We start from the raw sequence: 55,098 nt of genomic DNA on the forward strand, positions 1-55,098 counted from the left end.
CCTATGAAATGCGCCTTGATAGAAATGGAGTGAACATGCCGCTTTATGAGCATGTGATGATCGCGCGTCAGGACCTGTCCAGCGCGCAAGCCGAAGGCCTGATCGAGCATTTTGGTGCCGTGCTGACCGAAAATGGTGGCACACTCGTCGAGCACGAGTATTGGGGCGTCAAAACGATGGCCTACAAGATCAACAAGAACCGCAAAGGCCACTATGCCTTTCTCAAGAGCGATGCGCCCTCGAGCGCTGTGCAAGAGATGGAACGCCTGATGCGTCTGCATGACGACGTCATGCGCGTGCTGACCGTCAAGGTCGATGCGCATGAAGAGGGCCCCTCTGTTCAGATGCAGAAGCGTGACGAGCGGGGCGACCGTCCCGACCGCGGCGACCGCCCTGATCGTGGCGACCGCCCCGACCGTGGGGACCGTCCCGATCGTGGCGAACGCCGCGAACGTCGCTGATCCATCCCCTGAGACAAGGAGCATAAACCATGGCTACAAAACCGTTTTTCCGTCGCCGCAAGGTCTGTCCGTTCTCGGGCGATAGCGCGCCCAAGATCGACTACAAAGACACGCGCCTGCTGCAACGCTACATTTCCGAGCGTGGCAAAATCGTGCCGTCGCGCATCACTGCCGTTTCGGCCAAGAAGCAGCGTGAACTCGCGCGCGCCATCAAGCGTGCCCGTTTCCTCGCCCTTCTGCCCTATGCCGTGAAATAAGGAGACCTCAGATGCAAGTGATCCTTCTTGAACGCGTTGCCAAGCTTGGCCAGATGGGCGATGTCGTCGACGTCAAGCCCGGCTTTGCCCGCAACTACCTGCTGCCGCAGGGCAAGGCGCTGTCGGCTTCGGAAAAGAACATTTCCGATTTCGCAAACCGCAAGGCGCAACTTGAGGCTCAGAACCTCGAGACCCGCAAAGAAGCCGAGGCGATGGCCGACAAGCTGAACGGTCAGCAGTTCATTGTCATCCGTCAGGCCTCTGACAGCGGCGCACTCTACGGTTCGGTCAGCACCCGTGATGCGGCTGATGCCGCCACCGAGAATGGCTTTACCGTCGAGCGCAAGCAGGTTGCCCTGACCCGCCCGATCAAAGACCTTGGTCTGCATGACGTTCTCGTCACGCTGCACCCCGAGGTTGTTGCCACGATCCAGTTGAACGTTGCGCGTTCGGTCGAAGAAGCAGCCCTCCAAGCCTCTGGCAAGAGCATCCAAGATGCCGCCGCCGAGGCCGATCAGGCCGCAGATTTTGAGATTGCCGAACTGTTTGACGACATCGGTGGTGCCGCCGGCGACGACGACGATTATTCAGATCGTCGCGACAATAACGCCTGAATTCGGCAATTGTTCTGAATAAAGTGCCGCGCAGCCCCCTGCGCGGCACAGCTATGTGACGTGGTAGTCGACAAGATGAGCCATGTAATGCTACGCTTCACGATGAGTTCACTTTTGTTTGATCGTAGTGTTTGGTGTTTTTTTGGTTCTCGCGCTGTAACCCCATCGTCATGGTCTTTGCTGACGAATGTTTCGGGGCCAACCAGTTCCCCTGTCACCACAACTCTTGGGTCCGCCCGACATGGAACATCCACACAGACTGAATAGGGCGGTGACCCCCCACAGGCAGCACCTGTGTGTTGAAAAAATGTCCCTTGGGAAAAGCCATGAAAGTGCTTGCCCCAAGTGTAGAACGGGCATGTTGTTCATCTCCATTCCCCTACCGAACAGTCCGCCCAACCTGACGAAGAGGGCACCGTAAATGATCCAGGTCGACCCCTTCAGGCAGTTTCTTGACGATCTGCGCAACAGGTTCGAGCTTGATCATGTGGCCTATGCCGGAATGAATCCGATCAGTGGGCAATCACATGGGCATATGACCTATGGCGCGGATTGGACCTCTCACTATCTCCAGCACAAGTACTACGAGATTGACCCCACCCTGCTCAAGGCGCGCCACAGTATCGCGCCGGTTGACTGGAACAGGCTGGAACGGGGGGCCGAGTTTCAAACCATTTTTCAGGCGGCTCGTGATTTCGGGATATCGGATAGAGGGCTAACGATTCCCATTCATGGCCCCTATGGTGATGTCGGCGGCCTCAGCATCAATCGCGATTGTTCTGAACGCGAATGGCAACTGTTGATCTCGGGGATCATCGGTAACCTTCAGGCAGCGGCTGTGCATATGCATGACATGGTGATTCAGTCCGATCCCCTAACCCGGATGCTGAACACCCCTTCTCTCTCGACCCGCGAGATTGAAATCCTGCAATGGACAGCAGCGGGCAAATCCCAACAGGACATCGGCGATATCCTGTCGATCTCGCACCGCACAGTCGAAGTGCACCTGCGGTCTGCGCGCCAAAAGCTCAATGCGCTGACAACTCCGCAGGCAATTGGGCGTGCGATCAACCTCGGTTTGATCTATCCGCGTTGAACGCGGTCCCGCCTTTCATCAAAGGCGTAGCATTACCTTCATTTCCAAACATTTTTTCACACTTTGGTGCGTGTTCGTGCGCACCGCTACGGGATTTCCCCAATGGTATACTTCGTGGAATTTACTAACCTCAAGATTGCCGAATACACCACTCACACGGGACACGCCACTTTTGGGGAGACGCAACGATGATTTTGGTAATTGATGCCATCAATAAGGACAGGTTCAGCCATGTGCTGGATGAGATGTTCAAACTGCGCGCACGAGTCTTTGGGGATCGACTCGGTTGGCAGGTTGAAGTGAAGGATGGTCGCGAGCGCGATCTGTTCGATGACCTGAACCCGGCCTACGCCGTGGGTCTCGACGATGAAGGAAATGTCGTATCCTGCGTGCGCGCGCTGCAGACCACTGGTCCGCACATGCTGGCCGATGTCTTTGCCGATATCCTTGATGGCGAGCCGCCATTGCGCAGCGCAACCCTTTGGGAATCCACTCGCTTCTGCGTCGACACACGTCGCCTCGGACGCGGACGTGATCGCAACTCGGTCTCTTACGCGACCTGCGAACTGATGATCGCCTCACTCGAAGCGGCAAAACGTGCGGGTGTTTCGGACATTGTGACCGTGATTGATCCGGTGATGGACCGGGTCCTGAAACGCTCAGGCAACGCGCCCTATGACTATGTCGGCAAGACTGCCGATATGGGTAAAGTGCCCGCCCTCGCGGCATTGCTGGATTGCACGGACGAGCGAATCGACCGCATCCGCGCCTTTGGCGGAGTTGAGGGAGACGTTTTTATCAGCGATGACGCGGCGCTCGCACTGCCAGCGATTGCAGGCCACGTCACACCGAAAACACCACTCGAGCAATATTGCGATGAGCAAATTGCCTCGGCAACCTCGGAAAAAGAGCGGATTGCCGCTCTGCGGCTCAAGGCCGCTCTTGAGGACAAGATTCGTTCGCGCATGGATCAACGTGCCTGACCCCCAGGGGCGCGCGATCCTGACTGACGACCGGCACTGTCGTCTACGTCACTTGCGCTAGAACGAAGAGGGCCGCCCCACTTCTCCCCGGGGCGGCCCTTCATTTTTTTCTAGAACGTGTCTGGCGATTACTCGTCGTTCATCGCTTCGATGGCTTTCTCAAGCTCTTCTTTGGACAGCTCTTTATCCGTCACCTCAGCCAGTTCGACCACATAGTCGATGACCTTGTCTTCGAAGATGGGCGCGCGCAGCTGCTGACGCATTTGCGGGTTCTTCTGCACGAATTCAAAGAACTCCCGCTCGTGGCCCGGATATTGGCGCGCCTGGTTCATAACCGCTTGCGTCATTTCCGCATCCGAGACCTGCACTTCAGCCTTCTGCCCCAACTCTGCGAGCAAGAGACCAAGACGGACACGCCGCTCTGCAAGCTTGGTATGCTCTTCGGTCACGTCGATCTCGGGGTGATCATGGCCCTGCACGTCAGGGTTTTCCTCATGCCAAAGCTGATGCGCGATCTGCTTGGCTTCGGCGTCCACCATGCTTGGCGGCAAGTCAAAGCTGACCTTCTCGTCCAACTGATCCAGAACATGACGCTTGAGGATCGCACGTGCTGCCCCAGCATATTCCATCTCAAGACGCTCGGAGATCTGAGTTTTGAGCGCGGCCAAGTCTTCGGCACCGTATTTTTGCGCCAACTCGTCGTTGATCTCAGCGGCGACAGGCTCTTTCACTGCTTTGACAGTGCAATCGAACACGGCCTCTTTACCCGCCAAATGCGCGGCCTGATAGGCCTCGGGGAAGGTCACGGTCACAGCCTTGACCTCTTCAACCTTGACGCCCACCAGCTGCTCTTCAAAGCCGGGGATAAAGCTGCCCGAGCCAATGACCAGCGGATAATCTTCGGCGCTGCCGCCGTCAAAGGCTTCGCCATCGACCTTGCCAACAAAGTCGATCACGACCTGATCGCCGTCTTTGGATTTGGAGCCTTTTTTGCGATCCTTGAAATCCTGCGCATTCTCCGCAAGGTTCTTGAGCGCCTCATCAACGGCGGCATCATCGGCTTTGGCGACCAGACGCTCCAGCTTCAGTGACTTGAGGTCGACATCGGGAATCGCGGGCAGAGCCTCGTAGCTCAGGACGATTTCAACATCGTCGCCCTCTTTCCAGTCTTGATTGGCCATTTTGACATCAGGTTCGAACGCCGGGCGCTCGCCCTTGGCTTCGAAATGCGCCTTCATCGCGTCATCGACGCTTTCTTGCATAGCTTCGCCCAGCACGCGCTGGCCAAACTGCTTTTTCAAGAGCGGCAGCGGCACCTTGCCCTTGCGGAACCCCTTGATCTCGATATCCGGCTGGGCCTCCTTGAGCTTGGCGTTTACCTTCTCGTCCAGATCCTTGGCTGACAAGATCATCTTGTAGCCGCGCTTCAGCCCTTCGTTCAGGGTCTCGGTGACCTGCATTTTCGTCCTCTCATATGCATCGGGCCGCGGAGGCGTCCGCGGCGGTCAAAATCACGCGTGTTCTATTGAGGCCCCCGCCAACGTGCAAGGGGAATCCGGCCTGATTTCGCCGGTCTGTTGGTGCGGGTGGAGGGACTTGAACCCCCACGCCTTGCGGCGCCAGAACCTAAATCTGGTGCGTCTACCAATTTCGCCACACCCGCATCCGTCGCGCGCCCTTTCAGGCCGCTGGCGCGGTGTCTAGCAAAGCGTCTCGCCGGATGCGAGAGGAAAATTCAGCTTGGCTTGACAGGATCATGACGAAAAAAAGCAGGACATAAACCCAATCTTGCCATATTCTGGATGTAATCTGAGGCAGAAAACAAGCGAGACACGCCATGAAACCGAAAACGGTCGGGCGGTCAGATGGCGGATTGGCCGTCTTTCCACCTGTGGACACATGCGGCCTGTTGGCCGACAGCATCATTCTCACCCTCGACGGCGAGCGGCGCGTTACCGATTTGAATGTCGGGGATCGTGTGATCACCCGCGATAGCGGCACGGCGGTCTTGCGTGGCATTGCTCGGCACAGGCTGCGCACGGCGGCGGTGCGGATCATGGCGGGCACGCTCGGGCATACCCGGCCCGAACGGGATGTGACCCTGCCTGCTGGCCAGCTTTTGCTTGTGCGCGACTGGCGCGCCAAGGCGCTCTTTGGCGACACTCAGGCGCTCGTGCCCGCGACACGGCTGGTGGATGGCGAGTTTGTGACGCTTGAGGCGGCGCAGGAAATGACGCTCTTCAGCCTCGATTTCGCAGCCCCTCACATCCTTTATGTCGACGGGTTGGAATTGGCCAGCAACGCCGACATGCGGCTTGACGCCCGCGCGGCCTGATCCGGCAACGCGCGCAGCACTTTGGGCAGGACCTCGGGTAGGTCCTCGGCAATCAGGCCGGGGCCAAAGCAGCGCGCACATTCGCCATGTAGCCACGCCGCTGTTTCGGCGGCCTGCATCGGGGGAAACCCACGGGCCAGCAACCCGGCGATAAACCCCGCCAGCACATCGCCCGCGCCGGCCGTGGCCAGCCATGGCGCTGCACGCCCATAGGCCGCCGCATGAATGGCGCAGGCGCCGTCTGGCGCAGCAATCACGGTATCGGCCCCTTTCAAAAGGACGACACAGCCCGCCCGCTTGGCGGCCTCTCGGGTGGCCTCAACCTTGGAATAGGCAGGGCCTTGCGTGGCAGGCGCGGCCAAACGCGCGGCAATATCGGGAAAGAGCCGCGCGAATTCGCCACCATGCGGCGTCAAAACACAGCCCTCGTGCAGCAAGCCAAAGAGAGTCTCAGGGGCATCGGCAAAAGCGGTCAGCGCATCGGCATCAAGAACCACGCGCGGGGCGCTTTCATGGCGCAGCACCACCGGCACCAAGTCGCGCGCCCGCGCTGTGCCCATTCCTGGCCCCGAGCAGAGCGCAGTGATGCGCTTGTCCGTCAGCGCGGCGTGCAAAGTTTGGCCATCTTCAATCCGGCGCAACATCAGCGCGGTGATTTGGGCAGCCACTTCCATCTGTGCCGAGGGAGGCACGCCAAGGGTCACCACCCCTGCCCCAATGCGAAGCGCCGCGCGCGCAGCCAACCGCGCCGCGCCGGTCGTGCCCGCACCACCCGTCAGGATCAGCGCATGACCATGGCCAAATTTATGTGCTGTTTCTGCCTTGGTAAGGCTTTGCGCGTCCGGGGGCGCGACCAGCCTGACCGCGCCCTCGGCCTGCGCCGCAAGACCAATGTCTGCCACCATGACCCGACCACAGACCGCAGGCCCATCCGCCAGCACATGGCCCAGCTTGGGCGCGTGAAACGTAACCGTAAGCGCCGCCCGGACCGCGTTTGAAACCGTGCCCAACACCCGCCCACTGTCGCTGCACAGCCCAGAGGGCAGATCCACGGCCACAACATGTGCAGCCACTTGGTTCAAGCCTTGCTGCGCCACGCCCTCTAGCGGTCGTCGCAGACCGGTGCCGAACAGCGCATCGACCATCAACGCGACCTTGAGCCCCTCGACAGAGGCCTGCGCAAGATCATGCACAGATCCCATGGCGCACCACCGATCATGGTTGATCCGCGCATCCGGTGGCAGCCGCTCCGGATCACCATAAAGGTAGACACCCACCTCCCAGCCCCACGCCTTCAAAAGCCGCGCGATGACAAAACCGTCGCCGCCATTGTTGCCCGGTCCGCACAGAACCGCCGCAGTTTGTGGCGTTTGCGCAAGTTCCGGCCATTCAGCGAACACCGCGTCGACCACGGCACGTCCCGCGCGCTCCATTAGATCAAGCCCAGTTACTCCGCCCGACTCGATGGCCACCTGTTCCCGTGCGCGCATTTCAGTGGCTGTCAGAATTTCTAGCATACCGGGCCCCTCTGCGTTTTATTTTCGATGCTTTTTTCGGCATTTTGCATAAAAGTTAGGCAATTACTTCTTTGAACCCGTCCGGGGCGCTGCAAAATCCAGCTTAACCGATTGAGCCTCCTGCTGAGAAGTGGTCTGCACGTTCCGAACGTAACCGCGAGAGGCCGAGCCGATGAAAAAGATCGAAGCGATTATCAAACCCTTCAAACTCGACGAGGTGAAAGAGGCGCTTCAGGAAGCTGGCATTCAGGGCCTCTCAGTGATCGAGGTCAAGGGCTTTGGTCGTCAAAAGGGCCATACCGAACTGTATCGTGGTGCCGAATACGTGGTCGATTTTCTTCCCAAGGTGAAAATTGACGTCGTGCTCGATGACGATCAGGTGGACGCGGCCATTGCAGCGATCATCGACGCGGCCAAAACCGACAAGATTGGCGACGGCAAGATTTTCGTCAGCCCCGTCGAGCAAGCCATTCGCATCCGCACCGGTGAGTCCGGTTCGGACGCGCTCTGAAATCTACCCTAACAAGAAAAGGACAAGAGAATGAGCAAAGACGCAGTTCTCAAGCTGATCAAGGATGAGGATGTTGACTACGTCGATATCCGGTTCACCGACGTGCGCGGTAAACTTCAGCATGTGACCGTGGTCGCGGACCTGGTCGATGAGGATTTCCTCGAAGAAGGCTTTATGTTCGACGGATCGTCGATCTCTGGCTGGAAGTCGATCGAGGCTTCCGACATGAAGCTGATGCCCGACACCGAGAGTGCATATGTCGATCCGTTCTACGCGGAAAAGACACTTTGCATCCATTGCTCGGTTGTTGAACCCGACACCGGCGAATCCTACGATCGCGATCCGCGCGGCACGGCAGAAAAAGCCGAGGCATATCTCAAGTCGTCCGGTATCGGCGATGTGGCCTATTTTGGCCCCGAAGCTGAATTCTTCATCTTTGACGACGTGCGCTTCTCGAACACCATCAACAAAGTCTCGTATCAGGTAGACGCTGTTGACGCGTCTTGGAACAGTGACACCGAATACGAGATGGGCAACACCGGCCATCGTCCGGGCCTCAAGGGCGGGTATTTCCCGGTAAACCCGATCGACGACGCCCAAGACCTGCGCGCCGAAATGCTCTCGACCATGAAGCGGATTGGCATGAAGGTGGATAAGCACCACCATGAAGTCGCAAGCTGCCAGCACGAACTGGGTCTGATTTTCGGCACGCTGACCAAGCAGGCCGACGAGATTCAGAAATACAAATACATCATTCACAACGTGGCGCATGCCTATGGCAAATCCGCCACCTTCATGCCCAAGCCGATCTATGGCGACAACGGGTCGGGCATGCATGTGAACATGTCGATCTGGAAAGACGGCAAGCCGCTTTTTGCCGGTGACAAATATGCCGACCTCAGCCAAGAGGCGCTGTATTTCATCGGTGGCATTCTCAAGCATGCCAAGACGCTGAACGCCTTCACCAACCCCGGCACCAACAGCTACAAGCGGTTGATCCCCGGTTTCGAGGCCCCCGTTCTGCGCGCCTATTCGGCCCGCAACCGTTCGGGTTGCGTCCGTATTCCGTGGACCGAAAGCCCCAAGGCCAAGCGTGTAGAGGCCCGTTTCCCCGATCCGAGCGCAAACCCCTATCTGGCGTTTTCCGCTCTGCTCATGGCTGGCCTCGACGGTATCAAATCCAAGATTGATCCCGGCGAAGCCATGGACAAGAACCTTTATGACCTGCCCGCCGAAGAGCTGAAAGACATCCCGACCGTCTGTGGTTCTCTGCGCGAAGCATTGGATTGTCTGGCCGCTGATCACGATTTCCTGCTGGCAGGCGACGTGTTCACCAAAGACCAGATCGAGGCCTACATCGCGCTCAAGATGGACGAAGTCCACAAATACGAGCACACACCGCACCCTGTCGAATTCGGCATGTATTACAGCTGCTGATTGCACAGCTTGTGATTGTAAATTCTGGGCATCCCATTCGGGGTGCCCTTTTTTTATGCCCTTCACCGTTGCGTGTTTGGCATCAATCTCAGCATTTTTGACGAATTGCCCAAATTAATCCTCATTTGAAACAAATCGGCTCCACCTTCGGTTGTCATAGATAGATCACTCACAACGCAGATAATGGAACCTCCCATGGCCAATTCCACTCATAGGGTAACGGCAGGGCTAGTATTTCTCGGTACGAGAAACTTCGACATCGTCAGGATCGGCAACCGGATCAGCATGGTCCTTGACTGGCTAGATGAGCAGACAACAGGCTTGCGTATTCTTTCTGATTGCGAGGCAAACCTGACTTCTGATCATTTTGTTCTGCGGATTGAAATCCAGCAAGACCACAAGCTTAGCGCTTTGTCTCAGCCCGCTGAGCACTTTCTCGCGCTGAGCCTCTTGCAAACCGATCCAGAGGCACCGCCCCAAACCCAATTGGCGCTGTCGGTCATGGCACATGTTCTGCGGGCGCTCCACAGCACGCTCGCCCCGGACTTTGTGCAATGGATTCACCCGCTGGCCCTGCTCAGTCATGCCGAGTTTCTCGAGGCTGTCACCTTTCAGGACGAGTATGAGCCAGCAGCACCACAAGCTGAAATCGTGCCGCACCCCAAAGCCGCAGCAGCGCGTTGTCGCTTGCCAGACATCGAACTTACGCATCAAGCGCTGCATGCACGCTATGTCTCAGAGAGCGACGCCGCTCCGGAGGATCATGTAACTGGCGCGTTGCGTGCGGTTTTTCGCGATAGTCTTGAAACAACGCCCGCCGCCACAATACAAACTGACAGCATCCGCGAGAGCACAGCCCCCCTACGCCTGAGCGTCTGGATATTGACGATCACGCTGGGGCTCTTTGCTCTTCCGGTTGCTGCCGCGCTCGCCATTGTCAACCTCATGCGCGGCGAGAACTTGCGTCTCGCCTCTCAGACGGCGGCGATGACCGGCTTGTTCCTCACCCTGCAGGTCAATGGCGCGACAGCCCAAGCTCTGCAGGCCATGCAGGACCTATTGGGATGACCTCGACCGGAAAATTCCCCGCAGAGGCGCACTTGTGGCGCGCGCGTGGCGCGTTACACTTCAATCGAAAGCTATTTCACGGGAGATTGTAATGTTCACGACCATGATGCGCCCCCTTCAGCCACTCACCATGGCTCTTGGTTTCAGCCTGCTGGCCACGAGCGCCCTCGCCGCGCCCTGTGGCAACAGTGCGGACGGCTTCTCAAATTGGAAGGCCGCCTTTGCCAAGGAGGCTGCCGCCGAGGGCGTTGGCCCAAGAGGGCTCGAGGCCTTGGCCGGGGCGCAATATGCCAGCAGCACCATTGCGGCGGACCGCAACCAAAAAAGCTTCAAGTACAGTCTTGAGAAATTCATGCAGGTTCGCGGGGCTCCCACCATTGTGGCCCAAGGTCGCAAGCGGCGCGCACAGGATGCCGCCTTTTACGACGCGTTAGAGCGTCAATATGGCGTCCCAGCCGGGGTGCTCCTTGCTATTCACGGCATGGAAACCGGCTTTGGTGGGTTCATGGGGGATAGTGCCGTTGTTTCGGCCATCGTCACACTGACCTATGATTGCCGCCGCTCTGATTTCTTTCGGCCCCATGCCGTTGGCGCGCTGAAGTTGGTGGATCGTGGCGCAATCACCGCCCAGACCAAGGGGGCAAAACACGGCGAGTTGGGGCATACCCAGTTCTTGCCGGGCAATGCCCTAAACTACGGGGTTGATGCCAATGGCGACGGGCGGGTGGATTTCTACAATCTGACTGACGCGCTTGCGTCAACCGCGAACTTCCTGCGCCAAAAGGGCTGGCAACCCGGACAGGGCTATCAGGAAGGCCAACCGAATTTCGCCGTGATCCAGCAATGGAACGCCGCCGGGGTCTATCAAAAAGCGATTGCCCTGATGGCCGCGCAAATCGACGGGGGCTGACGCACAATCGTCCGCCCTCTCCTACAGTAAACGTGCCAAGTATGTCCGGTTTCATCTGAACCCTCTCAAGAACGGGGCATGAAATGAGCAGACAGAATTACGGTCAGATCGCCGCGCTGGAGTTTTTCGATCCTCCAGAAATGGACTTTCCCGACATTGTCGAGGAGTTTGACATCGCGTCTCAGCGTCTTGCGCCGCAGTTGCGCCGCCTGACATGGGATGGCGAAGATATCGCGCTGATTGATCGGGACGCAGTGCGCATAGCACTTGGCTGGCTTCCAGCCCAAGGCTTTGACCAGCCCAGTTATCTGGTGCTGGCCGTGGGGCCGCGCAACGCCAAGCGCAACATCACGCTTGATCCAGAAGCCTATGAGATGCTCACCCGGCGTCTTGTCGAACGGGTGCGCGGCTATCTGCCGTTTGACGCGGTCCTGCACGGTGCCGCGAACCGCCCCATCAGCAGCGCGCTGCTCGACATGACATTCGAGCTGCTGTCCGGTTGCGCCAATGAGGCCACGCAGCATCGCCGCCCAACCCCGGCCCCGCGACAATCCAAACCCCGCCGTCAAGAGCATAGAGGCCAGAGCAGCGCGCGGCCCAAACATCCCATCCCCGAGGATGCGGTGGACGCACGATTGGCGGTGCCAGAGGCCTCTTTGCCAATGCGGCTGACGATTGTCACCTTTGGCCTTACGCTCTTTTTGCATGTGCCGCCGCTTGGCGCAGCACTTTTGGCCTATACCACCCTACGGGAGGCACAGCCGCTCTTGAGCTGATCTGGCATCCCAAAGACCGGCTCAGCAGCCGTCCTTGCGCGCCAAAACGTAGGTATGGATCGAAAACACGCAGGCCCGCGTTTGTGGCAGGCGCAAGACGCATTGGCGTTCACTGCGCAAATAGGGATACGCAGCCTCTGCGCTCGGTTGCACCCTCGATCGGGGCTGATGCAACGTTGGATCAGCATAGCGCAAGGCATTGAACCGCCAAAGCGGCCGCCCCTCCTGCACCCCATCAAAGAGCCGCTGCACCCGGCGCGCAAGAGCCTCATCATAGGTCTTGACCGGCACGTGAATGGTCGTCAGGGGCCGACCAATCTTGTCCGCAAGGTGCCAGCTTGCCGGAAAGCACAGAACTGCGGCGGTCAAAACATGCTCGTCGCCCCGCCGCTCCATGAGGCAAAGGTCCTCTTGCACCAGATGCCCCAAAGTCCCCATGGGATCAGTGCGATCAATCGGCACAATGACACCATCGGGGCGCTGTACCTGATTTTCAGAAACACCATAGCCTTGGCCGTATTCCTGCAACCAATCCAGCACAAATTGCAAAAGCTCGTCCGCCGCAGGACCCGCCCCGTCTGTGACCGCCAGAACCTCGGCGCGCTGCTCGGACAAAAGACGGGCACGCTCTGCCATCTGACCGGCAAAGGCCTCATCGACCTGCAACCAGTCGGCCATCAAGAGCGGGGAAATACCCGGCAGGGCATGCGCGGCCTCGGGATCATAGGGCAATCGGGTCTGAAGAATCTCTGTCATACCGCAAACTTAGCCAAGCGCCCGCGCCGCCGCATCCGCAAAATCGTCTGAACGATGATAGCGCGTCTCCATCCGGTAATCCTTGCGCGGGCCGCGCACATGCCACGTGACCGTAAAGGCGGGCCAATCCGCAAAATCGTAATGCCCGTCATACTGATCCGGATCACACCAATGCGCGGTCGGCCCGCCCTGAGCCGGCACTGTGTGAAAAAACCGCCCATCCTCGAACCAGACGGACAGATCCACGGACCACAAATAGCGCCGCTCAGCCAGAAACCGTGCGCCTGTCTCCAGCACCATCTCGCCGGTCTCATGATAGGCCAAACCTTTGGGGTCCGGTTTCCAGACGGCGCGCCCGCTGAACCGAGCCGAAGCGCCATCCTCATGTTGAATGACCCGCTCGAGCGTCCAGACGCCTGTAAAATCATCAAGGGTTACGGTGTGTGTCATGGTCTATCCCCTGCGGCAGTCCGCGGCGATTCGCAAGCCGACTGGCCAAGGGGCCGCTCACGACAATGGACGCCACCATTCGAGCGGCATAAGATCGCGAGGTATCTGCAGGAGAGGCCATGAACACGACGCGGCATACCGACCCCAACCCGCAGGCAACACCGGGCGAGCAAATCCTGTTGGCACAGTTGCATCAGGTGCAACGCGCGCTGGAGCATGCCTATGCCGAACGCCAACAGCAAGAGGCAGAAACCGCCGCCTGTGCGCAGAGGGTCCAAACACTTGAGGCAGAATTGAACCAAGCGCAGGCGCATCTAAACGCTGTTCTGGCCTCGCGCAGTTGGCGCATTACAGCCCCCTTACGGCGCCTGCTCACGCGCGGAAAATGATGCCGGATCAGATCAACGCAGCAAGGTTGCGCATCAACGCCTGCGCCAAGCGCTCGTATTCGGCACAAAGCAGGGATGGCGTGTTGAACAGCGCCGCCATCCGCGCCTGCGCCTCGCAATAGGCGGACAAGGTCTGTGGATCGGCTGTAAACCCGGCTATCCGCTCTGCCGCCGCCTCTGGCGTCAGACCGTGGAGGTTGACAAATGCCCCCTGCGGCAGCAGGTCATGAACCCGGTGATCCGCCCCCGCGACATAGAGCGGCACAGCGCCAATCGCGAGGCTGTCGAACAGCTTTTCCGTGATATAGGACCGGTGATAGGTGTTCTCGACCGCCGAAAGCACGGCGCAGCGACCGCGCAGATCAAGGTATTTCTCAAGATGCCAATCCGGCAGGGTCTGCCTGCGCGGCAGCACATTCCACCCGGCCCCCATCCGCAACAGCCGCTCGCCGGTGCAGGCCAATGCCAGCCGTGTCCGCCAACGCCCCAGGCCGTAAAACCCGGCCTCAGGAAAGGCCGCATCAAAGCGCGGCTCGTCCCGGTATTCGGCGACAAAGGCCATATCCCATTTTGCTGCAGCGAACCGAGCCGTCCAATCCTCTTGTGACAGACGCGCGTTTTCCGCGAACCAACACCCATAGCGCGTAGGATAGGCGTAATCCGTCAAAAGGAAGTAGGGAATCCGCTCAAATTCATAGATATCGGATGTCACATGGTTGAGGAAAACATAGGGCAAAGGCCCCGCTTCAGTCTCAACGACCTGCGCAGGGGTGAGCGGATCTTTGGCCCAGACACAATCCCAAAGTGGTTCTTCTGACAAGAGCACAAGGCGCTGATGCGCCGCCAGTCGTGGCGCTAACGCCTCGGCATGGCGATCGAGGTCCTTGGTATGGGCAAGCAGAATGATATCCGCCGCATCAAACGTATCCGTGACGGTGATCGCGGGCGCGCAGGCCCGGCGAATGGGATCATAGGCCAAGGGCTGACGGTGCGCATAATCGCCAAAGGGATGCACCTTGATTGTCAATACCCGCCCTTTGGTTCCGGTAAACTGGCACCTAAGATACCCATCGAACCACAAAGGCGCAACGCCGATCCGGGCCTGTGCTGCATGTCAGGATCTGTGCGATCAACAAGCCCGAAACAAGGCTTGACCATGTGACCAACAGACCCTGACAGCCCGCAACAGCCGCCTCAGCGGATCATTTCGATGCGTGCGCCCGGAAATTGCGCCACGACCGCAAGGGTCTCTTCGCGCGGGATGAGCGCAAGCGCGGTCGACAGGCCATCCGCAACAGCAGCTCTGGGTGCTGAGACTGTGACGATGGAGTGAAAAGGCGTATGCCCGTCGGGGCAGACAACGTGATCCCCCCCACCGGGGCGAAGCCCGCCAAACGGTCGCGTTGTAGACACAGCCCGGTTGCGCAGAACGATGTGATCCTCATAGGCCCCGTCCGTGGCAAAGATCCGCGCCTGCCACGGCCTGTGCAAGGGACACTGGCCAATACCCTGCAATTCCCCAATATCAAGCATCACATCCGTCAAGCCACGGGCACGCATGAGGTCGGCGATCTTGTCGTTGATATAGCCCTGAGCGATACCATTCAGCGTCAGCGCCATGCCTGTCTTGGCAAAACAGATTTCGCGCGGGTCAATGTAAACCTTGTCCCAGCCAATCAACCCAAAAACCTTGGCGCGCGCGTGTCCAAATGTGCCGACCTCAAGCAGAGGCAGAACCGTGGGATCAAACACACCGCCCGATGCGTGGTGCAGTCGGTCCGCCAATAGCAGCACGTCGAGCAATTCGGGCGGGGGCGCGACCAAACGACCAGAGCGGTTGAGCCAGCTCAAGGAACTGTCGGGGCGAAAGAGGCTGAATATCTGTTCAAGACGCTCCAACTCGGCCTCAATGGCCGCAAAGACTGGGCGCGCCGCGTCAGGGGAAAGACCCGCAATGGCAAGGCGAGCCGGTGCGCCCATGGCGCGACCCTGCCAATGCGCAGTTTGCGCAGCCATGGCGGCAGAGGGGGCCGCAAGAGCGGCAGCAGTAATACTGAGGAAACGGCGGCGGGTCGTGATCATGGCGTTCTCTTTATAAAAATCATTTTCAGGGCAAGACCCTCGTTCGCGATACCCACACCCGAACCACTCATGACACTTGCAAAACGAACACCACACATTGGGCCTGTGTCGACCCTAGGCGGCTTCCAAATGGTGAAACTTGATCGAGGTCAACTTTTGCAGAGCGCAGGAAAAAAAAGATGACTTAAAAGGGTTCTTTTTGCACGTACTGCAAGAGTACTACTGCCGAAAGGCGGGTAAACGTCGACGCAGTATAAGCGCCAAGGCGATTCCCATCGCGGCACCCAGCCCGTCCGCCACGAAATCCGCCCATTCCGCTCCGCGTCCGAAATGCGGCTGAACAATCTCGATCAGGCCGCCATAAGACAAAGCCACAAGCCAAATCAGCGCCCAACTCCGCGGGTGCGCCATCGTGATCGGAATAACCAAAGCGGCAAACGCCACAAGATGCGCCAACTTATCCAGCCCAAGAAGCGGTGAGTGCCCCCCAGTGGAGGGCATCAGAGTTGTAACGCCGATTGCAAGCGTCATCAGGGCCGTCAGGATTTTTACCATTCTTGCGCATAGCCCCAACATCTTGGCGCTTCAAGGGCGCGCGTCAGAAGTCGAAGAGATCCTCAAGAAAGCCGCCACGCTTTTTGCGGGGGCGTTGTCCGCGATCGTCTTGGTCGCGCGACTCGTACGCTGGTGCCGCAGTCGCAGGCGCCGAGGCGGAGCGATCAATGATCTTGTCCAACTCGCCCCGGTCCAACCAGACACCCCGGCACTGTGGACAATAGTCGATCTCGACCCCGGCGCGTTCCGCCAGAACCAGTTGCGTGCCGTCGATTGGACATTGCATGGGCGCTCTCCTTTTGTTGCCTTGTGTGGCATGTGGGGTCGCACCGCTGACGGTGCAACCCAGAGCGCAAACATCCCACCACTCAGCGGATTACATGCACCGCACACGCCGCATGGCGCACCACCTTCGCAGCAGTAGAACCCAGCAAAAGATCCTGCATACCGGGCCGATGGCTGGCAATCACGATACAGTCGGGAGTGTGGGCCTCGGCCCAGTCAAGGATAGTGCGCCCCGAATGCCCCTCTACCACATGGGCAGAGGCATTGGGCAGAGAGGCGGCGATTTCGGCCAGTTCAACCTCGATTGCCTTGCGCGCCTCGTTCACATAGCCTTGGGGCAGATAAGAAATTGCATAGCCCGGCACCTGCTCGATCACATGCAAGAGGCTGATGCGGCCCGTCTCTCCCGCCAAAAGCCGCGCGGCACGTAGCGCTGCATTCGAATCGCGGTCTTGATCAAAGGATACGGGAACCAGAATATGTGCATACATGAGCTGTCCTTTTCTATTGGATAGGCCCATCATCCCCTAGGGGACAGCGCTCTGCCATGATCCAGATCAGGCCCGGTTTAGTTCTGCATGTCGCGCACCTGCGCCGCAATTTGTGCCGCCCAATCGCCAATGATCGGCAAAAACTCGATCTGGCTGAGGGCCCAGATCATCACCGATAAAAGCACCGTTGCCCCCAGCACCGTGCCAAGCCCGGCGGCAAGCCCCCGCACCAAGCTGAAGGCCAACATGCGCGGCACGGAATTGTGGACACGGATAAAGCGATGCGCATTCAGCGTCTGCAATTCGCGGCGCAGGGCTGCCACCTCGCGTGTCAACTCGTCGGTCGGCCTGTTGTCTTGCGTCATCCGAAGGTTGCCACCACGTCATACATGACCGGCTCGAACCCTTTGCAGAGTGCACTGATTTCGCGATTGCGGGCGCGCATCTCATCACTGCGTAGCATCGCCTGAAAATCAGAGCGCGCGCGCCATTGCGAGTAATTGGCGATACGGGTTTGGGCATCGTTGACATGCAGACCCGCAGCAATGAATCCCGGTTGTTGCGAGATAAAGTCACTATATGCGGCGGTCAGCAAATCCATCAGATCCTGGCAGGTGCCCGGCGTCACCTCAAAGGTGGTGAGCACGGTCTGATGGTCGGTGTCGGTGGTGATATGGGGCATGGGAAACCTCCTTTTGGGGGCCAGCCTAGCACGCGCCCCCTGCCCGGTAAATTCCCGGCCCATCTTAACCTGCGCTTTACCCTTTTTAATGAAGGTTAATGCGGAGGTGACGATGCAATTACGCCCGCTCTTTGCAGTGCTGATACTGCCATGGCTCGTCAGCATGGCAGAGGCGGGCGCGTGGCCGCGCGCCAAAGGGCAAACCTTTATCGCGGCAACGGGACAGCTCGATGCGCCCGACGAAACCGGCCTCGCACGGCAGAGCTTTACACTCTATGCCGAATATGGCGCGACAGAGCGGTTGACGCTGGGCGTTGATCTGGGCGGCGACGCGCTGCAAATGACCAAGACCATCGTCTTTGCCCGCTGGCCCGTTGGACGCCCGGCGCGAAAGGTCAAGATCGCGGTCGAATTGGGCTTGGGCGAAGTAGCTGAGCAACGCGCACTGCGTCCCGGAGTGTCGCTTGGGCGGGGGCTGACACTCTGGGGGCGGCACGGTTGGGCGGCGTTTGACGGGCGGGCAGTGATGTTTAGCGGGGGGCAGATGACGCTCGAAAGCGATATCACCCTTGGTCTTGATATCACTGCGCGCGGCAAGGTGATCGCGCAGATCCAAACCGGACAGCCCGCGAAGGGCCAGACCTACGTGCGTTTCGCACCCTCCTATGTGCATGCGACCAAGCCCGGCGCGCACCTGGAATTCGGGCTAATCCTGCCCTTGACAGATGGTGGCGAACGGGGGGTCAAGCTGGGCCTCTGGCGGTCATTCTAACAGCCCATCAGAGGCCCAAAGAACCTGTCAGAGCGGATCGTCGATCCGGATACGCAGCACCACCGATCCCGAAACCGGGCTGGGCCAACGCAGGTTGATCCGATCCCGGTTCGGCCCTTGCTGCGCCTCGAAATAGGGGGCCGCGTACACCACCGCATTCGCTGCATTACGCAGAGGACCGGCAGGAATGACCGCCTCAACCGTCTGCGCCCAAGCGCCGAACGGCAAGCGTGGCGCAGGCTCGACCTCCCAAGTGGCAGTGGCACTTTCCTCAGCGTGCTGCATCACCAGCGGACTGGCGACAGGGATATTGATGTTGTGAAAGCTGTTGTTGGCAAAGGTGACATTGCGCACCCGATCATAGTTGAGATCGGCAAAACTCGTGTCAACCATCTCGACCCGGGTAATGGTGCCAATAGTGCGGAACGTGTTGCCAGTGACGGTCACCCCGTCAAGAAAATGCCCCGCGCCGTGCGGCTTGACCACGATATAGGTGAACCAAGGGGCCATATTGCCGGCCAGAAAAACATTGTCGGTGATGCTGAGCGCGCTGAACGAAAACTCGCTTGCGAATTCGGGCTCGGCATCATGCTCGTTCACCCATTCGATAAAGCAGTTGTCGATGTAATTGCCGCTGACACTGCCGCGATTGTTGATCCGCGTCAGCACAAAACCCGCGACGCGCGCGCCGCCTTGCGAAGTATCCCCCTGAAACACGTGATTGCCAGAGATCAGGGAACTGCTACCCGCAAGCACGGCGAAATGTCGAAACAGAACGCTGCGATTATCGCGGATCTTGAGGTCATTGGCATTGGCATTGAACGCGATGCTGCGCCGCTCGGTCGACAACAGCGGCCCTTCGTCCGAAATGAACTGGCAGCGGTCGATCATCATCCCTTGATCGCCCTCGCCGTGGCTGGTGATGCCGCGATCCTTGGGACGGGTAAAGAAACAGTCACGGAAATGATTGGCAGAGCCCTGCGGCGGCAAGAGCACGCCACTGCAATCCCCCGTGCACTGGAAATCCACTTCTGAGAACACCATGCGCGAGACATCGTCAAAACCGCTGAAATCCAGCAGGTATTTGAACCGCCGGAAGGTAAAGACCTGCGTGCCCGCCGCGTCAAAAAGCGGCTGACTGATGTCGAGCCGCTGTGCCGCCACGTTCTTGGCGCTGACGTAAACCTCGCGGCCCACACCATTGCCCTCAATCAGCGCGCCCACGGGGATATTGGCCACGTCAATCACATTGGTCAGGCGGAGGGGGTTCGCGATGTCATAGCTGGCCTGCGAGGTCACAACATCGGTCGCCCAAGCCGGGCCGCCCCGGATCGTGAACTGGCCATTCTGGATGACGTGGCGCTGGTTATAGGTAGAGCGGTTGTTCACCGCCGCAGCCATATCAACCGGCCCGCGCAGAACCACCTTGCGCCCAGCCAGATCAAGCGTGACGTGATCGGGATTGTTCAAAAGCGCCTGATAGGCCTTTTTAAAGGCCAGTTCGCTATCGCCAAACGCATCAATATAAGCGGGCAGATCATAGTTTTTGGTCAATGCCAGAATGGCCGCATCCGGCATCACGAGCGTGCCCTCGAACCGGATGCGGTTCTGGATCGTGGTGCTTTGCCCAAGGAAATATTGGCCTGCGGGCACGATGATCTCGCGGCCCTGCGCCGCAGTGTCAGCGGCCTCGAAAGCGGCATGATCATCCGTCACCCCATCGCCAATCGCGCCGTAATCACGCACATCGACCGTGCTGAGGATATCGCGCAGGAAAAAGCGGCTGACATCCTCGATGGTGATGTCGTCAATGCGTACCACGCCACCGCTTGGCCCGCTCAGATCAAGACCGAAATGGCCGAAAATAGCAGCGCGCCCCCAAGGCATATCCACGCCGGTGCGCGTGCCCGTGCCTACAATGGCCGTCACCTCGACAACCGCGCCATAGGTGGTCAACGCGACCTGCGGCCCGGTCACCGTCACCCCGGGCAGGGCGGCACCCCCTGCCCCACCGGCAAAGGCCGCGATGCGCACACTCGGCAGATTGCCAGCAATCGCCTTGATCCGCGCTCGGATTTGCAGGTAGCAACCCGGTAGGATCGGCGTTTCGCCCATCGAGCGCAAACGCTGCACAGCCTCGGTCTTTTGCAATTCCAGCGCCCCACCAAAATCCTGATCGGCGGGGACAAAGGCCGCGTCGGCCGCATTGGCATAGGTGTCAGACCCCGGTCGCCCATCGCCGCGCGACCACTGGTCCAGACCGTTTGCAAAGGGGGGCGGCATGAAAACGATGCCGTCGGTGATTGCCTTGTTCATGGATATCCCTTTCCTGTTGCGCGCCGCATGCGGATGCTCGTGGCCAAAGCGATGGGCCAAAGCGGTCGGAAGGGGATGTATCAACGACGTGTTAATCAGGTCTCATGGCACCGTCACGGTGCCTGTAAGACACCAGATTGCGCGTCAGGCACACGCAATTGTGATACGCCTCGCCTGAAACGCAAAAAGCCCTGCCGGATGGCAGGGCTTTCGCCTGTCGCGCGGGGGCGATATCAGGACGCTTCGGTGATGAACTTGACCGCGTCGCCAAAGGTCTGGATTGTATCCGCCGCATCGTCGGGGATCTCAATGCCAAATTCTTCTTCGAATGCCATGACCAGTTCGACGGTGTCGAGACTGTCCGCGCCGAGATCGTCGATGAAAGAGGCTTTGTCGACGACCTTGTCCTCTTCGACACCCAGGTGTTCCACAACGATCTTCTTAACGCGGTCTGCGATATCGCTCATGTCTTGTTCCTCGTTTTGTCTTGGGCTGGTTTGCCCGTTGTCTGCCCCCGCCCAGCCCGGGAAGTGGCGATGATTTTGCCCCAGTGGGCGGTTCTCGACTGCCTTAATACCAAGGCCACCGGGAGAATCCGCATATCCCTCCGGCTAATCTCGGTGGCCTATAGCATATGCGCGGGCAATGGCAAATGCTTTCACTCAGCCCAAAACCGCCACAGCGATCAAGCCGCGGCTCAGTACATCGACATGCCCCCATTCACATGCAATGTAGCCCCCGTGACATAGCCGGCCTCGGGGCTGGCAAGATAGAGAACGGCGGCGGCGATTTCCTCGGCTGTGCCCATGCGGGCCATCGGGATTTGGGCGTTTAGCCCCGCCTTCTGATCGTCGCTCAGCTTATCTGTCATCGGCGTGGCGATAAATCCAGGGGCCACCACATTCGCAGTAATACCCCGGCTGGCCACCTCTGCGGCGATGGATTTGGTCATCCCCACAAGCCCCGCTTTGGCGGCGGAATAATTGGCCTGACCGAGGTTCCCGCTCGCCCCTACGATCGAGCCGATGTTGATGATCCGGCCCCAACGCGCCTTCATCATTGGCCGCACAGCCCCCCGGCAGAGGCGCATCGCGGACGTCAGATTTACATCCAGCACATCGTGCCAGTCCTTGTCAGACATCCGCATGAAGAGTTGATCACGGGTGATGCCAGCATTGTTCACAAGAATGTCGAGCCCGCCCAATGCACCAACGGCCTCTTTTGCAAGCGCCTCAACTGCCTCTGCATCCCCAAGGTTGCAAGGGAGGACATGCGCGCGGCTGCCCAGTTCCGCAGCCAGAGCCTCCAGCGGTTCTACCCGCGTGCCACTCAGCCCGACGGTCGCACCCGCGCCATGCAGAGCACGGGCAATCGCCGCGCCAATGCCACCTGAAGCGCCCGTGACAAGCGCAGATTTCCCTGTCAGATCAAACATGTTCTGTCCTTCCTTGGTAAACGATACGCGGCTCACTTCTCGGTCAGGCTGGCCGCTGCCGCTGTGACTTCATCCGGCGCTCCGATGGTGCGGCAGCTGAGGTCACGCGCGATGCGGCGCACCATACCCGAGAGCGCTTTGCCCGCGCCGATTTCCCAAATTTCGGTGACGCCCTGCACCTCCATGTATTGCACTGACTCGCGCCAACGGACAGAGCCCGTAACTTGCTCAACCAAGAGCGCGCGGATCTCCGCCGGATCTGTCACTGCTTGCGCGCGCACGTTGGCCACGAGCGGCACAGCCGGCGCATGAATTGTGACCTCAGAAAGGGCTTTTGCCATCACATCGGCAGCCGGTGCCATCAACGCGCAATGAAAGGGCGCACTTACCGGCAAGAGCATGGCCCGTTTGGCCCCGCGCGCCTTGGCCAGTTCCACCGCACGCTCTACCGCGCTCTTGTGGCCTGAGACCACCACCTGTGCCGGATCGTTGTCATTCGCGGCTTGGCAAACCTCGCCTTGCGCGGCCTCTTGCGCCACGGCGCGGGCAGTTTCAAAATCAAGCCCCAACAAGGCCGCCATTGCGCCGACGCCAACAGGCACCGCCTGTTGCATCGCCTGCCCTCTGATGCGCAGAAGGCGCGCTGTATCCGCCACGCTGATCGCCCCCGCCGCCGCTAGGGCGGAATATTCCCCCAAAGAATGCCCCGCCACATGGGATGCCGCCGAAGCAAGGTTCACACCTTCTGCCTCAAGCGCCCGCAGCGCGGCAATAGAGGTGGCCATCAGCGCCGGTTGCGCATTTTCGGTCAGGGTCAGCTCGTCTTGCGCGCCCTCCCAGATCAACGCCGAGAGCTTTTGCCCAAGCGCCTCATCCACCTCATCGAACACCGCGCGCGCCGCCGGATAGTTGGCGGCCAAATCCGCGCCCATGCCGATCACCTGCGCGCCCTGCCCCGGAAATACGAATGCTCGGCTCATGGCCTGCCCCTCCCTTGAAAAGTGCCTCCCGATACATCGGCACGCAGGCCAAGGCAACGTATTTGCCCAATTTCACCCGAGTTTGCTCAGGTTTTAAACGGGGCTAGATAGACACGCAAAGACGCAGAGGCCCTGTGCGTGGGCGGCGATTGCGCCCGTGACATATGCCGCTAGAGTGACGCCACAACCATGAGGACATTCGCGATGCAACGCACCAATTCCGCCACCAGCTACGGCAGTATCGCCAAGGGCTTTCACTGGCTCACGGCGCTCTTGATCCTGTCAAACCTGCCACTGGGCTGGTATGCGACCAAGGTCGCCGAGGCGGTGGCAGCGTCCCCAACTGAACCGTTGATCGCGCAGGCTACTTTCCTGTTTTCACTTCACAAAACACTCGGGGTCGCAATTTTCTTTGTGGCGCTGGCCCGTATTCTTTGGGCCATGTCGCAGCCCAAACCCGGATTGCTCAACGGGGATCGCGGACTCGAGGCCTGGGCAGCGGAAACCGCGCATTGGTTGCTCTATGGCTCGCTGGTGCTGGTGCCGCTTTCAGGCTGGGTGCATCACGCTGCAACCTCAGGTTTTGCACCGATCTGGTGGCCATTGGGGCAAAACCTGCCATTGGTGCCCAAGTCTGAGGCCCTGTCCGACCTGGCCTCAACCTTGCATTTTGTGTTTGTGCTGGTCTTGGTGGGTACGATTGCGGCGCATGTGGGCGGCGCTCTCAAACATCACCTGCTGGATGGTGATGCGACACTGCGCCGGATGTTGCCGGGGCGTATGGATGCGATTCCCACCGCGCGGCAACCCAACCCTGTGCTGCCCATGGTTGCCGCCGTGGCGGTTTGGCTTGGTACACTTGGGGGCGCGACAGCGCTTGGCTGGTTCGACACAACACAAACCGGCCCGACCACACTTGCGGCGGTCGAGAGTGACTGGCAGGTCGAAAGCGGCCAATTGCAAGTGACAGTGCAACAAATGGGCTCAGCCGTGACCGGCAGCTTTGAGGAATGGACGGCCGAAATCGCCTATTCCGAAACCCCGGACGCAGATGGCAAACACGGCGATGTTACGGTGACTGTCAGCATCGCCTCTCTCTCGCTTGGCTCGGTCACACAACAGGCGATGGGAGCAGATTTCTTCAACACCGCAGAATTCCCGACTGCGATTTTTGCCGCTGATTTGATGTCTGGTGAAACAGGCCCTGTGGCGCGCGGCACGCTGACCATCCGGGACCAATCTGTGCCCGTCGAGATGCCCTTTGACCTGACCATCACCGGCGATAGCGCCATGGCAATGGGTACGCTTGCCCTCGATCGCCGAAATTTCAACATCGGCAACGGGGTGACGGACGAAAAGTCCTTGGGTTTTGGGGTCGATATGCGCTTTGAGTTGACCGCCACGCGGGGAAATTAATCCAGCCTGCGTGCCTCGTCGATCAGCATAACCGGAATGCCGTTTCGGATCGGAAAGGCAAGACTGGCTCGGCGGCTGATCAATTCCTGCGCTGCCGCGTCATACTCGAGCGTAACATGGGTCTGTGGGCAGATCAGCGCCTCAAGCATGCGCCGGTCAAAGGCCGGGGGGGCGGTGTGTCTTCGGTCACTGCATGATGTCCTCGTTATCGCCGCCGCGCAGCACATATTCGATAAGCGTGATCAGCGTCTCGCGCCGCGTGCTCAGCGATGGCGCCTCAAGCAAGGCTTGCTTGTCCTCCGGCTCAAAGCCCAACAGCATCGAGAGCGAATTGACCAACAACTCATCCTCGGCCTCTTTCAGCGAATCCCAGTCTGTTTGAAGCTCGCGGGCCTCGAAATACCGCGCCAGAAGCCTAAGGAATGCGCGGCGGTCAAAGCCGGGATCACTGTCGACCGGCCCCAAATCACGCTCAAAGCCAGTCCACGACACGCGCGCCCGACGATAGGGTGTAAAGCCCTCAACCTCTTCGAGGACGCGAAACCGCGACAGCCCTGTCAGAGTGATCATATAGCGCCCATCCTCGGTTTCCGAGAATTGCGTCACACGTCCAACGCAGCCAATTGCATGCAGGCCGGTGCCGCCCGCGCGACCCGGGACCCGGTTCGGCTGGATCATTCCGATCAGCCGACCCGGAGTTTTCAACGCATCCTCAAGCATCGCCAGATAGCGAGGCTCGAATAGATGCAACGGTAGACGCGAGCGCGGCAGCAAGAGCGCACCGGGCAGCGGAAAGACGGGGATGATCTCTGGAAGATCGAGCTTGTGTGTCATGCCGCTAACCTAGCCCGTGCATAGGTTCAGGCAAATATCATCGAACTCAATTTCCGCCGCCCACTCAGCAAGACCGGATCATTCGGTTTGAGCGCCTCGAAGATGGTGAAAAGCTGGGTCTTGGCCGCGCCATCATTCCACTCACGATCCCGCCGAAATAGATCAAGCAATTCATCCACCGCCTCTTGCGCCTGCCCGTTGGCATAAAGCGCCTGCGCGAGATCAAATCGTGCCTGAAGGTTCGCGGGGTCTGCCTCAACGGCGGCGCGCAGCTCGTTGACAGGTCCGGCATCTTGCGCCTGACGTGCCAGTGCCAGTTGCGCATGGGCGGCGTCAATTTCAGGGGCGTGGCTGATTTCTGCCGGGGCACCGTTTAGGATCGCTTCGGCCTGATCCAACTCGCCTAGCGCCATATGGGCACGGGCAAGGCCCGCGTAGCCCCGCGCATTCAGCGGGTCCTCTTGCAGAATTGCGGCATAGGTCTGCGCCGCATCGGCCACAGCGCCGGTTTCAAGCATCTCGTCGGCGGCATCAAGCGCCTCGTCCAAACCATCCTCAGGCTCGCCCCCGGCGGCTGCAATAACGCGCGCGACGAACGCCTCGATCTCTGACGGAGGCACGGCACCCTGAAAACCGTCAATCGGCTGGCCCTGCCAAAAGGCATAGACGGTTGGAATCGATTGAACCCGCATCTGGCCTGCAATCATCTGGTTCTGATCGACATTGATCTTGGCCATTTTGACCGCACCGTTGGCGCGGGTCACCGCAGCCTCAAGCGCCGGACCAAGCGTTTTGCAAGGACCGCACCACGGGGCCCAGAAATCGACGATCACCGGCACGGTTTGCGATGCGTCCACGACATCCGCCATGAAGCTGGCCTCGGACACATCCTTGATCAGGTCGCCCGCCGCGGGGGCACTTTTGGTTTTACCCAGTTCCAGCATGTTCAGCCTCCTTAAGAGATTTGCCCCCTATATGAGGGCGTGGCGGGCGGAGTCAAAGATCAAATGTTGCGAACACCGGCGCGTGATCCGAAGGTTGCTCCCAGCCTCGCGCGCCACGCAGGATGCGGCTGGAATGCGCCGAAGTGGCGATGTCGTCTGTGGCCCAGACATGATCAAGCCGGCGCCCTTTATCCGCGGCGTCCCAATCGGCTGCGCGATAGGACCACCAGCTATAAAGCTGCCCCTCGGGAATGTCGGCGCGCGTAACATCCTGCCAACCGCCCGCCGCCATCACCGCGCTCAGATGATCCACTTCAACAGGGGTGTGGCTTACGATTTTGAGCAGTTGCTTATGATTCCAAACATCATCCTCGCGCGGGGCGATGTTGAGATCCCCCACAAGGATCGCCTTTTCGGGACGGCTGTCGCGGAACCAATCGCGCATGCCCGTCAGATAATCGAGCTTCTGGCCGAATTTGTCATTCACCGCCCGGTCAGGCACATCGCCCCCTGCAGGCACGTAAAAATTGTGGATCACAACACCATTTTCCAGCCGGCCCGCAATGTGCCTTGCATGGCCGAGATCCGCAAAGTCCATCGCGCCGACCTCTTCGATGGGCAATTTGGACAGGATCGCCACTCCGTTGTAGCCCTTTTGCCCACGGGCGACGACATGGGCATAGCCAAGGGCGGCAAAGCCCTCGAGCGGCATCTTATCAACCGGGCTTTTGCATTCCTGAAGGCAGAGGATATCAGGCCCCTCTTCCTGCATCAGGCGCGCCACCAGTCCTTCACGCAGACGCACTGAATTGATGTTCCATGTGGCGAGGGTAAAGGACATCTGGCATCTCCCGTGCGGATTCGCCGGGACACTAAAGCGATGCGTCCAAGGATTCCAGCCGCGATTGCCCCAGACAGAGCCGAGCGCCAGAACAAAAAGAAACCCCGGCACAGGGGCCGGGGCAGTCCAACAGGGAGGTTCATGTGTGTAACCGCACACATAACGGATAATAGCAGATTAAAGCTCAACCGCAGATACGACTTTGATCTTGGTCAAAGAACCGTGCCTTTTAGACAACAAGCCGATAGCCGCCCGATTCCGTCACCAAAAGCCGCGCATTTCCGGGATCGGGTTCGATCTTTTGACGCAGCCGGTAGATATGCGTCTCAAGAGTATGGGTCGTAACCCCCGCGTTATAGCCCCAAACCTCGTGCAACAGGATATCGCGCGGAACCACGCCTTCCGTCGCACGATACAGAAACTTAAGGATATTTGTTTCCTTTTCCGTCAACCTTACCTTGCGATCATCTTCGGTGATCAGCATCTTCATCGCCGGTTTGAACGTATAGGGTCCAAGCTGGAACACAGCGTCTTCAGACTGCTCATGCTGACGCAATTGCGCACGGATACGGGCCAGCAGTACCGGGAACTTGAAAGGTTTGGTGATATAGTCATTGGCCCCGGCATCAAGCCCAAGGATCGTGTCCGCGTCACCGTCATGCCCGGTGAGCATCAGAATCGGTGCCTTGATTCCCTGCTTGCGCATCAGGCGACACAGTTCGCGCCCATCAGTATCCGGAAGCCCCACGTCCAAGATCACAAGGTCATAGATCATGTCCTTGACCTTGCTCAGCGCAGAGGTACCGCTTGACGCCTCGAAGACGTCGAAATCCTCGGTCATGACCAACTGTTCGCCAAGCGCCTCGCGCAGGTCGTCGTCATCATCCACGAGAAGAATTTTTTTGACTTGTCCCATCTCGGTTTCCTCTTGTTTCGTCGAACATGCGGTACAAGCAGCGTCGCGGCAAGATGTGCAACATTCCACTCACGCCCTAGTGTTGCGGCGCGAGCGTTTCTTTCCATTCATTACAAAAGACTATATCACGGTTGGACTGATAAACAGGAGCCCCGCATGAGCCTTGCACCGGATCTCACTGAAATTGCCGCGCGCGCACGCAGCGATCTGCGCATGGGCGTGCCCGTGGTGCTAAGCGGGCGCGGAGGTGCGGCACTCATCATGGCGGCCGAAACGCTTGAGGCGCAGCGGCTTGCGGATCTGCGGGCATTGGGCGGCACTCCGGTTCTGGCGATTACTGCGCGCCGGGCCACCACGCTCAAGGCGCGGGCCTATGATGATGATCTCGCGCGCGTTATTCTTCCGCCCGATGTCTCTCTGGGATGGATCTTGTCGGTTGCGGACCCGGCGGATGATCTCAAAAGCCCGATGAAAGGCCCGCTGACCTCCGAGCGCGGGGGCGCGGTCGATCTACACCGGCTGGCGCTGAGCCTTGTGAAATCGTCGCGGCTTTTGCCCGCCGCCTTGGTGCTGCCACTAACGGAGGGCGTGGAATTCGCGCGCCGTCATGGGCTGACCCTGCTTGATACAGCCGCGGCACCGCAACTCGAACTGACAAGCCCGCTGCATCCGGTGGTCAGCGCGCGCCTGCCGCTTGCCGTGTCAGAGGCGGGGCGTCTGCATATCTTTCGCCCCGAGGATGGTGGCGAGGAACATTACGCCATCGAAATCGGTCAACCTGACCGCGCCGTGCCCGTGCTGGCACGGCTGCATTCCGCCTGTTTCACCGGCGACCTGATGGGAAGCCTGAAATGCGATTGCGGACCTCAGCTGCGCGGCGCTCTGGCGCAGATGGGGGCCGAAGGTGCCGGCGTGCTGCTGTATCTCAACCAAGAGGGGCGCGGCATTGGCCTTGCCAACAAGATGCGTGCCTACAGCTTGCAGGATCAGGGGTTCGACACGGTCGAAGCCAATCATCGCCTTGGGTTTGAAGATGACGAACGCGATTTCCGCATCGGTGCGCGCATCCTGTCGCTGATGGGCTTTTCCTCGGTGCGGCTTCTTACCAACAATCCCGCCAAGATCGCGATGATGGAGCAGAACGGCATCAACGTGATCGAGCGTGTGCCGCTGAAACTGGGCGAGAACACGCATAATCATCACTATCTCGCGACCAAGGCCGCGAAATCGGGGCATATGCTCTAGGCCAAGGCGACCTTTAGACCATCATCTCTTTGGTCGCGGTCAGCGTGACATCTGGATAGTCGCGCGCAACCCGATCAATGTCCCACTGCAGGCGCGTAAGATAGACGATGTCGCCATCATTATCATGGGCGATATGTTGCTTGTTGGCAGCAGTGAATTTTTCGACCGCCAGCTTGTCGCCAGATACCCAACGGGCCGAGGTGAACTGAGAGCCCTCAAACCGCACTGGGAGACCATATTCCAGCTCGATCCGGCTGGCCAGCACCTCGAATTGCAGCGCCCCCACCACGCCCACAATAAAGCCAGAGCCAAAAGCAGGCTTGAACACCTTGGCGGCACCTTCTTCGGCGAATTGCATCAGCGCCTTTTCCAGATGCTTGGCTTTCATCGGATCACCTGCCCGCGCCTGCTGCAAAAGCTCTGGCGCAAAGGATGGGATGCCGGTCACGCGCAGCGCTTCCCCTTCGGTCAGCGTATCCCCGATACGCAACTGGCCATGGTTGGGGATACCGATGATGTCCCCAGCCCAAGCCTCTTCGGCCAATTCACGGTCCGCCGCCAGAAAGAGCACCGGTGCCGAGACGGTGATAGGTTTCTTCGAGCGCACATGCGTCAGCTTCATGCCGCGTTTGAAATGCCCCGAGGCGAGGCGGACAAAGGCCACACGGTCGCGATGCTTGGGGTCCATATTGGCCTGCACCTTAAAGACAAAGCCGGTCACGGCAGTTTCTTCGGGGGCAATCGCACGCGGAGTGGCCTTTTGCACCTGCGGCTCGGGGCCATAGGCGCCAATGCCATCCATCAATTCCTTGACGCCAAACGAGTTGATCGCTGAGCCGAACCAAATGGGCGTCATATGGCCCTCTAACACCGACTGCGGATCGAGCGCGGGCAAAAGTTCGCGCGCCATTTCGATTTCCTCGCGCAGCTTGGCGATAAGGTTTGCGGGCACATGCTGCGCCAGTTTCGGATCATCAAGCCCGTCGATCTTGATCGACTCTGCCACTTTGTTACGGTCGGCGCGGTCCATCAGTTCCAGACGGTTGTTCAGCATGTCATAACAGCCGACAAAATCGCGCCCCATACCGATGGGCCAACTTGCCGGGGTTACGTCAATGGCAAGGTTCTGCTGGATTTCATCAATGATCTCGAACGTATCGCGCGCTTCACGGTCCATCTTGTTACAAAAGGTCAGGATCGGCAAATCGCGCAACCGGCAGACCTCGAACAGCTTCTGCGTTTGACTTTCAACGCCCTTGGCCCCGTCGATCACCATGACGGCCGCATCGACGGCGGTCAGGGTGCGATAGGTATCTTCGGAAAAGTCCGAGTGGCCGGGCGTGTCTACAAGGTTGAACCGGAACCGACCAAAATCAAACGACATGGCCGAGGCCGACACAGAAATGCCCCGGTCCTTCTCCATCTGCATGAAGTCAGAGCGCGTGCGCCGCGCCTCTCCCTTGGCACGCACCTGCCCGGCCATCTGAATGGCGCCCCCGTACAAGAGGAACTTCTCGGTCAGCGTCGTCTTGCCCGCATCTGGATGCGAAATGATCGCAAACGTGCGGCGGCGGGCAATCTCAGCCGGAAGATCGGGGCGGTTTGAAAGAGTATCCAACATGGCGCCGGATATAGAGGCGCGGCGGGGGCGGCGCAATACGGGGTGTTGAGGGTATCGAACGCCGATAAACCCCAGATGATTCTCTGAATGCTGGCGTCGGGCACCAAGCGCGGCGGCAAAAATGTCTCACCCGTGCATCTGGCGGCTCAATCAGCGTTCAATTTGGCAACCAACCGGTCGGCCACATTCATTGACCTGTTTTTGATACATTTTTTAGCGTGACGGCACCCAGCATGCAGTTCGGTCATCCGTGCCGAGGGGCAGGAAAATGCAACATTCGGACCAAGCTCGCAAATATGGTTAACACCCTATCCGGAAGCATCGCCTATCCGGCGGAGTAGTATCATAAATCCCTGTTTTCTTTAGAAATTCCAAGGACTGCGAGAGTTTTCGCCACCTTGGTACGGACCATCCAAACCGAAGAACGGCACGCTCTGGCGGCAAATATCGATGCCGGGGGTTTGAATGCCATTTACGATTTCAGCGGGTTACTTGTCCGATACGACCTTTACACAGGCGCATTTCGGCGGCAACGCGCTTGCCCTGAGGGACCGCGTTGGGGACGAGGGCACCTATGATGACGTTGCCCGCACACTTGGCGTGGAACATATCCGCTACCCCGGCGGCAGCCTAACCGAGTATTACTTCGACATCCGCAACCCGGATAACGATATCGTGGTCAACTCCGAGACCGGCGAAGCAACATCATTTCTGCCGATCAGCGATGCTCTGGGCTTTGCCGAGGAAGAGGGGATCGCAGTCACGATCGTTCTGCCCACGCGGCACTTTCTCAGCACCGAGGTAGACGCAGAGGGCAATCGCTTGCCCGATATCGACGAACCCGCGCTGCGCAGCTTCCTGCAGGATGTGTTCGACGGACGCTACGGAGCCGCAGATATTCAGGCCATCGAAATTGGCAATGAATATTGGGGCAGCGGTGGCATGAACACCTTTGAATATGGCCGCCTCGCCTCGGAAATGGCCGTCATCGTCAAGGACGAAATCCGCAGCCACCCCGACGCGGAGCATCTCTCGGAAACCGATATTCTGGTCCAGATGGGCACGAATTATGGCCGGTTCGCTCTTTCAAACCTGTTTTCAGGAACCGGAGAAGATCAACTTGCCGAGCTCAATGAAACATATGACCTGAACCTTTCGGAAAACGAATACATCTATTCCTCTGGCGATGTGGCTTGGGCCAAGGTCGCCAATGCCATCATCCTCAACGAGTTCGACACCGTCGCAGAGCAAAGCGCCATCGACGGCGTTGTTGCCCATATCTACTCCAAGGGGGCCGACACCCCCAACAGCCGTTATTTCGAACTGTCGCAGATTGCCGACACCTGGCTCAAGGAAATGCCGGGGCTGGATATCTATGCAACTGAATGGAACCTGAAACGCTCGGTGTCCGAGGACCCACAAGAAGAGTTCGGCCTGAAACAAGCGCATGAGATGCTCAATGTGCTTGAGGCGTTTTCTTGGGGCGGTGTCGATGCGGCACATGTATGGCCCCTCCAGATGAATAGCCGCACGGGTCTGGCTGATGGCGAAGGCGATGCAGATATCCGTGTACCCGGCGAAATGTTCCGCCTGTTGAACGAAACCTTGCCTGGCACCCGCCCTCTCGGCCTTGCAGGAAGCGAAGGGCGCGAGACGGAGCTGTCGGGCGAAACAGCGGATGTGCATGTGTTCTATGCCCCGGATCGCCTGGTCACGTTCCTTGCCTCGACCAGCGACCAACCCAGCGAAGAGGTCGTGGACTTTATGAGCATCCTGCGCGATTTGGGCGACGTTACGATCACGCGCCTAGGCGTGGCTGAGGGCGAAAACCCAAGCGAGTCCACTGCCGAACCCGTTGTGACCAACGAGAACCCACAAGACCTGATCGAGGACGGCATCCTGATCGCAGACCTTGCGCCCTACGAGATCCTGATGATCGAGATGCTCAACCCCGTCTTTACCGCCGAACTGGCCCGTATGGTCGCCGACACCCCCGAGGAGTCAGACGAAATCGACGTCGAGGAAAGCGACAATCAGGTCGTCGACAATGTCCTCAACTTCGCAGATTTCTTCCAATCCGGCAGTTCAGGATCCGGCAGCAGCGAGAGCTTGATCCCGACAACGCCCCCCGCCGAAGAGCCAGAGGATGCCCCAGACTCCGCAGCCGCAGCCGGCGATGCCGATGACAGCGGTGGCGGTGGCGGCGATTTCGGTTTTGGGGCCTTGGCGCTCGCGTTTCTGCCGATCCTGCTGTTGGCGGCCTGATCCAAGGGGCCGCAGCGCGGCTTGCCGCGCCCCCCTCTTGCGACTACAAGCGCGGCAAATCCCCTTAGTCTGCTCAAGGATCGCCGCATGATACCTCGTTATTCCCGTCCCGACATGGTCGCCATCTGGGAACCTGCCACCAAATTCCGCATCTGGTTCGAGATCGAGGCCCATGCCTGTGATGCCATGGCTGACCTGGGCGTCATCCCGCGTGAGAATGCCCAAGCGGTCTGGAAAGCCAAGGACGTGGAGTTCAACGTCGCCCGCATCGACGAGATCGAGGCCGAGACCAAGCATGACGTCATCGCCTTTCTTACCCATCTGGCAGAGCATGTAGGCAGCGATGAGGCGCGTTTTGTGCATCAGGGCATGACCTCCTCGGACGTGCTTGATACCTGTTTCAACATCCAGCTGACCCGTGCCGCCGACATCCTGATTGCGGATATGGAGGGGCTTTTGGCCGCCCTCAAGCGTCGCGCATTCGAACATAAGGATACCCTGCGCATCGGCCGCAGCCATGGGATCCACGCAGAGCCCACCACCATGGGGCTGACCTTTGCCCGCTTCTACGCCGAGATGCAGCGCAACCTGCGCCGCCTACACACCGCCCGCGAAGAGATCGCGACAGGGGCGATTTCCGGTGCCGTCGGCACCTTTGCCAATGTCGATCCGCGCGTCGAAGAGCATGTCTGCGCCCAACTAGGCCTGACGCCAGAGCCAATCAGCACCCAAGTGATCCCGCGCGATCGCCACGCGGCGTTTTTTGCCGCTCTTGGTGTCGTGGCCAGCAGCATCGAAAATGTCGCCATCGAAATCCGTCACATGCAGCGCACCGAAGTTCTGGAAGCGGCCGAGTTTTTCTCGATGGGGCAAAAGGGCTCTTCCGCCATGCCACACAAGAAGAACCCGGTGCTGACTGAAAACCTCACCGGCCTCGCCCGTCTCGTCCGCATGGCTGTGGTGCCCGCGATGGAAAACGTGGCCCTCTGGCATGAACGCGACATCTCGCACAGCTCGGTCGAGCGCATGATTGGCCCGGATGCCACCATCACCCTCGATTTCGCCCTCGCACGTCTGACCAATGTCATCGACAAGCTCTTGGTCTACCCTGACAACATGATGGCCAATATGAACAAGTTTCCCGGCCTTGTGATGTCGCAGCGCGTTCTATTGGCCCTGACCCAAGCCGGCGTCAGCCGCGAGGATGCCTATCGCCTTGTGCAGCGCAACGCGCTCAAGGTCTGGGAAACCGGCTGTGACTTCAAAACCGAGTTGCTGAATGATGCAGAGGTCACTGCCGCCCTCAGCCCGGCAGAAATTGCTGAAAAATTCGACTTGGGCTATCATACAAAGCATGTGAACACGATTTTCGCGCGGGTTTTCGGGGAATCGTGATAGCCTGAACCCCTGTCCAACAGGGAGACATATGATGAAGTTGAAATTCGGATTGGCCGCCCTCGCGCTTGTCGTGACACCCAGCCTTGCCTTGGCAACGGGGGGCTGTAACTACAGCAAACAGAAACAGGCGATTTCCTGCGTTACAGGCACCGCATGGGATGCGGCGACCAGTAGCTGCGTGCCACAAACCTCAAGCTGATTTTTACGGGGCGGGATCACTCCCCGCCCCTGCTTTACCGTTCTACAAATACGCAAACACACACTGGGCATCTCAGAGATCACGGGTTGCAAATGTACCGGCTCCGAAACTCGCTGAGAGCTGAGCAACTTCGATCCGTTTGCCCGCATCTGCCCCATCGGCCACGCGTGCCGCTTGCTGATAAACCCAATCCGAGCGTTCCAGAGTGACCTCGCGCAAGACCTGCGCCCCTCGCATCACCCGCAAGAGATAGCGCTCGCTCTCCTCGCCAAGCGGCACCTCGGGCGTATCCCAACGATCCCCGCCGATCCGCGTGCGCCTGATCCACGTCACGGTCAAATCTCCTTGCGCCTCCGTGAACCTCAGATGCACCGGCGCATAGGGTCGCAGGCCCACCCCATCAAAGGCCAAAATGGCATGGGCAAAGCTCGGGTCATCCACGGGTCGTCCCCCCGGCCCGATCCGGTAATGCAGCGCTTGCCCGCGCTGTGCCTCGGTCAACTCGATCTGTTGCGGCACACCATTCAGGCGTACGACAAGCGATCCCGCAGGCCAGACACCACCGCCAGCCCTTTCAGTCCCCAACTGTCCCCGCAGCCGATGGCGCATAATATACGTGTCCGGTGCCACCAACTCGGCATCGCGGAACTGAAACAGCTCCCATCCCCCCGGGGTGCCATCGCCAATGGCACAAAGATTGCTGCCATTCAAAAGCGCCGTATCTCCCACGCTTTCCAGCGTCCCGAACCGCATCCGCACGAATAGCCCATCCCCGCGGTCGATCCGTCCCATCGGCGCAGGCAAAAGCGGAGTTTGCGTCACCCCCACCGTGCTGCGTGCCGCAATCAGGGTATTAAGCCGGTAATCGGCATCCTCGGCGGACGAGTAAACCGCCGCCGTACCGGGCCAGGGATTGGCCAGCGCCGCGATATGCGGCGCATGCGGCACCTCATCGCCGGTCAAGAGCGGCAGATCAAGAAAGAGCGGCGTCACCGGTCCCGGTGCCACAAAGGGGCGCAGCCGCGTCGGGTTCTCTTCAATCAGGATCGGCCGATAGCTCTCGGGGTCGATCCGCACCGCATCGACACGCTGCGCATTGCCCATCTGCTCGATACGGTCGATGCGGAACCGCGCACCATCCCCCCCTTGGGCAGGGCAATGACATCTCCTGCCCCAACGTCCAGCCGCGACGGCGGCAAGGTCAGGCGCAGCGTATCCACCGACACCCGCGCCTCCGAGAGCCACCGCTCCACCACCTGCCGCCCCTCAGAACGCGTCAACGCAAGTGGCATTTCCGAGGCTGCCACCGCATGGGTCACCTCGTCGGGCAGAATGGCCTCTTCTGAAATCGCTTCATAATCGGCATCCGCCTCCAGAAACCGCAGCCGGACCCGGCCCGCCAACTCTAGATCGCTACTGCGCAATTCCTCGATGACGCCGCCCAATTCCGGATCGCGCACCACCAGATCAAGATCAACCACATGATCCGCCCGGCCATCGCGTGCCCGAAATTGCAGCACGCCGTGCCGCTCGATCGCATCCAGACCATAGGCCAGCATCAAAGGTTGCAAGGTCGCGCGCGCGGCACCCACCTGATCCACCAGAAACCCGCGCAAAAAACCCTCAGTTCGGCTTGTGTCAAGATCCCGCAGACCCGCCCGCGCCGCCACTTCTACCATGACATCCGCAAGCCGACGCCCGCTGACCCGACCATTGATCCAATGCCCGCGCGCATAGTTCGCACCATCTGACCAAAGCTCGAGATTTCCCGGAAAATAGGGATAGGGCCGCGCATCCCAGGCCCAGACATAGGCGTGATCCATGTCGAGCATTCGCCCCGCGTATTCTTCGGACTGCGGATTGCGCGCCGGATCATTCCAGTAGGCGGCCATGGCGCGCAGATATTGCATCTGAATCAGCTCATCCCGCTGCCCTGTTGAATGGCGGGGCAAACTTGATTCAGAAGATTTTGGGTCAAGAAACTTGTTGGGTTCATTGCTGCCCTTGTCCACCGCCGCACAGCCATATTCGGTGAACCGGATCGGTTTCGATTGCGGCACCCAGGCGGTCGGCTCTGACGCGCGCAGACCCCCCACCCGCTCGAAATGCCGGTGTTCCCACCAGTTGCGCAGGTCCTTGAACCGCCAGATCCAAGGTTCACCGAACACCTCATCGGTGATCGGCACCCGGCGTTGCGCCGCGCGCGCCTCTGACGTTGGGTAAAACCAGTCATAGCCCTCGCCACCCTCGATATTGGCTTGTAGATAGTCCAGATCATAGATCGACGGCCAATCGCGCGCATCAAGATGCTCATCCCCCTCGCGCCAATCGCTGAGCGGCATGTAATTGTCGATCCCGACAAAATTGATATTGGCATCCGCCCACAGCGGATCGAGGTGAAAAAACCGATCGCCATTCCCCGGCTGATAGCCGAAATATTCAGACCAATCCGCAGCATAGCTGATCTTGACCTCCGGTCCCAGCAGCGCGCGCACCTCAGCCGCCAAGGCAATCAACTGCACCACCGCCGGAAAGCTGTTATTCGCGCCCCGGACCTGCGTCAGGCTGCGCATTTCCGACCCGATACAGAAACTCTCGACCCCGCCCACAGCCGCACAAAGCGCCGCCTGATGCAGAATGAAGCGGCGATAAGACCATTCATCCGGCCCGTGATAGGCCACCGGGCTGCGCTTGAGCGCACCACCAAAACTCAGAATATCCAACGCGCCGGTTCCGGCGCTCTCCTCCACCTGCGCCGCAATCGGTGTCACCGTAAAATCCGCCGCGCGCGCAGTGCCAAAAAACGCCGCCACCTCTGCCTCTGCCGCCGCCGTCTGATCCGGGCTGCCAACCTGCCCCGGCGCCTTGGATGTGGTGATCCGCCCGCGCCATGGCAGAATGGGCTGATCCTCGGCCCCGCTCCACGGATCAGGCAGGCCGTTGCCCGGCAGCTGCTCCATCAGGATGAACGGGTAGTAAAGCACCTCCTGCCCCGCTTGTTGCAGCGCCAGAATGGCCTCGATCACCGCCTGATCGGTCGGCGTGCCGCCATAAACCTCGCGGCCTTGCGCATCCTTGGGCACCTCACCTGCCCCTGAACGACCTAGGCTAGCGACCTGCCACGGCATGTTCGACGCCTCGAATTTCTTTTGCTCTACTCGTGGCCTGATCTGGCAAACTCCACAGCGCAGATCGTCGCCAAACCAGCTCACGATCAATGAGGTGGCCCGGCAGGCTGGCAATTCCTCAACCAGCGCCTCCAGCGCCGTCGCCATATCCGAGCGCCCTGAGGGGCTGTTGATATTGGCGATTCCGTTTGCGCCCAGACCGAAATTCATTGTGACCGGCGTTGTAGCCAGCGCATATTCGCCCGTGCCCGGCAGCATCGCCACGCCCCGCACTGACCGCACCGGATCAAGCGCGGCACCCGGCGTCTCGGCCTGAGACGGGCGACACACCTCAAAACTGAACTGCGGCACACGATTGCCAAACTGCGAAATATCGAGATCCTCGATCACCACATAGGCCGTGCCACGATAGGCGGGCACATTGCCCGCCCCCTCGACCGCCTCGATCCGGGGATCGGGCAATTGATCGCGCGCGCCCTTGTAGACCTGCATATTTAGGCTTGTAGGGGCGACCTCTGTTCCATCCGCCCAGATCCGCGCGACGCGGGTAATCTCCCCCTCACAGAGCGCCAGCGCCAAGCTCACCGAATAGCTGATCGCGCGCGTGTCTGGCGTGGCGGGACGCGGATTGCCCTTGCCGCCCCCCCGGCTGCCCTGTGTTACGGTCACGTTCTCGCGAAACTCGGTGGCCCAGATCACCTGCCCGCCAACGCGCATGCGCCCGTAAACCTGCGGGATGGCATCCCCCTCGCCCGCGCCAGTCAGGCGCAGACGGCTCACGCGCCCCGTCTCGACCACCTCCGATCCCTGGCCCAACAGACGTTGGTCAATCGAACGGCCAATGACCGCCCCGGCAAAGCGCCCAATCGCCACGGACGACAGGCCAAGCGCGGTGCCGCCCACCGCCCCGCCAATCGCGGCCCCTGCCGCAGATAACAGAATGGTTGCCATGTCTCAGCCCTCCTCGGGAAATGCAAATCGCGCCACAATGCGCCGCCGCCAAGGCGCGCTCAGCGCGGTCTCCACCACGCCATGCCCCGAATAGGCGTGAATGAAACTTGCGCGCGCGCCCAGTTCCGCGACCACGCCCAGATGTTTGGCAACCGCCCCCTCACGCATGCGAAAGAGGATCACGTCACCTGCCGCCTCTTCGGTCAAATCTTTCACCAGCAAATGCCGCGCCGCCGCCTGCCACAGCACCTCTTGCCGCGCCGGTTCTGACCAATCCATCGAATAGGCGGGGGGGCGTTCCGGCTCCGCACCGCACATCTCGCGCCACAGCCCTCGCACCAGCCCCAGACAATCGCAGCCCGCCCCGCGACAGGCCGCCTGATGCCGATACGGCGTGCCGATCCAGCCCCGCGCCGTCGCCACAATCCGCGCCCCCTGCCCGCTCACCTGCGGCTCCCGCCATCCAGACGCGGCGCCTTGCTGGGATCGGTAATCGTCCAGTCATCGCCAGGGATGTCCGGAAACCCTTGAAAGTTCAAAAGATTGTCAAACTTGAACTGACAAGTCCCGCGACGCTTGTCGCACCCAGCCTCAATCCGCAGCGCATCACCGGGCATAACCTTAGCCCCTAGAGGATGCCAAAGCTCGATCACCCGCCCCGTGCCTTCGGTCCGGTCTCGCTTGATCAGCCCGATCAAGCCCGCCGCCGCGCCGCTCAAAACCCGGAGCACGCCGTGGCGAAACCAGTCTTCGGCAAACCCGCCCATCTCAGCAAAGCGAAACACGCGGTTCTCCTCCACCTCCTCGGCGGGCCGCTCTGAAACATACCCCGGCGTATCCAGATCAAAGCGACAATCGCGATCCCCCAGAACGGCGCTGCACGCCTTTTGATAGACCCGCCCCAAGGGAACGTTGAGCGCGTCGGTCAGCCCGCGCAGCTCGGCCTCAAACGCCCCGCCCGCACGCCGCAACTCGCCAATGCTGCCGCGAAAGAGCAGGCGCCGCGCCGCCACATCCTGCCAGTTCACAAGCCACGCGCGCAGTTCCGCGCCGTCATAGCGCCCCGCCTCGATATCCGCCTCACGGATGGCGGCATCGTTCAGCGCGCCCAAGGCTTCGGTATTGTCCACCGACAACCCCGTCGTCTGCTGCAAGGCCAAGGCGCTCAACCCGGTGTCGGGGCGAAACGCAATTCCCTCAAAGGCCAACAGCCGGTCGTGATCGGTGAACCCCATCACCACCCCGTCACGCCGCGTCAGCGCCCAAGCGCGGCAGGTGGTGGTCACACCTGTGCCGAGATGCTCCAACAGACCGGTCATACTCGGATCTCCACCACCGGCACATTGGGCACCTCGCCTGCCTGAAAACTGGCAAGGCTGGTTTGAATGCGGTCTGTATCAAACCGCACAGGCACATCAAATTCATATCCCGCCGTGATCGGCACGCCGCGATTGGGCGGCTCGGAAAAGGTGACAATCCCGGTGGCGGTATCAACTGTGTAATGCACGCCGTCCTGCATCTCGACATTATCAAGACCCAGGCGCACTGTGCCCGTGACCGGCTTCACAATTGGCCGCAGCACGATCTGATCCCCTGACCGATAGGACTTGACCAGTGGAAAGGCGACAGTCGCATCATCGCCAACGCCAATTTCCTGATCCCGGTAATCCGGCGCAGCCTTGGCCCGGCCCGATTTGAAATCAGTCCAATCCTTCCAGCGAAAGCCAAAAAGCTGCCCGCGCCGCGCCTCGAAAAACGCGATCAACGCCTCGATATCGTCCAGAGACCGAAGCGCCACACCCGCATCATAGCGTCTGCGCGCCTGCGCCCAAGGCGTGTTGCGCTCCTCGAACCCGTTGGCGAGCGTGACGATATCCGTCAACCGCTCCGGCCCACCAAGCGAGCCGAAACTCAGGCTTGCCGGAAATCTGACCTCGTGAAATCCCATGTCCCACTCCCTTTCAGCGATTGCGCCCGCCGCGCCCGATCACGCGGCCCAGTTGCGCCGCGATCTGCCCTTGCGAGCGGCGAAACCCCTCGGCATCGGGGGTCTGGATATTCATCACCACGCTTACCGCCCCGCCGCCCTGCGCGCGCACGCCCAAACGCCCATCCGGACCACGACTGAGCGGCATGATCGCCTCTGGTCCAGCCTCGCCCATCAATCCGGTGCCACCCCGCATCGGAAACATAACCGGACCATTCACGACGCCACCATTGGCAAAGGGCTGCACCCGCCCCTGCGAAAAAGACGCCCCCTTGGCAAAGGGGAAAAGCCCCCCCACCAAGCTGCCGATCCCCTGCGAAATCAGGCCACCAATTTGATCCGTCACCGGACGTGCAGCGTCGTTGAATGCGGTATTGACCATGATCGTGGCCAACCGCCGCAAACTGTCCGACAGGCCGTCGCCATCAACCACAGCCCCCCGGATGGCCCCACGCAGGCCCCGGCTCAACCCCCGCTCCAGCGATTGCACATCCTGTTCGGCGCCGGCAAAGCCGCCCCGCACCCGCGCCAGTTCTGCGCCAAAGGCCGCCGCCATACTGGTCGTCTGCCCCATCGCATCATCAAGGGCGGCAATCTGCGCCTCCAACTCATCCATCGCTCATCTCTCCTTTTCCATCGGGAAAGGCGCGCAAGAGCGCCTCCAATCCAGCGCGCGCCATCGGGGTCACGCCCTGCCGCTCCCCCAGCATCAGGCGCAATTCGACCGGCGTCAGCGCCCAGAACTCGGCTGGTTTGAGGCCCAATTCCTGAAGCCCCGCGCGCATCAACGCAGGCCAGTCAAACCGCCCGCTCATGCGGCCCCCTCTGGCAAGGCAAAGGCCCGCGCCAAAAGCTCTGCCGCCGCCCGCGCCGCCGCCAACGGCCCGCCTTCGATGTCGGCACTCAGCAAATCCGCCGCCGATCCGCGCCAGCCACCGCCACGCAGCCCCGCCACGATCAGAGCCAGCACATCGCGGGTGGAAAACGCGCCCCCTTCGAACCGCGCCACCAGATCGACAAGCGAACCGCTCGCCAACCCCGCCTCCAACTCGGCCAGCGCGCCCAGCGTAAGGCGCATCACCTGCCGCTCTCCGCCGATCACCAACGCCACCTCGCCTGCCCAGGGGTTGGCCATCGGATCACAGCACCGTAAAGGTCAGTTGCCCGGCCGAGGCGAGCGCCAACTCATATGTCGCCTCACCATCATGGGTGCCGCCATATTCGATCGCCGTCACTTGGAAGGGCCCCTCGATGGTGCCAAAATCCGGAATCACCACCTGAAAATCCGGCATTTCCCCATCAAAGAAGATCTGCCGCGCCCGCGCATCGCTTGTCGCATCGCGGAAAATACCCGATCCGCTGATGCTTGCAGATTTAACACCCGCCCCCGCCAGCAATTCGCGCCACCCGCCCGCCGACTCAAGGCTGGTCACATCCACGCTCTCGGCGTTGAAACTCACGCGGGTGGCCCGTAGCCCCGCCACCGTCTGAAAATTGCCGCTGCCATTGAGGTCAATCTTGACCAGCAGATCCTTGCCATTCTGTACAGCCATTGTCGTCACTCCAGAGTTTAAAGGTTAAGCGCCATCATCCACGCGCGCCTGAAAGGTCAGCTCGATCCGCCGCGCCTGTCCGCCTGTTTCGCGCCGCGCGCGGGCACGCAGGAAATTCAGGCTGCTCACCCGTCCGCGCGTCAGCGACAATTCCGCCCCCACCAGCGCATCGCTGACAGCGCCCGCCACGGCCTTGGCCTCTTGAAACCCGCCACTCTCGCTGACAACGGTGACGGTGAAGCGGTGCCAAGCCCCGCCAGCGCTGCCATCGCCACGTGCGCGAACCTCCTCAGGGCCAAGCATCACATAGAGCGGCGGCACCCGTCCGGGTGGCACCGCATCATGAATCGCACCGCCCACCAGTGCGCTTAATGCCACATCCTGCACCAGCCGCTGATAAACCGCCGCCTGTAATCCCGCCGCCATCGCATAGCTCATGGCACCACCTCCTCTTGCGCCCAGAGAGACAGGTATTGCCCGCCCATATCCGCCTCTGTGACCGACAGGATTGCGAATTCGCGCGCACCATCGCGCAACCTGTTTCCGGCCTCTGGTCGCGACGCTGCCCCCTGCGGTGCAGCGCGCACCGTAATCCGATAGGCGGCGCGCGCCACAGCCGCGCCGCCCACCTCCGCCTCTCGGGCCGTGCGCGCGGCAACCTCAGCCCAAAGCGTGCCGCGCACCTCCCAGACTTCCGTAACACCCCCCGCCCCGTCGGACAGACGCACCGCCGCCTCCAGCACGAGGGGCCGGTTCAGCCTCGGGCGCGCCATCACCGGGCACCCCCGCCCAACAGCCGCACCGTGCGATAGCGCTCGATCAGGCTGGCCACACCAAAGGGCATGCAGCCGCTGCTCAGGCTCAGGTCATGCCGGTACTCGTAATAATGCGCCGCCAGCATCAACACGGCTTGCGCCAGATCTGCGGGCAGATCCCCCCAACCCACGCCAAAGCCCGCGCGAAACCGAACCTCTGCAACACCCCCGCGCACAATCACGGGCAGGAACGTGCCCACAGGCCGCAGCACAGGCCGATGCACATCCTGCTCCAGCCGGTAATGCGCGGGGTCAATCACCTCGACCTCATCCGCCCGGTTGCGCAACCCAAGGCTCAGCAGCGCCCGCACGGGTGCCACCGGCAAGGCCTGGCCTGTCGCATCCCTCCAGTGATGCACCGCCCAAGAAAATTCGCGCTCCAGCAAGACCTTACCGGTGCGCCCCTCAATCGCCGCCAGCGACGCACGCAGAAAACTTTCCAGAACCGGGTCCTGGATATCGTCATCGGCAAAGCCCGTGCCCAACCGCAGATGCGCCTTGAACTCCGCCAGCGGCAGCGCGGCCAGGGGCACCGCAGTTTCTTCGATTAACATCATGGACCTACTCCATTTATCCCGGACCCCTCCGGTGGTTCAGGCGCGCGCCATTCCGCGTTGCACGGACGGAGGGGACAGTTGGACAACGCCTCGCCCGAACAGCACGCGCCCCGGGACGAGGGGATCACCCCCGCCCCGTCGCCGCGTCCTCAGGAAACGGCAAACTTCAAAAGCTTGATCGCCTTGAAATCGGACACATCGCCGCCCACTCGCTTGGTCGCGTAGAACAGGACATGCGGCTTGGCGCTGTAGGGATCACGCAACACCCGCAAATCCGGGCGCTCGGCCACGGTATAGCCCGCGTGAAAATCGCCAAAGGCGATGGCATTGGCCCCGGTCGCGATGTCGGGCATATCCTCGGCGATCAGCACCGGGTAACCCATCAGCCGCGCAGGTTCTCCGGCGGCCAGACCATCCGACCACAGGAACCGCCCATCGGCATCCTTCATCTTGCGAATGGTGCCTGCGGTTTTGGAATTCATCACAAAGGTGCCGTTCGCCCGATACTGTGCGCCCAGGGCGTAGACCAGATCGACAATCGGATCAGGCCCCGAAATCGCACCCGCAACACCGGTTGGCACATATCCCAGATTGCCCCAGACCCAGACATCATTGTCCACATTCGGATGCGTCAGGAACCCGCGCGGCTTGTCCACCCCATCGCCCGACACAAAGGCCGCCGCCTCGGCGCGCGCGAACTTGTCGGCGATGCGCCCTGCCAGCCAGCCCTCGACGTCAAAGGCACTGTCATCCAGCAACCGCTGGCTGGCCTTGGGCAACGCGCTCAACTCATGCAGCGGGATGCTGATCCGGTCGATCACCGGCGTATCGCTCTCGGATACTGTGCCGCTTTCCGTGGCCCAGCCATGGCCCACATCGGTGTGATCCACCAGCACATCAAAGCTGGTGGCCTCGACCGCCACCACATTGGCAACCGCCCGGATCGACGCGGTGGACCTCAGCACCGAGCGGATCGTCTCGGCGGTTTGCGGATCGACCAGATAGCCGCCCTCCCCCGCGATGGCGGTGTTCAGCGCCTTGCCCTCCAATTCGAGGCCGCGCAGCCCGTCATCGTCGCCACCGCGTAGATAGGCGTCAAACGCCTTGCGATGCGGCGCAGAGCCGTCAGAACTGGCCGCCAGATGCGGACGCGCAAGCGCGATGGATTTGCGTTCAAACATGGTCATTTTCTCTTCTTGCTGTTGCAGTCGGTTGTGAATTTCGGCCCGAAAGCCGCTGAATTCGCTCAGAAACCCCGCCACTGCGGATTTCACCTCGGCCACCGGAGACAGATCTTCCCCGGCCCGAGCCTTTGCTTGGGTCATCATCATTCCATCCTTCAGGTTTGGGTCCTCGCTCGGGCGCTACACCTGCGCCATCTCCCGGCGGGCCGCGTCGAACGCCGCCGCCATCTCGCGCAGGGCTTGGGCCTCGGGGGCATCGCCCTTGGCCGTCACCCGCGCACTGGGCAGCATCGGGAAGGTCACCAGCGACACTTCCCACAGCTCCAGTTCCGTCAAGAGCCGCTGGCCCTTGTCATTCTTCACCGCGCGCAGCGTCCGGTATCCAATGCTGAGGCCATCAATCGCCCCCGCCGCGATCAGCGCTGCCGCCTCACGCGCACGCGCGACACTTTCCAAAAGCCGCCCCTTGACCCACAGACCCCGCGCATCCTCGCGCACCTCATCCCAAATGCCGATCGGTTGCGCCGGATCATGCTGCCACAGCATCTTGACGCGCCGCCCCTCCTTGGCCAGCCGCCCGAGAGAGGCCGCATAGGCCCCCCGCTCGACAATATCGCCCCCTTGGTCGGGCGCGCCAAACAGGCTGGCATAGCCCTCGATCTGCCCCGCCTCGCTCACGCTCAGCACCGCCCCATCCAGCCGCGCGAATTTGCGTTCCAGCCCTGTAGCCATGTCCATTTGTTTCATCCTTTCGCTCTGCCTCACCCCGGCAATACCGCCAAAAGCGGCTGAAACGCCTGCGCGAGGATCGCTGCCACCACACCGTAAACCGCCAGCCACAATCGCCGCTCCAGCCGCTCCAAGGCCGCCTCGGTGCGCTCCATCCGCTCGGTCATCGCGCGGGTCTGAAACTCTGAAACCCGCTCATGCGCCTCCATTCGCAGCCCCGGCGCACAGTCGAACGCCTCGAACCCATAGCGCGGCGGCGGCACTCCCCGCTCAGCCATTGACCTCCTCCGCCGCCAGTGCAGGCAGTCCCAAAAGGCTGCGCTTTTCTCCATCGCTCAGAAAGTCTGCCCCACTCACCCGTGCCCATTGCGCATCACGCTCCGCTGCCAGCGCCGGCACCTGATCCAGATCGGGAACAAGATCCAACGCCTCGCCGCTCATCCGCCCCAGCCAGGCCGATACCGTCGCAGCCACCCGCATGGCCAAAGGCAACACCGTCAGCCGATAAAACGCGCGGTTGGCCTCCTGATAATTCGCGAATGTCGCATCGCCGGGAATACCGAGCAGCATCGGCGGCACGCCAAAGGCCAGCGCAATCTCGCGCGCCGCGCTCTCCTTGGTCTTCTGGAATTCCATGTCCGATGGGCTGAACCCCATCGGCTTCCAATCCAGCCCGCCCTCTAACAGCATCGGCCGCCCGGCATTGCGCGCGCCCTGATGATGCGCCTCCATCTCGCTGACCAGCCGGTCATATTGATCGCCAGACATCGCCCCCTGTCCCTCCGGCCCCTTATAGACAATCGCACCCGAGGGGCGCGCCGCATTGTCCAAAAGCGCCTTCGACCAACGGCTTGCCGAATTATGCACATCCACCGCCTGCGCCGCCGCCTGCAAAGGCGACAGCCCATAATGGTCGTCCTGAGGGTGAAAGGTCTTGATATGACAGACGCAAGGAACGCCCTCGCGCACATCGAACCGATGCTTGCGCCCCGCCACGGCATATTCATAGGCCACGGGCCAGCCATCCGCCCCCGGCACCACGCTCATCCGGTCAGAGCGCAGCACATGCAGCTCCAACGGCATGCCCCCCGCGCCCACCGCCTCGATATAGGCATTGCCCGTCAACAAGAGCTGGCCATAAAGCGCCTCAAAAAGCTCCGCCCGCCCCTGCGCCGGATTGGGGCATTTGATCAGGCTCAGCACCGGATGCACGGCAAAGCGCTGCTCAGAATTCTGCAACACCAGCGGCAGCGCCGCCGCCGCCTCAGCAATCATCTTCACACAACGAAACCCCACCGGATTTCCCGAAAACCCGGTGCGCGTCAGGCTGACGGTATCGCGCGGGCTCCAGGCCACACGCCCCGCGCCATGCCACGCCATCACACGGCCAGCCGCGCTTGCCTTTTGTTCGGGTGCCGCGTCGGGGGCACCGCCCCCTTGCCGGAAAAAATCCAGTATCATCGCGTTACTCTCCTTGATCCCGCTGACGCCGGGCCTCTTGCCCGCTTGAGAGGCATCAGACCGTCAAAGGTTTAAGGAAAGTAAACCAGACCGAGCGGGCCAGCGCTCAGACCCCCAAAGCCTCGCGCAACTCTGCCAGACGCGAGCGGCTGACAGGCGTGGTAACGTCTTGCCCGCCAAGGCGAAAATAGCACAGCCCATTGTCCTTACGCCGCTCGAAATGCGAGACATGCGCCGGATTGACCAGATAGCTACGATGCACCTTAAGGAACGGACCGGGGCTCAACCGCCGCTCGGCCTCGGTGATTGACCACGTGCAAAAATGCTTGTTGGCCCCGGTATAGAGCAGCGTGTAATGCCCCTCGGCCCGCAAAAATGCCACATCACGCGCGTCGATGAAATGGGTCTGCCCGTGATGCTCATAGGGAATGCGCTGCAAGACTTGGACGGGTTTGACCTCTGCCTCAACAGGCAAAGCCCCCTCCGCTTTGGCCCCCTGCGCCAGAAACGTGACCCCCGTCAGCAAGAACGCCCCGCACAGAACAAACGAACTGACCAGCACCCCCAGCGCCAAAACCTCATTGCCCATCAACGGGCCGATCTCCTGCGCCGTTGGCACTGCCACAAACCGTGTGCCGAACACCGCCGCGAAATGCACAAGGAACACGGCAAAGCCAAAGGCCAATGTGCCCAGCAGAATATTGCGCGGCCGCCGCTGACCATAGGCCACCCAAATCGCCGCCACGCTCAGCCCACAGGCGGCCAGCACCGCAAACACCACCCCCGGCAGCGTGTAAACCGCCCGGCAAAGCTGTAGCCCAGACATGCCCAGATAATGCATCGCCACAATGCCAAGACCGATGACACAGCCCGCCGCCGTCAGGCTCGCCCGCGTGCGCGGATAGAAATGCAAGAGCAGCAGCGCCGCCCCTACCATCAGGATTGCAATCAGCGCCGATCCCAGCGTGATCATCGCATCGTAATAAATCGGGATCGGCAGTTGCAGCCCCAGCATCGCCACGAAATGCATCGACCAGATGCCACCGCCCAGCGCAATCGCCGCCAAGGTCACGGAAAGTTTACGCATCGCTACGGGTTGCGCCGCAATGCCACGGGTCAGCGAAAACCCGGTAAAGGCTGCCACAAGCGACACGCTCAGTGACGCAACGACCAACCAGAGATTATGCGAATACTCCAGAAATTCCATGTCGACCCAACGGCTTGAGCATACCGCAAGAGCACCGGCAACCGCCGCCGCGCTCTTCCTCCCTTTTGCTCGGATCGTATGTCGCGGCCGCTCTCCTTACAAGGCTCTTGACCTCACAGGCTAAGCGCCAGTTTGCGCCCATCGTGAAACGCCTGCGCCGCCAGTCGTGGGGCATGGGCATCGCCAATCAGCGCCGCCGAAATGCCCAGATCAGCCAATCCGTGACGCAGGCTCACATCCGCCCGATTGGTCGTCGCCAACACCAGACTATCCGCCGCCACATGAGACCGCGCGCCGGTCAAAAGGTCCACCACCTCGGCCCCGCCGTTCTGCCAGCCAGTGATGGCGCTCTCGGTCACAAACCGCACGCCCAGCGCCGCCAGACGCCGCCTGAGCGGCACATCGGCGGCAGACCGCTCCAATTCGCGCCCGACAACGGCCTGTGGCGTCACGATCACCACCTGATGCCCCGCCTCGGCCAGATGCCAGGCGGTGCCACCCCCCCGCCAATTGCCGCCCTCATCCAGCACGATCACCCGGGGCCCCAGCCGCGCCGCGCGTCCCATCACATCCTCGACCGGCCAGACATTGCCATCCAGCCCCGGCAGCGCCGACAGATGCGGTATCACCTTTTGAAACCCGGTGCCCGCAGGCAAAGACCCGGTGGCGAGGATCACCTGATCCGCCCCCATCGCAGCAATCTCGCCCGCGTCCAGATAGCTGTTAAAATGCATCTCGACGCCCAAGCGCTCCAACTGCCGCGCATACCAGCCCAGCAGGTCCAAGATCTGCGCCCGCCTTGGCTGCAGCCCCGCCAACCGGAACTGCCCGCCCAACTCCGGCCCGGCCTCATGCAGACACACCCGGTGCCCACGCTCTGCCGCGACCCGCGCGGCCTCCAGCCCCGCAGGCCCAGCGCCCACAACCAGCACAGTAAGGACCTGCTCCGCCGGGCGGAACCGATCACCGCCCCATTGATGCTCCCATCCCACCGACGGGTTGATCAGGCAGGAAATCCAGTAATCCCGGCTGCGCCGCCCCCAGCATTGCTGATTGCACGAAATGCAGCCCCGCACATCTTCGGGGCGCCCCGCTTCGGCCTTGGCCACCAGATGTGGATCGGCAATCTGCCCGCGCACGATCGAGACCATGTCGGCCTCGCCTGCGCCCAGCACCGTATTGGCATTCTCGGGCGTGCGAATATGGCTTTCCGCCGTCACCAAGGCATGTCGCACCACGCCCTTTAGCCGCGCCGCCAGATCAACCCCCAGCTTTTCAGGATATAGAAATGTCGGCATCAAGGGATGATAATCCAGATAGCTGCCTGACCCGCAGGTCACATAATCCATCAACCCTTCGGCATCATGCAACGCCACAACCTCCGCCATGGCCTCATGCCCCAGCGTCGCCTCGACGGTCGAACCATCACTCACCGACAGTCCGACAATAAACCCCGGCCCACAGGCTGCCCGCACCCTGCGCAGGATTTCGCGCGAAAACCGCGTGCGGTTCTCAAGGCTGCCGCCCCACTCATCGTCCCGCGTGTTCGACATCGGCGTCCAGAACTGATCCAGCAGACAATGATAGGCGGCCCAGACCTCGACCCCGTCAAACCCGGCTTTCTGACAGCGCAGCGCCGCCGCTACAAAGCTCTCAATGATTTCCTCGATTTCCGCGCCGCTCATCTCGTGACTGCCGTCACTGTCATGCCAGCTTGGCCCGCCCGAGGGCGACCATGCCGCGTGCCAGCTATTGTCCTGATCGCCATGCGCGCCCACGTGATAAAGCTGCTGCACCACCACCGCGCCATGCCGTTTGACAGCCTGCGTCAGCTTGGCAAAGGCCGGGATCACCTCATCCGAGGAATGCCGGAAATTGCCCCGCGTCAACACGGCGGTGCGATGCACCGGCATAGGCTCAACGACAATCATCGCAGCCCCGCCAATGGCCCGCTCTTCGTAATAGGCAATATGCCGCGCGCCCGGCAGACCGTCCTCGGCCATATTCGTCGTATGCGCCCCAAACACCACCCGATTACGCAGGACATGCCCCGCCAGCACAGCAGGGCGAAACACATGCGAAAACGCACTCATCCCTTGTCCGCCAAACGGTCCAGACCCTCGCTCAACGCCGCGCGCATCCCCGCCCCCTCCATATGCTGCCTAAGGCGCTGATTATATCCGCCCTCCGTGTTGAGCGCGTCCAGCATCGGCTGACACGCCCCGCTCATCAGGCTGCTTCCCACCAGATGCCGCAAAAACGCCTCGCCCCCGCCCAGCCAGTCCGCCGCGCCGCTGACCATCTGCACCGCGGGCGACAATACCGCTTGCGCACATAGATACGCCTCCAACTCCGCCCGGTCGCGCAAGCTGTAAACCGTGTTGGCAGGCGCAAAAAGCGCCTCGATCACCCCAACCTTACCCAGCGCCAGAATGGGTGATCCACCCTGCGCAATCCCCGGATAGGGCAGCATCACCGCCTCGGCCCGCGCCGGGGCCACCAACGCCGCCACCTCATCCAGCGGCATCCCCGCCATAAAGGACACCACCCGCTGATCTGCCCGGAACCGCAGCTTTCCCAAAACCTCTGCCGCAAGCTCCGCCATAAGCCCAAGAAACACGACCTCGCTCGCGTCCACCACAGGCTGATTGGCCGCGACGGTCACATTAGTAAAATCCCCCGCCAGCCGCGCCGCTCGCCCAGCATTGCGCTCTGATACCGCGATCTCATGCCCCTCAGGGGCCAGCGCCCGCACCACCGCCTCGGAAATGGTGCCGGTACCCAGAAACCCCAGCCGCACGTCAGATGTCCTTCATCAGCCGCAGCGCATCATAAATCGCTGCATGGGTATTGCGCGACGACACCGCATCGCCAATCCGAAACAACTGGAACGCGCCCTCGGGATTGCTGTCAACCGCCTGCGCATCTCCGGCAATCAGCGCATCCTGATCCACCTCGCCCAGATTGCGCGACAGGGGCTTCAGCTCGAAGTAAAGATCATCGAGCGGCAGCGTACCATAATTCACCACTACCTGATCATAGGTCTTCTCAGAGGTGAACTTACTATAATCCGTGCCGATCTTGGCCTTCAGCCGGTTGCCGTCCCGCGTCACATCCAAAAGCCGCCGCGTCACGGTAAAGGTCACATCCTTGTCCTGCAGGCTGCGCATGTATGGCACCAGATTCATCGCCATGATATCGGGTGCAAAGACCCGGTCCGGTGTCATCACCTCAACGCTCGCCCCGGCATTGGCCGCAACCTCTGCCGCCATCAACCCCGGATGATCGCCGCTTTCATCATAGATAAGGACAGTCTGCCCCGGCTTCACATCGCCCGAAATCAAATCCCAGGCCGTGACAACCAACTCTTGCTCTTTGCCACTTTCAAAAAGCTCGCGATTGGGCAGGCCCCCTGTGGCCACAATCACCACATCGGGGTTAAGGGCGGTCACATCCTCGGCCTCGGCGACGGTGTTGAAGTGAAAGACCACATCGCGCGCCGCGCATTGCGCCATACGCCAGTTGATAATGCTGATCATCTCGCGCCGACGAGGATTAAGCGCGGTCAGCCGGATTTGCCCCCCCGGATCGGGCTGCGCCTCGAACACGGTCACATCATGGCCGCGCTCTGCAGCCACGCGCGCCGCCTCCAGCCCCGCAGGCCCTGCGCCCACGATCACCACCTTCTTGCGTGTCTCAGCCGGGGCAATCTCATGCGGCATGGTCAATTCACGGCCCGTGGCGGCGTTGTGAATGCACAGCGCCTCACCTGCTGCATAAATCCGGTCCAGACAGAAGGTCGCGCCGACACAGGGCCGAATATCCGCCTCGCGCCCCTCGATGATTTTGCGCACGATATGCGGGTCCGCCATATGCGCCCGCGTCATGCCAACCATATCCAAAAGCCCCGCTTGGATCGCGTGCCGCGCAGTTGCCACATCGGGGATCTTGGCGGCGTGGAACGTGGGCATGCCTGTCGCCGCCCTGACCGCCCCCGCGAAATCCAAATGCGGCGCAGATCGCATCCCCTGCACCGGGATCACATCGGTCATCGCCGGATCGGTATGAATACGCCCCCGGATCACATTAAGGAAATCGATCATGCCGGTGGCCGCCAGCCGCTTGGAAATCTCCAAACCCTCCTCTGGCGTGATCCCCCCCGCCTCGGCCTCATCCGCCGTATAGCGAAGACCTACGATAAACTCAGTGCCTACCCGCTTGCGAATGGCGGCCAGCACATCCAAAAGCAGCTTCATCCGGCTCTCAAGGCTCTGCCCACCATAGGGCCCGTCCAGATCATTGGTCAGCGGCGACCAGAACTGATCGAGCAGATGGCCATACACCTGCAACTCGATCCCATCCATGCCCCCCTCTTTCATCCGCTCCGTGGCATCGACGAAATCCGTAATGATGCGCGCAATATCCCAATCCTCCGCCAGCTTGGGAAAGGCCCGGTGCGCCGGTTCGCGATGCTTGGTCGAGGACACAGACGGCAACCAATCCCCTTTGGACCAGCCCGTGCGCCGCCCCAGATGCGTAAGCTGGATCATGACCGCACAGCCATGCTCGTGACAGGCATCGGTCAACTGCCGGATATAGGGCACCACCTCGTCTTTATAGGCCAGAACATTGTTGAACACGGGCGGGCTGTCCTTGGACACAGCCGCCGACCCTGCGGTCATCGCCAGCGCCACGCCCGCCTTTGCACGCTCGGCGTGATAGGCGGTATAGCGCGCCTTGGGCATGCCCTCTTCGGGATAGGCCGGTTCATGGCTCGTGGTCATGATCCGGTTCTTCAGCGTCAGATGCTTGAGTTGATAGGGTTGCAGCAGCGGGTCACGCGACATGGGCGTTGCCTTTCGTCAATTCGTTTCAATACCAGGCGTCGGCCATCTCGGATTTGCGCTGCGCGATGAAATCGCAGAGCGCCCCCTCAATGCCCGCGTCAAGCGGTGGCGCCTCATACGTCGCCAACACCGCTTTCCACGCGCCATTGGCGCGCGTCATCGCATCGACGCCCCCCGCCTCCGACCATGTCTCATAGGTGGTGTTGTCGTCCAGCCCGCTATCCCAATAGGCGGTCTCGTAATGGCGCAGGGTATGGGCACAGCCAAACATATGCTCTCCCGGCCCCTTCTCGGCCAAGGCCTCGAAGGCCAGCGTGTCCTCGTTGACCTCCAACCCCTTAAGCCACGCATGCAGCGCGCCGCACATATCCATATCCAACATCAGCTTTTCATAGGACATCGACAGCAACCCATCGAGGAACCCTGCCGAATGCAGGATGAAATTGGCCCCGCCATTCACTGCCGACATCATCGACATCATCGCCTGCGTCATCGCCTGCCCATCCGGCAGCTTTGAGGTGCTGAAATTGCCCGCACAACGCAACGGCATCTTCAGCCGCCGCGCGATCTGCCCCATCACCAGCGATCCCAACGCAGGCTCGGGCGTGCCGAACGTGGGTGATCCGGTGCGCAGCGACATCGACGACAGGAAACTGCCCAGAATTGCCGGTGCCCCGGGCCGCACCAATTGCGTCAGCGCACATCCCACCATGCTTTCGGCCAGACATTGCGCAATCGCCCCCGGCATGGTCAGCGGCGATACAGCGCCCCCCAACAGAAACGGCAGATGGATGGATCCCTGACCGGCAGCCGCATAGGCGCGAATACCCCGCGTGCTCACCCCATCCCAGACCAAGGGCGAGGTCGAATTGAAATTGCCCATGATCACGCAATGGCTGTCGACGTACTCCGCCCCAAACAGGATGCGGCACATCTCGATACTATCCTCAGCCCGCTCCGGCGCGGTGATCGAGCCCAGAAAGGCCCGGTCCGAAAAGCGCATGTGCGCGTAAACCATATCCAGATGCCGCTTGTTCACCGGAATATCCGTCGGCTCACAGATCGTGCCACCCGAATGATGCAGCCAGGGCGAGGATTGCGCCAGCTTGATTAGGTTCTGGAAATCCTCAATCGTGCCATAGCGCCGCCCCTTGTCCAGATCCATCACGAAGGGCGACCCATAGGCGGGTGCAAACACCATCGACTTGCCGCCGATCCGCACCGATTTGGCCGGATTGCGCGCATGCTGTGTGAATTCCGCCGGAGCAGTGGCCAAAAGACCCCGGATCAACCCCGGCTCAAACGTGACATTCCACGCCTCTGGCCCCACCTCGCGCGCCTTGCCCCCGGCTTGCTGAAACAGTCGCACTGTCTCTGGGTCTTCGCGAAACTCGATCCCGATTTCGGCCAGAATTCGATCTGCGGTGGCGATAATCGCCTCTAACGATTCCTCTGACGCGATGTCATGGGTGGGAATACCCCGCGTGATATAGGGAACATGCAGCGGGTTCACCCCGGCCCCCGCCCCGGTGCCCCGGCGCACCTGCATGGCGGCGCGCCCGCCGCGCGCCCGACGCGCAAGTGGAACAGGCGTATCACAGGAAATTTCAGTAGGTATCGCGTGCGGCATGTGCCTGATCCTGGGCTGGCCGGAACTACGCCGGCGGTGGCATCAAAACTTTATCGACACTACTGTCGAGAAAATCAACTAACCTGTCAAGATATTTGCCAGCCCCCGAAAAAGCGTCTAGTCTTGGGCAATGAACCGCACCCAAACCAACCACCGCGCCAAACCCGCCCCCGATCCCGCCACCCGCGGGTCCGAGGATCTGTGGCTGGGTG

The 55,098-nt window shown here is 60.7% G+C and carries 59 protein-coding genes, 1 tRNA gene and 1 pseudogene (1 of these 61 cut by a window edge); 19 read left to right on the forward strand and 42 right to left on the reverse strand.

Annotated elements, in window-relative coordinates:
• Positions 1-35: 35 nt before the first annotated feature.
• The 5 genes from rpsF (at position 36) to ACLGGT_RS19220 (ending at position 3,411) form a co-directional block, all read left to right on the forward strand.
• Complete coding sequence (rpsF, locus tag ACLGGT_RS19200) at positions 36-461, forward strand: 30S ribosomal protein S6 (RefSeq protein ID WP_008282292.1); 426 nt, start codon at positions 36-38, stop codon at positions 459-461.
• A 29-nt stretch (positions 462-490) separates the two neighbouring features.
• The gene (gene rpsR / locus ACLGGT_RS19205) at positions 491-718 is read left to right on the forward strand and encodes a 30S ribosomal protein S18 (protein ID WP_008282293.1); all 228 of its coding nucleotides are present in this window, start codon (positions 491-493) and stop codon (positions 716-718) included.
• 11 nt (positions 719-729) lie between these two features.
• Positions 730-1,332 (forward strand): 50S ribosomal protein L9, encoded by a 603-nt coding sequence (rplI, locus tag ACLGGT_RS19210; protein WP_151979063.1) that lies wholly within the window; start codon positions 730-732, stop codon positions 1,330-1,332.
• A gap of 421 nt (positions 1,333-1,753) precedes the next feature.
• On the forward strand, positions 1,754-2,428 hold the full coding sequence (locus ACLGGT_RS19215) for a LuxR family transcriptional regulator (protein WP_008282295.1): 675 nt from the start codon (positions 1,754-1,756) through the stop codon (positions 2,426-2,428).
• Between the two features lie 188 nt (positions 2,429-2,616).
• The gene (locus ACLGGT_RS19220) at positions 2,617-3,411 is read left to right on the forward strand and encodes an acyl-homoserine-lactone synthase (RefSeq protein WP_081506405.1); all 795 of its coding nucleotides are present in this window, start codon (positions 2,617-2,619) and stop codon (positions 3,409-3,411) included.
• 128 nt (positions 3,412-3,539) lie between these two features.
• Here the strand turns inward: ACLGGT_RS19220 and tig are convergent, their stop codons facing one another.
• Complete coding sequence (gene tig / locus ACLGGT_RS19225; RefSeq protein ID WP_081506406.1) at positions 3,540-4,871, reverse strand: trigger factor; 1,332 nt, start codon at positions 4,869-4,871, stop codon at positions 3,540-3,542.
• Positions 4,872-4,989: 118 nt separating this feature from the next.
• A tRNA-Leu gene (locus ACLGGT_RS19230) sits at positions 4,990-5,074 on the reverse strand.
• A gap of 174 nt (positions 5,075-5,248) precedes the next feature.
• Here ACLGGT_RS19230 and ACLGGT_RS19235 point away from each other — a divergent pair.
• Positions 5,249-5,746, forward strand: coding sequence for a Hint domain-containing protein (locus tag ACLGGT_RS19235; RefSeq protein ID WP_437197273.1), 498 nt, complete (start codon positions 5,249-5,251; stop codon positions 5,744-5,746).
• Here the strand turns inward: ACLGGT_RS19235 and ACLGGT_RS19240 are convergent.
• Positions 5,683-7,263: an NAD(P)H-hydrate dehydratase gene (locus tag ACLGGT_RS19240; RefSeq protein ID WP_437197274.1), complete on the reverse strand. Its 1,581-nt coding sequence runs from the start codon at positions 7,261-7,263 to the stop codon at positions 5,683-5,685. The two genes, ACLGGT_RS19235 and ACLGGT_RS19240, sit on opposite strands and share 64 nt — an antisense overlap.
• Positions 7,264-7,435: 172 nt before the next feature.
• Here ACLGGT_RS19240 and ACLGGT_RS19245 point away from each other — a divergent pair, with 172 nt between their 5' ends.
• The 5 genes from ACLGGT_RS19245 (at position 7,436) to ACLGGT_RS19265 (ending at position 11,965) form a co-directional block, all read left to right on the forward strand.
• Entirely contained in the window at positions 7,436-7,774 is a 339-nt protein-coding gene (locus ACLGGT_RS19245) for a P-II family nitrogen regulator (RefSeq protein WP_008282302.1), read from the forward strand.
• 30 nt (positions 7,775-7,804) lie between these two features.
• The gene (gene glnA / locus ACLGGT_RS19250) at positions 7,805-9,211 is read left to right on the forward strand and encodes a type I glutamate--ammonia ligase (RefSeq protein WP_008282304.1); all 1,407 of its coding nucleotides are present in this window, start codon (positions 7,805-7,807) and stop codon (positions 9,209-9,211) included.
• 195 nt (positions 9,212-9,406) lie between these two features.
• Positions 9,407-10,279 (forward strand): hypothetical protein, encoded by an 873-nt coding sequence (locus ACLGGT_RS19255; RefSeq protein ID WP_437197275.1) that lies wholly within the window; start codon positions 9,407-9,409, stop codon positions 10,277-10,279.
• A 106-nt stretch (positions 10,280-10,385) separates the two neighbouring features.
• On the forward strand, positions 10,386-11,189 hold the full coding sequence (locus ACLGGT_RS19260; RefSeq protein WP_037298573.1) for a lytic murein transglycosylase: 804 nt from the start codon (positions 10,386-10,388) through the stop codon (positions 11,187-11,189).
• Between the two features lie 83 nt (positions 11,190-11,272).
• Positions 11,273-11,965: a hypothetical protein gene (locus ACLGGT_RS19265; protein ID WP_081506411.1), complete on the forward strand. Its 693-nt coding sequence runs from the start codon at positions 11,273-11,275 to the stop codon at positions 11,963-11,965.
• A gap of 21 nt (positions 11,966-11,986) precedes the next feature.
• Here the strand turns inward: ACLGGT_RS19265 and ACLGGT_RS19270 are convergent, their stop codons facing one another.
• Positions 11,987-12,721 (reverse strand): heme-dependent oxidative N-demethylase family protein, encoded by a 735-nt coding sequence (locus ACLGGT_RS19270; protein WP_437197276.1) that lies wholly within the window; start codon positions 12,719-12,721, stop codon positions 11,987-11,989.
• A gap of 9 nt (positions 12,722-12,730) precedes the next feature.
• Positions 12,731-13,171, reverse strand: coding sequence for a DUF6314 family protein (locus ACLGGT_RS19275; protein WP_437197277.1), 441 nt, complete (start codon positions 13,169-13,171; stop codon positions 12,731-12,733).
• 119 nt (positions 13,172-13,290) lie between these two features.
• On the opposite strand from ACLGGT_RS19275, the gene ACLGGT_RS19280 reads away from it, so the two are divergent.
• The gene (locus tag ACLGGT_RS19280) at positions 13,291-13,560 is read left to right on the forward strand and encodes a hypothetical protein (RefSeq protein ID WP_437197278.1); all 270 of its coding nucleotides are present in this window, start codon (positions 13,291-13,293) and stop codon (positions 13,558-13,560) included.
• A gap of 7 nt (positions 13,561-13,567) precedes the next feature.
• On the opposite strand, the gene ACLGGT_RS19285 is transcribed toward ACLGGT_RS19280, so the two are convergent.
• The 7 genes from ACLGGT_RS19285 to ACLGGT_RS19315 all read right to left on the reverse strand — a co-directional run bounded on the left by ACLGGT_RS19285 (position 13,568) and on the right by ACLGGT_RS19315 (position 17,655).
• Positions 13,568-14,587 (reverse strand): glycosyltransferase family 10 domain-containing protein, encoded by a 1,020-nt coding sequence (locus ACLGGT_RS19285; protein WP_437197279.1) that lies wholly within the window; start codon positions 14,585-14,587, stop codon positions 13,568-13,570.
• A gap of 167 nt (positions 14,588-14,754) precedes the next feature.
• Positions 14,755-15,642 carry an FAD:protein FMN transferase gene (locus tag ACLGGT_RS19290; RefSeq protein ID WP_151979057.1) on the reverse strand — a complete coding sequence of 296 codons (888 nt, stop codon included), beginning with the start codon at positions 15,640-15,642 and terminating at the stop codon, positions 14,755-14,757.
• 219 nt (positions 15,643-15,861) lie between these two features.
• A complete protein-coding gene (locus ACLGGT_RS19295; RefSeq protein WP_254700149.1) occupies positions 15,862-16,173 on the reverse strand; it encodes a VanZ family protein in 312 nt (103 codons plus the stop codon).
• Between the two features lie 67 nt (positions 16,174-16,240).
• Positions 16,241-16,483 (reverse strand): zf-TFIIB domain-containing protein, encoded by a 243-nt coding sequence (locus ACLGGT_RS19300; protein ID WP_008282315.1) that lies wholly within the window; start codon positions 16,481-16,483, stop codon positions 16,241-16,243.
• Positions 16,484-16,565: 82 nt separating this feature from the next.
• The gene (locus ACLGGT_RS19305) at positions 16,566-16,973 is read right to left on the reverse strand and encodes a universal stress protein (RefSeq protein WP_081506419.1); all 408 of its coding nucleotides are present in this window, start codon (positions 16,971-16,973) and stop codon (positions 16,566-16,568) included.
• Between the two features lie 77 nt (positions 16,974-17,050).
• Positions 17,051-17,338, reverse strand: a complete 288-nt coding sequence (locus tag ACLGGT_RS19310) for a DUF5665 domain-containing protein (RefSeq protein ID WP_008282317.1) — start codon at positions 17,336-17,338, stop codon at positions 17,051-17,053.
• Positions 17,335-17,655, reverse strand: coding sequence for an antibiotic biosynthesis monooxygenase family protein (locus tag ACLGGT_RS19315; protein WP_437197280.1), 321 nt, complete (start codon positions 17,653-17,655; stop codon positions 17,335-17,337). The genes ACLGGT_RS19310 and ACLGGT_RS19315 overlap by 4 nt, the downstream gene beginning before the upstream one ends.
• Positions 17,656-17,767: 112 nt before the next feature.
• Between ACLGGT_RS19315 and ACLGGT_RS19320 the strand changes: the two genes are divergently transcribed.
• Positions 17,768-18,427, forward strand: coding sequence for a hypothetical protein (locus tag ACLGGT_RS19320; RefSeq protein WP_437197281.1), 660 nt, complete (start codon positions 17,768-17,770; stop codon positions 18,425-18,427).
• A 27-nt stretch (positions 18,428-18,454) separates the two neighbouring features.
• On the opposite strand, the gene ACLGGT_RS19325 is transcribed toward ACLGGT_RS19320, so the two are convergent.
• The 4 genes from ACLGGT_RS19325 to fabD all read right to left on the reverse strand — a co-directional run bounded on the left by ACLGGT_RS19325 (position 18,455) and on the right by fabD (position 23,158).
• Positions 18,455-20,743 carry a glycosyl hydrolase family 28-related protein gene (locus ACLGGT_RS19325; protein ID WP_437197282.1) on the reverse strand — a complete coding sequence of 763 codons (2,289 nt, stop codon included), beginning with the start codon at positions 20,741-20,743 and terminating at the stop codon, positions 18,455-18,457.
• A 233-nt stretch (positions 20,744-20,976) separates the two neighbouring features.
• Positions 20,977-21,210, reverse strand: coding sequence for an acyl carrier protein (locus tag ACLGGT_RS19330; protein WP_008282321.1), 234 nt, complete (start codon positions 21,208-21,210; stop codon positions 20,977-20,979).
• 230 nt (positions 21,211-21,440) lie between these two features.
• The gene (gene fabG / locus ACLGGT_RS19335; RefSeq protein ID WP_008282322.1) at positions 21,441-22,178 is read right to left on the reverse strand and encodes a 3-oxoacyl-[acyl-carrier-protein] reductase; all 738 of its coding nucleotides are present in this window, start codon (positions 22,176-22,178) and stop codon (positions 21,441-21,443) included.
• Between the two features lie 32 nt (positions 22,179-22,210).
• On the reverse strand, positions 22,211-23,158 hold the full coding sequence (fabD, locus tag ACLGGT_RS19340; RefSeq protein WP_437197283.1) for an ACP S-malonyltransferase: 948 nt from the start codon (positions 23,156-23,158) through the stop codon (positions 22,211-22,213).
• A 204-nt stretch (positions 23,159-23,362) separates the two neighbouring features.
• On the opposite strand from fabD, the gene ACLGGT_RS19345 reads away from it, so the two are divergent.
• The gene (locus ACLGGT_RS19345) at positions 23,363-24,574 is read left to right on the forward strand and encodes a cytochrome b/b6 domain-containing protein (RefSeq protein WP_437197284.1); all 1,212 of its coding nucleotides are present in this window, start codon (positions 23,363-23,365) and stop codon (positions 24,572-24,574) included.
• On the opposite strand, the gene ACLGGT_RS19350 is transcribed toward ACLGGT_RS19345, so the two are convergent.
• From ACLGGT_RS19350 to ACLGGT_RS19370, 5 genes are all read right to left on the reverse strand, one after another.
• The gene (locus ACLGGT_RS19350) at positions 24,571-24,723 is read right to left on the reverse strand and encodes a Trm112 family protein (protein ID WP_081508537.1); all 153 of its coding nucleotides are present in this window, start codon (positions 24,721-24,723) and stop codon (positions 24,571-24,573) included. The two genes, ACLGGT_RS19345 and ACLGGT_RS19350, sit on opposite strands and share 4 nt — an antisense overlap.
• Positions 24,724-24,760: 37 nt before the next feature.
• The gene (locus tag ACLGGT_RS19355) at positions 24,761-25,408 is read right to left on the reverse strand and encodes an LON peptidase substrate-binding domain-containing protein (RefSeq protein WP_081506425.1); all 648 of its coding nucleotides are present in this window, start codon (positions 25,406-25,408) and stop codon (positions 24,761-24,763) included.
• 26 nt (positions 25,409-25,434) lie between these two features.
• On the reverse strand, positions 25,435-26,352 hold the full coding sequence (locus ACLGGT_RS19360; RefSeq protein WP_151979049.1) for a thioredoxin family protein: 918 nt from the start codon (positions 26,350-26,352) through the stop codon (positions 25,435-25,437).
• 52 nt (positions 26,353-26,404) lie between these two features.
• On the reverse strand, positions 26,405-27,193 hold the full coding sequence (locus ACLGGT_RS19365) for an exodeoxyribonuclease III (RefSeq protein WP_437197285.1): 789 nt from the start codon (positions 27,191-27,193) through the stop codon (positions 26,405-26,407).
• Between the two features lie 229 nt (positions 27,194-27,422).
• Positions 27,423-28,109 carry a response regulator transcription factor gene (locus tag ACLGGT_RS19370; RefSeq protein WP_081506428.1) on the reverse strand — a complete coding sequence of 229 codons (687 nt, stop codon included), beginning with the start codon at positions 28,107-28,109 and terminating at the stop codon, positions 27,423-27,425.
• Between the two features lie 156 nt (positions 28,110-28,265).
• Between ACLGGT_RS19370 and ribA the strand changes: the two genes are divergently transcribed.
• A complete protein-coding gene (gene ribA / locus ACLGGT_RS19375) occupies positions 28,266-29,354 on the forward strand; it encodes a GTP cyclohydrolase II (protein WP_437197287.1) in 1,089 nt (362 codons plus the stop codon).
• A 13-nt stretch (positions 29,355-29,367) separates the two neighbouring features.
• On the opposite strand, the gene ACLGGT_RS19380 is transcribed toward ribA, so the two are convergent.
• Positions 29,368-30,975 carry a peptide chain release factor 3 gene (locus tag ACLGGT_RS19380; protein WP_437197288.1) on the reverse strand — a complete coding sequence of 536 codons (1,608 nt, stop codon included), beginning with the start codon at positions 30,973-30,975 and terminating at the stop codon, positions 29,368-29,370.
• Between the two features lie 465 nt (positions 30,976-31,440).
• Here ACLGGT_RS19380 and ACLGGT_RS19385 point away from each other — a divergent pair, with 465 nt between their 5' ends.
• From ACLGGT_RS19385 to ACLGGT_RS19395, 3 genes are all read left to right on the forward strand, one after another.
• On the forward strand, positions 31,441-33,240 hold the full coding sequence (locus ACLGGT_RS19385) for a type I secretion protein (protein ID WP_437197289.1): 1,800 nt from the start codon (positions 31,441-31,443) through the stop codon (positions 33,238-33,240).
• 87 nt (positions 33,241-33,327) lie between these two features.
• A complete protein-coding gene (purB, locus tag ACLGGT_RS19390) occupies positions 33,328-34,635 on the forward strand; it encodes an adenylosuccinate lyase (RefSeq protein ID WP_008282334.1) in 1,308 nt (435 codons plus the stop codon).
• Positions 34,636-34,669: 34 nt separating this feature from the next.
• The gene (locus tag ACLGGT_RS19395; RefSeq protein ID WP_157132423.1) at positions 34,670-34,837 is read left to right on the forward strand and encodes a hypothetical protein; all 168 of its coding nucleotides are present in this window, start codon (positions 34,670-34,672) and stop codon (positions 34,835-34,837) included.
• A 72-nt stretch (positions 34,838-34,909) separates the two neighbouring features.
• Here the strand turns inward: ACLGGT_RS19395 and ACLGGT_RS19400 are convergent.
• From ACLGGT_RS19400 to ACLGGT_RS19495, 20 genes and pseudogenes are all read right to left on the reverse strand, one after another.
• A pseudogene (locus ACLGGT_RS19400) lies at positions 34,910-38,916 on the reverse strand (baseplate multidomain protein megatron).
• Positions 38,917-38,919: 3 nt separating this feature from the next.
• The gene (locus ACLGGT_RS19405; RefSeq protein WP_151979045.1) at positions 38,920-39,363 is read right to left on the reverse strand and encodes an NlpC/P60 family protein; all 444 of its coding nucleotides are present in this window, start codon (positions 39,361-39,363) and stop codon (positions 38,920-38,922) included.
• On the reverse strand, positions 39,360-40,235 hold the full coding sequence (locus ACLGGT_RS19410; RefSeq protein WP_437197290.1) for a DUF2163 domain-containing protein: 876 nt from the start codon (positions 40,233-40,235) through the stop codon (positions 39,360-39,362). The genes ACLGGT_RS19405 and ACLGGT_RS19410 overlap by 4 nt, the downstream gene beginning before the upstream one ends.
• Complete coding sequence (locus ACLGGT_RS19415) at positions 40,232-40,864, reverse strand: DUF2460 domain-containing protein (protein ID WP_151979043.1); 633 nt, start codon at positions 40,862-40,864, stop codon at positions 40,232-40,234. Before ACLGGT_RS19415 ends, ACLGGT_RS19410 begins: the two co-directional genes overlap by 4 nt.
• Before the next feature lie 13 nt (positions 40,865-40,877).
• A complete protein-coding gene (locus ACLGGT_RS19420) occupies positions 40,878-41,519 on the reverse strand; it encodes a phage tail tape measure protein (protein WP_081506433.1) in 642 nt (213 codons plus the stop codon).
• Complete coding sequence (locus tag ACLGGT_RS19425; RefSeq protein ID WP_437197291.1) at positions 41,512-41,718, reverse strand: rcc01693 family protein; 207 nt, start codon at positions 41,716-41,718, stop codon at positions 41,512-41,514. Before ACLGGT_RS19425 ends, ACLGGT_RS19420 begins: the two co-directional genes overlap by 8 nt.
• Positions 41,715-42,038 carry a gene transfer agent family protein gene (locus tag ACLGGT_RS19430; protein WP_008282341.1) on the reverse strand — a complete coding sequence of 108 codons (324 nt, stop codon included), beginning with the start codon at positions 42,036-42,038 and terminating at the stop codon, positions 41,715-41,717. Before ACLGGT_RS19430 ends, ACLGGT_RS19425 begins: the two co-directional genes overlap by 4 nt.
• A 4-nt stretch (positions 42,039-42,042) precedes the next feature.
• Positions 42,043-42,456 carry a phage major tail protein, TP901-1 family gene (locus ACLGGT_RS19435; protein WP_008282342.1) on the reverse strand — a complete coding sequence of 138 codons (414 nt, stop codon included), beginning with the start codon at positions 42,454-42,456 and terminating at the stop codon, positions 42,043-42,045.
• 24 nt (positions 42,457-42,480) lie between these two features.
• A complete protein-coding gene (locus ACLGGT_RS19440) occupies positions 42,481-42,894 on the reverse strand; it encodes a DUF3168 domain-containing protein (RefSeq protein WP_437197292.1) in 414 nt (137 codons plus the stop codon).
• Positions 42,891-43,229 (reverse strand): head-tail adaptor protein, encoded by a 339-nt coding sequence (locus tag ACLGGT_RS19445; RefSeq protein WP_437197293.1) that lies wholly within the window; start codon positions 43,227-43,229, stop codon positions 42,891-42,893. Before ACLGGT_RS19445 ends, ACLGGT_RS19440 begins: the two co-directional genes overlap by 4 nt.
• Entirely contained in the window at positions 43,229-43,828 is a 600-nt protein-coding gene (locus ACLGGT_RS19450) for a head-tail connector protein (RefSeq protein ID WP_081506437.1), read from the reverse strand. The genes ACLGGT_RS19445 and ACLGGT_RS19450 overlap by 1 nt, the downstream gene beginning before the upstream one ends.
• Positions 43,829-43,977: 149 nt before the next feature.
• On the reverse strand, positions 43,978-45,159 hold the full coding sequence (locus tag ACLGGT_RS19455; protein WP_437197294.1) for a phage major capsid protein: 1,182 nt from the start codon (positions 45,157-45,159) through the stop codon (positions 43,978-43,980).
• Between the two features lie 33 nt (positions 45,160-45,192).
• Positions 45,193-45,750, reverse strand: a complete 558-nt coding sequence (locus tag ACLGGT_RS19460) for an HK97 family phage prohead protease (RefSeq protein WP_437197295.1) — start codon at positions 45,748-45,750, stop codon at positions 45,193-45,195.
• A gap of 23 nt (positions 45,751-45,773) precedes the next feature.
• Positions 45,774-46,019 (reverse strand): GTA head formation protein, RCAP_rcc01685 family, encoded by a 246-nt coding sequence (locus ACLGGT_RS19465; RefSeq protein ID WP_437197296.1) that lies wholly within the window; start codon positions 46,017-46,019, stop codon positions 45,774-45,776.
• Entirely contained in the window at positions 46,012-47,202 is a 1,191-nt protein-coding gene (locus ACLGGT_RS19470) for a phage portal protein (RefSeq protein ID WP_081506440.1), read from the reverse strand. Before ACLGGT_RS19470 ends, ACLGGT_RS19465 begins: the two co-directional genes overlap by 8 nt.
• A gap of 106 nt (positions 47,203-47,308) precedes the next feature.
• Positions 47,309-48,409 (reverse strand): MHYT domain-containing protein, encoded by a 1,101-nt coding sequence (locus ACLGGT_RS19475; RefSeq protein WP_008282350.1) that lies wholly within the window; start codon positions 48,407-48,409, stop codon positions 47,309-47,311.
• A 113-nt stretch (positions 48,410-48,522) separates the two neighbouring features.
• On the reverse strand, positions 48,523-50,502 hold the full coding sequence (locus ACLGGT_RS19480) for an FAD-dependent oxidoreductase (RefSeq protein ID WP_437197297.1): 1,980 nt from the start codon (positions 50,500-50,502) through the stop codon (positions 48,523-48,525).
• Positions 50,499-51,209: an NAD(P)-binding domain-containing protein gene (locus ACLGGT_RS19485; RefSeq protein ID WP_437197298.1), complete on the reverse strand. Its 711-nt coding sequence runs from the start codon at positions 51,207-51,209 to the stop codon at positions 50,499-50,501. Before ACLGGT_RS19485 ends, ACLGGT_RS19480 begins: the two co-directional genes overlap by 4 nt.
• Position 51,210: 1 nt before the next feature.
• A complete protein-coding gene (locus ACLGGT_RS19490) occupies positions 51,211-53,256 on the reverse strand; it encodes an FAD-dependent oxidoreductase (protein WP_437197299.1) in 2,046 nt (681 codons plus the stop codon).
• A gap of 25 nt (positions 53,257-53,281) precedes the next feature.
• Positions 53,282-54,886 carry a trimethylamine methyltransferase family protein gene (locus ACLGGT_RS19495; protein ID WP_437197300.1) on the reverse strand — a complete coding sequence of 535 codons (1,605 nt, stop codon included), beginning with the start codon at positions 54,884-54,886 and terminating at the stop codon, positions 53,282-53,284.
• A 130-nt stretch (positions 54,887-55,016) separates the two neighbouring features.
• On the opposite strand from ACLGGT_RS19495, the gene ACLGGT_RS19500 reads away from it, so the two are divergent.
• Positions 55,017-55,098: the beginning of a TetR/AcrR family transcriptional regulator gene (locus ACLGGT_RS19500; RefSeq protein ID WP_008282355.1), read on the forward strand. The gene runs 566 nt beyond the window's last position; 82 of the gene's 648 nt are visible here — the first part of the coding sequence; its start codon is at positions 55,017-55,019; its stop codon lies off the right edge, out of view.

Source organism: Roseovarius sp. MS2 (assembly GCF_051447875.1).
Classification (GTDB): domain Bacteria; phylum Pseudomonadota; class Alphaproteobacteria; order Rhodobacterales; family Rhodobacteraceae; genus Roseovarius; species Roseovarius mucosus_A.

Excerpts from the sequence above, each read along its gene's own strand:
- ACLGGT_RS19315 (WP_437197280.1), bottom strand. The coding sequence starts at position 17,655 with ATGCCCCATATCACCACCGACACCGACCATCAGACCGTGCTCACCACC.
- ACLGGT_RS19270 (WP_437197276.1), bottom strand. The coding sequence starts at position 12,721 with ATGACAGAGATTCTTCAGACCCGATTGCCCTATGATCCCGAGGCCGCG.
- ACLGGT_RS19275 (WP_437197277.1), bottom strand. The coding sequence starts at position 13,171 with ATGACACACACCGTAACCCTTGATGATTTTACAGGCGTCTGGACGCTC.
- tig (WP_081506406.1), bottom strand. The coding sequence starts at position 4,871 with ATGCAGGTCACCGAGACCCTGAACGAAGGGCTGAAGCGCGGCTACAAG.
- ACLGGT_RS19215 (WP_008282295.1), top strand. The coding sequence starts at position 1,754 with ATGATCCAGGTCGACCCCTTCAGGCAGTTTCTTGACGATCTGCGCAAC.
- ACLGGT_RS19450 (WP_081506437.1), bottom strand. The coding sequence starts at position 43,828 with ATGATGTTAATCGAAGAAACTGCGGTGCCCCTGGCCGCGCTGCCGCTG.
- ACLGGT_RS19465 (WP_437197296.1), bottom strand. The coding sequence starts at position 46,019 with ATGGCTGAGCGGGGAGTGCCGCCGCCGCGCTATGGGTTCGAGGCGTTC.
- ACLGGT_RS19355 (WP_081506425.1), bottom strand. The coding sequence starts at position 25,408 with ATGACACACAAGCTCGATCTTCCAGAGATCATCCCCGTCTTTCCGCTG.
- ACLGGT_RS19245 (WP_008282302.1), top strand. The coding sequence starts at position 7,436 with ATGAAAAAGATCGAAGCGATTATCAAACCCTTCAAACTCGACGAGGTG.
- ACLGGT_RS19235 (WP_437197273.1), top strand. The coding sequence starts at position 5,249 with ATGAAACCGAAAACGGTCGGGCGGTCAGATGGCGGATTGGCCGTCTTT.
- ACLGGT_RS19435 (WP_008282342.1), bottom strand. The coding sequence starts at position 42,456 with ATGGCTGTACAGAATGGCAAGGATCTGCTGGTCAAGATTGACCTCAAT.
- ACLGGT_RS19220 (WP_081506405.1), top strand. The coding sequence starts at position 2,617 with ATGATTTTGGTAATTGATGCCATCAATAAGGACAGGTTCAGCCATGTG.
- ACLGGT_RS19440 (WP_437197292.1), bottom strand. The coding sequence starts at position 42,894 with ATGAGCTATGCGATGGCGGCGGGATTACAGGCGGCGGTTTATCAGCGG.
- ACLGGT_RS19310 (WP_008282317.1), bottom strand. The coding sequence starts at position 17,338 with ATGACGCAAGACAACAGGCCGACCGACGAGTTGACACGCGAGGTGGCA.
- purB (WP_008282334.1), top strand. The coding sequence starts at position 33,328 with ATGATACCTCGTTATTCCCGTCCCGACATGGTCGCCATCTGGGAACCT.
- ACLGGT_RS19325 (WP_437197282.1), bottom strand. The coding sequence starts at position 20,743 with ATGAACAAGGCAATCACCGACGGCATCGTTTTCATGCCGCCCCCCTTT.
- ACLGGT_RS19330 (WP_008282321.1), bottom strand. The coding sequence starts at position 21,210 with ATGAGCGATATCGCAGACCGCGTTAAGAAGATCGTTGTGGAACACCTG.
- ACLGGT_RS19300 (WP_008282315.1), bottom strand. The coding sequence starts at position 16,483 with ATGCAATGTCCAATCGACGGCACGCAACTGGTTCTGGCGGAACGCGCC.
- rpsR (WP_008282293.1), top strand. The coding sequence starts at position 491 with ATGGCTACAAAACCGTTTTTCCGTCGCCGCAAGGTCTGTCCGTTCTCG.
- ACLGGT_RS19240 (WP_437197274.1), bottom strand. The coding sequence starts at position 7,263 with ATGCTAGAAATTCTGACAGCCACTGAAATGCGCGCACGGGAACAGGTG.
- ACLGGT_RS19480 (WP_437197297.1), bottom strand. The coding sequence starts at position 50,502 with ATGAGTGCGTTTTCGCATGTGTTTCGCCCTGCTGTGCTGGCGGGGCAT.
- ACLGGT_RS19320 (WP_437197281.1), top strand. The coding sequence starts at position 17,768 with ATGCAATTACGCCCGCTCTTTGCAGTGCTGATACTGCCATGGCTCGTC.
- ACLGGT_RS19455 (WP_437197294.1), bottom strand. The coding sequence starts at position 45,159 with ATGATGATGACCCAAGCAAAGGCTCGGGCCGGGGAAGATCTGTCTCCG.
- ACLGGT_RS19415 (WP_151979043.1), bottom strand. The coding sequence starts at position 40,864 with ATGGGATTTCACGAGGTCAGATTTCCGGCAAGCCTGAGTTTCGGCTCG.
- rplI (WP_151979063.1), top strand. The coding sequence starts at position 730 with ATGCAAGTGATCCTTCTTGAACGCGTTGCCAAGCTTGGCCAGATGGGC.
- ACLGGT_RS19395 (WP_157132423.1), top strand. The coding sequence starts at position 34,670 with ATGAAGTTGAAATTCGGATTGGCCGCCCTCGCGCTTGTCGTGACACCC.
- ACLGGT_RS19380 (WP_437197288.1), bottom strand. The coding sequence starts at position 30,975 with ATGTTGGATACTCTTTCAAACCGCCCCGATCTTCCGGCTGAGATTGCC.
- ACLGGT_RS19475 (WP_008282350.1), bottom strand. The coding sequence starts at position 48,409 with ATGGAATTTCTGGAGTATTCGCATAATCTCTGGTTGGTCGTTGCGTCA.
- ACLGGT_RS19255 (WP_437197275.1), top strand. The coding sequence starts at position 9,407 with ATGGCCAATTCCACTCATAGGGTAACGGCAGGGCTAGTATTTCTCGGT.
- ACLGGT_RS19280 (WP_437197278.1), top strand. The coding sequence starts at position 13,291 with ATGAACACGACGCGGCATACCGACCCCAACCCGCAGGCAACACCGGGC.
- ACLGGT_RS19410 (WP_437197290.1), bottom strand. The coding sequence starts at position 40,235 with ATGACCGGTCTGTTGGAGCATCTCGGCACAGGTGTGACCACCACCTGC.
- ACLGGT_RS19470 (WP_081506440.1), bottom strand. The coding sequence starts at position 47,202 with ATGATACTGGATTTTTTCCGGCAAGGGGGCGGTGCCCCCGACGCGGCA.
- ribA (WP_437197287.1), top strand. The coding sequence starts at position 28,266 with ATGAGCCTTGCACCGGATCTCACTGAAATTGCCGCGCGCGCACGCAGC.
- ACLGGT_RS19290 (WP_151979057.1), bottom strand. The coding sequence starts at position 15,642 with ATGATCACGACCCGCCGCCGTTTCCTCAGTATTACTGCTGCCGCTCTT.
- ACLGGT_RS19460 (WP_437197295.1), bottom strand. The coding sequence starts at position 45,750 with ATGGACATGGCTACAGGGCTGGAACGCAAATTCGCGCGGCTGGATGGG.
- ACLGGT_RS19360 (WP_151979049.1), bottom strand. The coding sequence starts at position 26,352 with ATGCTGGAACTGGGTAAAACCAAAAGTGCCCCCGCGGCGGGCGACCTG.
- rpsF (WP_008282292.1), top strand. The coding sequence starts at position 36 with ATGCCGCTTTATGAGCATGTGATGATCGCGCGTCAGGACCTGTCCAGC.
- glnA (WP_008282304.1), top strand. The coding sequence starts at position 7,805 with ATGAGCAAAGACGCAGTTCTCAAGCTGATCAAGGATGAGGATGTTGAC.
- fabD (WP_437197283.1), bottom strand. The coding sequence starts at position 23,158 with ATGAGCCGAGCATTCGTATTTCCGGGGCAGGGCGCGCAGGTGATCGGC.
- ACLGGT_RS19370 (WP_081506428.1), bottom strand. The coding sequence starts at position 28,109 with ATGGGACAAGTCAAAAAAATTCTTCTCGTGGATGATGACGACGACCTG.
- ACLGGT_RS19420 (WP_081506433.1), bottom strand. The coding sequence starts at position 41,519 with ATGGATGAGTTGGAGGCGCAGATTGCCGCCCTTGATGATGCGATGGGG.
- ACLGGT_RS19350 (WP_081508537.1), bottom strand. The coding sequence starts at position 24,723 with ATGCTTGAGGCGCTGATCTGCCCACAGACCCATGTTACGCTCGAGTAT.
- ACLGGT_RS19495 (WP_437197300.1), bottom strand. The coding sequence starts at position 54,886 with ATGCCGCACGCGATACCTACTGAAATTTCCTGTGATACGCCTGTTCCA.
- ACLGGT_RS19260 (WP_037298573.1), top strand. The coding sequence starts at position 10,386 with ATGCGCCCCCTTCAGCCACTCACCATGGCTCTTGGTTTCAGCCTGCTG.
- ACLGGT_RS19305 (WP_081506419.1), bottom strand. The coding sequence starts at position 16,973 with ATGTATGCACATATTCTGGTTCCCGTATCCTTTGATCAAGACCGCGAT.
- ACLGGT_RS19425 (WP_437197291.1), bottom strand. The coding sequence starts at position 41,718 with ATGAGCGGGCGGTTTGACTGGCCTGCGTTGATGCGCGCGGGGCTTCAG.
- ACLGGT_RS19430 (WP_008282341.1), bottom strand. The coding sequence starts at position 42,038 with ATGGCCAACCCCTGGGCAGGCGAGGTGGCGTTGGTGATCGGCGGAGAG.
- ACLGGT_RS19295 (WP_254700149.1), bottom strand. The coding sequence starts at position 16,173 with ATGACGCTTGCAATCGGCGTTACAACTCTGATGCCCTCCACTGGGGGG.
- ACLGGT_RS19445 (WP_437197293.1), bottom strand. The coding sequence starts at position 43,229 with ATGGCGCGCCCGAGGCTGAACCGGCCCCTCGTGCTGGAGGCGGCGGTG.
- ACLGGT_RS19365 (WP_437197285.1), bottom strand. The coding sequence starts at position 27,193 with ATGTCCTTTACCCTCGCCACATGGAACATCAATTCAGTGCGTCTGCGT.
- ACLGGT_RS19385 (WP_437197289.1), top strand. The coding sequence starts at position 31,441 with ATGCCATTTACGATTTCAGCGGGTTACTTGTCCGATACGACCTTTACA.
- ACLGGT_RS19490 (WP_437197299.1), bottom strand. The coding sequence starts at position 53,256 with ATGTCGCGTGACCCGCTGCTGCAACCCTATCAACTCAAGCATCTGACG.
- fabG (WP_008282322.1), bottom strand. The coding sequence starts at position 22,178 with ATGTTTGATCTGACAGGGAAATCTGCGCTTGTCACGGGCGCTTCAGGT.
- ACLGGT_RS19265 (WP_081506411.1), top strand. The coding sequence starts at position 11,273 with ATGAGCAGACAGAATTACGGTCAGATCGCCGCGCTGGAGTTTTTCGAT.
- ACLGGT_RS19345 (WP_437197284.1), top strand. The coding sequence starts at position 23,363 with ATGCAACGCACCAATTCCGCCACCAGCTACGGCAGTATCGCCAAGGGC.